Genomic DNA, 48,495 nt, shown 5'->3' with positions numbered 1-48,495 from the left:
AATCAGATTACAATAATGTCAATGAACATAATACTAACCAGCTGGTTTTCAACTTATTTTAAGTGGACACTAGTGATGTGATATATTAATATTGGTATTTCAGCCACTCATAGGAGCTATCAATACAGTCGTTAAAATCTCGATAACTTATATAAAAGGCATTTTATCATCACTTTCGGTAGTCAAGGAAAGTGCACACTGCCAATAATTTAAAAACTATTATAACTGGATAATTACAAAATTGAATTTACTCCTCAATTTCCCATAAGAGGACGTGCTCTTTCAAAGCAATAAACTAATTTTAAAACAACCAAATCCTGACTTGTTTAAGGAAGGTTTTGGCTGCTCCTTTTAAAGGGTGATGGTTGTCATTAAATACTTAAATGAAATCACCTTTTCAGAACTTTTTTATGTACCATGAACTTCCCTTTGATAAACCGCTTCTTTTGAAATAATTGTCAAATTTTATACTCTTGAAAATCCTTTTTTTAAACCATTTTTAATTGACACATTTTATATCAAATTCAAAGCACATTTCTGTAACTCTGTTTATCTAAAATCCTATCGTACATTTTAATGTTCAGCATTTAAATCAGATACAAAATTAAGTAAGTGGTATGGATTCTACCTATCATAGGTAAATTTTACCTATCAAAATTCATAAACGCCTTTATATCTTTATAGAATAAATTATTAATTAAAAACGTGAAGATTATGACAACAAATGATGTGGCCAAGGTTTTTGATACTGTACTTAGTATCCCTGGAATGAATGATGTAGTGAAGATTGATTTGAAAATTTCACGAAAAAATGTGCTGTTATTAAACCATGTCATTGAACGTGGATTAGCTGCTAAAGACGATGATAAACCATCGATTCTCATGACAAGTGTTCCAGAAGAAAATCTCCAGGAATTAAAACTGTTTGGAAGTGAGTGTTTACAAAAAGCCGGACTTATAGAACTCAATGAAAAATTGAAGACATTGAACGAAACCGGGAAGTAATAACAAATTATAAAAGGAGAAAATGGTGAGGTTCCAAATAAAAAAATAGTGTTTATTTGGAACCTTTTTTTTATTACTCAATTGCATTTCAACGATACTTTTTTAAAACTTTAACTAAACTAGCGGATTTTGACAAATTCATACCGGATTTCGGTAACACGTTATCAAACAGACTATTGTAATTTTGTTTCAGTTTCAATTCCAAATAATTAAATCATAAATAAAATGCTTTTTTTATTTAATCGAATTTGAATACAATACTAAAATTTATTACCCCAAATTCAGTACTAAAAATGGATAACAGTATGTGAATTTTTTAATAAAGATTATATGCTATTGAACATTTCATAATTGCATCAGTTTAAACTAAACCTACAGATAATATGAAATCGAATGTGACTATTAAGAGTATAATTCTGGACACAATTTGTTTGCTTTTTGTCCTACTATTTGTCTATGCAGCTGTAAGTAAACTTTTGGATTTTGAAAACTTTCAAGTACAATTGGGACAATCGCCTTTGCTGAGTGCTTTTGCTAAGTACGTTGCGTTTGCAGTTCCTGCCATTGAAGTAATAATTGCAATTCTAATTATATTTCCAAAGTATCGGTTAATAGGTCTTTTTGCTTCTTTCAGTTTAATGATACTATTTACCACCTATATTTATATTATTTTAAACTACAGCTCATTCGTACCTTGTTCATGTGGAGGAATTCTAGAAGAGCTTGGATGGATGGAGCATTTAATTTTCAATATCGTATTTGTACTGCTAGCACTGATAGGTATATTTTTATTGATTTATCCTGAAAATAACAGGCTATCCAGAATGAAACCAATAGCCTTTTCTTTGATTATAATTGGTATCTCATTATCAAGCATGGGCATTGTGTTGTCATTATATTTTTTATCAGAACACATTATTCATAAACGCAATAACTTTGTTCGCCGCTTTCCATCTCATGCACAACCGGAAATAAGCAAAGTCGATCTTCAATACAACTCGTACTATTTTGCCGGAATTGCTGATGGTAAAATTTATCTTGGAAATACCACCGCACCATTAAGTGTTATGGTTATCGACACCACGCTTAAAACAAAAAGCCAGGTTAGGATTCAATTGGACAATAAAGACTTGCCCTATCGTTCTGTAGAAGTCAGGATTGCCTCGCCTTACTTTTACCTCACAGACGGTACTGTACCATGTATATTTAGAGGAAGCATTAAAGACTGGAAGGCAAAGCAACAGAAAGGAAAAATATTTCGATTCACGCTCGCAGAGCCAATGGATTCTATCACGATGGCTTTCCGTTTGACCATCCCCTCCGCAGCTTCAAACATTTTAGGAACGTATAAAATTGTCGATCGTATAATTTCTAAAGTAAATCCCCATTTACTGCAGAGGCAGATTGACGGTATTTTTGATACCGATGGAATGCTGATTTACAATCAACAGTTCAATCGGCTACATTACATCTATTATTATCGTAACCAATTTATAACCATTAATCCCCAACTACAATTAGAGAGGAAAGGGAAAACAATTGATACCGTTAGCAAAGCCCAAATTAAGGTTGCTAACTTACCGGATGGTGAAAGTAAAATGTCAGCACCTCCGCTGGTAATAAACAAGGCTGCCAGCGTTTATAAAAATCTCTTATTTATAAATTCTGAACGTATAGGAAAATATGAAGATAAAAATATGCTAGACCATGCATCAATAATCGATGTGTATGACATTATAACAGGCAATTACCTTTCAAGCCTTTATGTATATCATATCGACAAAGAAAAAATAAAAAGTTTTAGGGTATATGACAATAAACTTTTTACACTAACAGGCCACTATCTGACAGTTGTAAAATTAAGCGATAAAATATTGGACGCTTACCAAGAAGACGTACCATCTCATTAGAGATTGCAATTATAAGAAGAACGTGAGTTTATGCTTTAAACCACACACAATATATCGGCCGATATCAGGGCAAGACTGAAAACCTGTAAACAGAGTAGGTCAAAACTTTAAATTTTAATATTATGAAAACTAAATTTTCGCAATTAATTTTGCCAATGCTAGTGGTTGTATTTGCAGTTACTAGCGCTTTTACTTCTCATGCCGAGAATAAAAGCAAAAGTGTTGCTATTGTTACGGGGTACATTCAGCACCCCGGAGCGGAGGAGCCCTGTGAAGCTTCAAATCAGTGTACCACGGTCAACACAGGTACATTCTGTAAAGTTGGCCAGATAGCTACAAATCCTCGTTTGTGGGATAAGAACATCAACGACGAATGTGTTATGCCTCTTTACAGACCGTAATTAGGTACGCTTTTAAAAAACAATGCAGCCCCAAACCGGGACTGCATTGTCATTTAAAACGGTTATAGTTCTGATAGCTATCGGGACATTTTTTTGTTCCATTTCACGACATGAAAAATATCGAAGTGTAAACTGACAGTTTGTTTAATTACAGCCAAGCGGTTACTGATTAGTTCATTGTTTTATCATCCAGTCAGGAGCAGGTATATCCTTAAGATAATAATCAAACCATGCCTCAATTCGTGTTGTCAGGTCCTTATCATGTTCCCTGCCTTCAATTCCGTGTTCCTCGTCAGGATACCCCAGCATAATATGTCTTTTCCCTAACCTGCGTAGCGCCATATAAAATTCAAAAGACTGTGTGGTGTTAACTTGAAAATCTCGAAGTCCAGTCCATGAAAGTAATGGGGTATTGACATCGTCAGCGAGCAGTACAGGCGAATTTTTGAGATAAATATCCATGTCCTCATAAAGCGATTTTACCATTCGGGTCTGGCCGCTTTCGACACGTGGAGCATTTGGCTGATTGGTATTGTAAGCAACAGATAAATACCAGCTTACTATATTGGTAATTGCTGAACCTGCAACTGCACAGGCAAATAGCTTGCTTTTTGTAATAATATAGTCTGTTTGAAAACCACCAAAAGAATGACCGATTAGTCCAATTTTTCCATCATCAACATCCCCTTTTTTTAAAACAGCATGAACCGAAGCTTCTACACAATCCAGTGCAGATGATCCAACTTCTCCTATTTTATATTCGATATCTGGCAAAAGCACAAAATAACCTTTAGCGGTCAGGTTGCTCACATTAAAGCCTACGCAATTGTATAGGCTTGGGTTGATATAGTCAAACAAATATTGAGATTGTTTTTCATAAATATGCACAATCATAGGGTATTTTACTCCCCGTTGATAATTAGCGGGATAATAAAGGATTCCATGGAGTGTTTTGCCTTCTGATGAAATATAATCGAGCAGTTCCGGTTTGCTCCAAAAAAAGTCTTTTTGTTGGTTATTGCTCTGCACCAAAACCCTAGGTTTTTCGTTATTTCTTTTTACAATTATTTTCGGTGCATGCTCGTAACTTTCTTCAAACCATGCGAAAGTTTCATTACCGGATGACTTTAAGATAGTGGTTGTTTTTTTACTGCCGTATGTCAAAAGCTTTAGCGGATTACCTTTTTTTAATAAATAAAAGCCGGTATTCGAATGATCTGCGGCAGTTGCTTGCAGGACTAATTCGTCAGACAAATTAAATTCTCCACCAGTCCACCCCCCATTTTCAAACTTCATTTTTTGATTGGCTGTCTGTGGAATAATCCTAAAAATTATTTCTTTTTCACGTCCGTTCGTTAATCGTTTTGCATTGGAACCATCTGGTTTAATTTCCCAAAGATCATACTGATCATAAACAAGGATAGAACCATCGTTAGTACTCCATCCGGGATTCCCATAGGCTGGTGCTTCATATGGCAGATCGTGATCAATATTGAATAAAGGAATGTCTTTTTTTATTCTTATTTGAGTATGTGTTTCTTTGGTTATATCATATATAAACCACTGCTTCTCCCGAAAATAAGCAATATGTTTTCCATTTGGAGATCCTATCATATGATTTTGGTCTGAGCTTTGTTTTTTAAGCCATTGTTTTTTGCCAGCCATTAACAGGTCGGTACGATAAAGATCCCTGTCTTCATCAAGTTTAAATTGTGGTTCGTACTGTTGCGGATTATAAGTAATGGCATAGCGGCCATCTGCAGTAAGCATTCCCAAGGGAAGAAGGGTATCTGTAATCTGCAAAAATCGCTTATTAGCAGGTTCCCACATTGCCAGTTTTGCTGTTTTTTTCCAGCCATCGATCTGCTTTTCTGCCGGATAAATCCATTTGTCGGCAGTATTCCAAACCTGTACATCATTAACATCGACTGGCATAGTTGCAGGCCGTTTCCTGATTTTAAAAAACACGCGCTGCCCATCCTCAGAAATTGTTAAGGGTGCGGTCATAACAATATTCATATCTAAGGGGAAACTCTTATTGCTACCAGGACGAAAACTAAAGACGCTTTTATCAGATGGTCTATAATAGTGCAAGCTAGTTTCCTGTGTTCCTTGTTGTAAAAAAACAAGAGCTGTCCCCTCTTTTGACCATGTCAATTTCTCGTATTTGCTGTCGTCATTTTCCACAACCATTGTTTTAATTACAGGCAATCTTACTGTAATGATATTTAAGGAGTAATTGCTGTTGCTTTCTGTTGTATAAGCAATCGACTTTCCATCCGGATTAACAGCATAAGTTCCAACATCTGATACAGAATATAGTAAGCGACCACTTAAATCAAAAAATAAAAGGGTTTTGTTTTGCTCTATTATTATGTAATTAGTCATTATAGTATAACTTTTGACCTCCTTAAACAATTGCAATTTTTCGGATTTAAGGTTAGTAATGCTAAGTGTATGGTCCTTTCCCTGACAGAGAAAATGAGTTTCTGAAAAAAACTGTCCATTTGTGCCTTTTGGAAAACGGAACGTTTTAGTACCGTTGCTACTTTTTACAAACAAAGTATCCGAATCCTCATAAACCAGTCGGTAACTAAGCCAGTCCCCATTTTTAGAAATGGTTTCAAGGCTAAGCGTGTTCCACAGGTGATAGTCTGCAGCAGTTAGCTGCCGTTTTTGCGCAACCTGCCCCGACAGGGGACAGGCAAGTAACGCAAACAAAAAAGAAAGGATGAAATCTACCCTTGGTAAATCACCTCTAAAAGTCCTATTACAAACTAACATTAGTAACCAGGATTTTGCGGGGCGATATTCGGATTTAGGTTGATTTCAGACTGCGGAATTGGCAATAGCCTGTCTGTACTGTTCCAGTCCGGTTTTGTTCCTAACAAAAAATCATCCAATTTTCCGTTACGCTTTAGGTCAAAAAAACGATGACCATATTCCGTAAAAAATTCCACACGTCTCTCCTTTAAAATTGCATCTAAAATTTCAGCTTGCGTCATGGCTTCTGTATCAGCAAGACCGGCAGTATTCCTGATTTTGTTAAGGTCTTCTTTTGCACCGATCAGTTCGCCTTGCTGTGCGCGAGCTTCAGCACGGATTAGATACTGCTCGGCAAGCCTAAGAACAATAGGATATTCCTGAGCCGGAGTACTTGTACGCGATTTTTTGTATTTGTAAGCATGGTACCAGGTTGTTGTGCCGTTTGTTACGCCTTTTACCCAATTCGTTTTACGTAAATCCCCGTTTTCAAAAGCATTTACCAATCCCTCACTCAGCGCCACTAAGGGCGGTGGTCCGGAACTGAATATAAAAGTAGCGCCTTCATCGGTGTTCCGTGTAGCTGTTCTTGGCATTAATTGCCATATCGCTGTTCTACTTTCTTTCAGAAATATTTTGCTAAGATCGTCCTGCCATATATAGATTTCGGTATTATTTAGAACTGCTGAGGCATTGTCGGCGGCTTCGGCCCATGTACCATTATAAAGGTATATCCTTGCCAGCAAAGCTTTGGCAGCATAAAAATTAGGGCGTACCCGTCCTCCGGTTGGATAGGCTTCAGGCAGTAATTCGCAAGCAGCTCTAATATCTTCAATACTATGGGAATAAACTTCTGCCGATGGCATACGGTGTACGCTTATATTTACCTTGTAGTCCGTGCTGGTTATATAAGGAATATCGCCATAAAGCTGCAGCAGGTAAAAATGAAGCAGCCCCCTGACGAACTTAGCTTCACCTGTGAGTTGGTCTTTATCTGCTTGTGCAAGTTTCGTGGAACCCGCTACACCTTCAATAATGGCATTAGCCGCGTATATCTGGCTATAGGCGCTATTCCACCAGTTCGAAATATCCGCAGTCGAAGGCAGTACCGTATTATTATAAAAATTTTGATACGAAAGAGAATTACTCCCATACCACATGAGTTCGTCGGAATAAAGACCTATATTTTCACTTATGCCTGTAATTTTGCCTGTCAATAGTCCGTTATCGCGAATCTGCGCATAAATATCCGTCATTGCGGCATTGGCAGTATTCTTTTCTTCGAAGACAGCTGCTGCGTTAAGTTCTGAAACCGGCATACCTGTTTCTGTAAAACTGTCGCATGCCCCTAAGCAGAAAATCATGATGATAAGTGACAAATAAGCGAAAATCCTAGACACCTCGGTGTTAGTCTGAGGATATAGGTTAAAAAAGATTTTAGTAATCATGTTTTCCTTTTTTTAGATTAAAAATTAAACTTTAGTCCGGCCGTGATAATACGTAATGGAGGTAGTGTGCCTATACCTATAAATTCAGGGTCAGAACCTTTATAGGGAGTAATGGTCAGCAGGTTCTGTCCTTCAATAGTTGCTCGGCAATTCATGTTTTTTAGCCAGTTTTTTGGAAAGTCATAACTGAACGAAACATTTTTCAGACGCACATACGAGGCATTCACAATCACCGCATCACTGGCCGCGTACTGGTAAAGCGCATTTAAGGCATCACCGTTAGTGCCGGAACTGTACATTTGTGCCGGACCCGAATCGCCAGGCTGCTGCCAGTGGTTCAATGTTAGGCTTGCTTGGTTGGCCATGGTTCCCGGAAGAGCAAGCATTCTGGGGGTATTATAATTTTCCTGTTTTACAAATTGAAAAAGGAAATCAAGTTGCCAATTTTTATATTTAAGATGGTTCTGTACTCCGCCAAAATACGCCGGATTGAGGTCTTTGACAAATGTCTTGTCTTCCGGTTCACTGATAATGCCATCACCATTCACATCCTGAAAAGTATAAATTCCTGTTTGAGGATCCAGGCCGGTATAATGAAATACCTTGACTATATTGAGCGGTTGCCCGATAACATACTTAGTGCTATAAGTCGAACCTTCAAGGTTTGGGAACGACACGAGTTTATTTTTGGCAACAGTAAAGTTTATGTTGGTACTAAAGCTAAAATCCTTTCGTTGGTAATTCATTGTGCGTAATGTCACTTCGATGCCGCTGTTTTCCACTATTGCATCAAGGTTTGACTGAATTTCAGCAAATCCGGTAGTTCCAGGCAACGGTATACCAACGAGTTGATTAGAAGATCTGTTTTTGTACCAGGCGGCTGTCAGAAAAACACGATCCTTAAAGAAGCCGGTTTCTATTGCTGTTTCAAGTTTTTTATTCGTTTCCCATCCAAAGTTTGGGTTGTACAAGCGTGTGGGTTGCAGTCCTATCGCGTTTTGATAAAAAGTCGAGGCCGGAGTATAGGTGTTTAAAAACTGGTAATTCCCAATCTGGTCATTGCCAGTAGTCCCGTAGCTCGCCCTAATTTTTCCGAAACTTAAGAAGCTGTCATTATTATTTATGAATGTTTCCCTAGAGAATATCCAAGCAGCACCTACCGCGCCAAACCATGCAAAACTGTTATTGGGCCCGAAGCGACTTGATCCGTCTCGCCTTCCAGTGAGGTTTACTATGTAACGATCGTTCCAATTTAAGTTGGCGCGCCCGAAAAAGGACTGGTATTTATATACCGATTCATCATATTGCATCACTTGAAGATCAGTTGCAGCTGCCGGATTATAGATCATACTGTTACTTGTAAAACCATATCCGTACAAAGCCTGTAATTTGTTGTTCTGTCTTTGGAACGTACTGCCCAGAAGCAGGTCTGTTTTAAATGAGCCAAATTCCTTTTTCCAATTAAGCTGCGGTTCTATAATCCATGACTGCCGTGCTGTTGTGTTATAAAAGATACTTGATGATTCGCTCCCTAGGCCATAAGCCGGATTATAAATTGTTGAGGGAAATGTACTGCTCTCCCAGTGGTTTAAGTCAGTATAGCCAAGGCTTGTTTTGATTTCAAGATTCTTCAGAATTGAATAAGAAAGCAGGGTGTTTCCGATAAGGTCATAAGTTTTTACTTTTGATAAGCCTGAAAGATTCCGTAACGGGTTTTCAAAAGTATTATTCTCCCAGTTCAGATTACCGTCTTGGTCATATAAGGCGGGTGCATTGGGAGGCAATAGCCAGGCTTCGGCAGAAAGATCGGTCGATGGTTGCTTATTGTCCTGAATGGTATAGCCTGCTGAAAAAGTGATGCGAAATTTTTTATCCTCCGAGTCATGGTTCAGATTCAAATGCAGATTGGCTTTTGTATAGGCAAAATCTCCTGGAAAAACAGTGGTTTCCTTACCGTAGTTACTACTGATCAAAAACTGTGTCAGTTCAGACCCTCCGGACACTGAAGCATTTATATTTGTAATTTTAGCAGTGCCACCCAATAGCTTCTTTTGCCAGTTGGTATATCTATTTTGGTCCCAGGCACCATTGATGTCGTAGGCATTTTCAGGAAATTCGACAATACCGTCATTTTTGAATGCTTCCGTGCGCATCGTAAGGTATTCCTGTGTATTCATCATATCCATAAAGTGAGCTACCTTTCCTGTCCCTTGACTTAAAGTTGCGCTGAATCGTGTTTTTCCGGCTTTCCCTTTTTTTGTACTTACCAGAACAACACCATTGGCACCTCGTGATCCATATATTGCGGTTGCATCAGCGTCTTTAAGTATTTCTATGCTTTCAATATCACCGGGATTTATATTATTTAATGGGCTCGTATTGGCAGGCATAATAGTTGAGGATATGCCTATACCAATGGCTTCTGATGAATAAGGTACCCCATCAATTATATATAGGGGAGCATTTCCGCCAGCTCTCAAACTATTTTGGCCTCTAATTTGGATGTTGAAACCACCACCCGGTACTCCGGTAGTTTGCGTTATACTAACACCAGCCAATCTTCCTTGCATGGTTGCCAGGAAATTAGTAACTGGCTGTTTTTCAATATCGGCGGCTTTAATTTTTGCAATACTTCCCGTGCGTTCACTATCCTTTACGGAATAATAGCCCGCATTGACGCGAACTTCTTGCAGTGCTGTTGCGTCTTCTTGCATCTTGATATTGATTACTGTGCGACCGTCAACAGGAATTGTAAGGGTTTTAAAACCCATATAGGTAAAAATAAGAATGTCGTTGGGTGATACTGTTATAGTAAATTTTCCATCTAAATCAGAAACGACGATTTTTTGCTGTCCTTTTACAGCAATTGTAACTCCAGACAAAGGATTAGTACCATCAGTGACCGTACCGCTAATTTGGATTTGTTGCCGCATGAACTGTTTGTGTCCCAGCATATTGTTTGCTAGAATAGGGAAACTGAAGAGGTATATGCTAAAAATAAGTGAATACCAAAGTGCTCCTAACCCTTTGTTTAATAAAATAATTTTCATAATATTGGTTTAGTTAAATGAAATGTGAGTTTTGTTAGCTACGGTCCTCTAGTTTAGCTTGCCGGCGATTTAGGGGACTTTTTTTGTTTAGTCTTAAAGTCATCAAGTCGAATGTCTTTAAGTCTTTATGGATTGTGTTTTTTGTTATGTCATAGGCGTTTTTTAGTTATGAGTTGATAATGTTGTTGCTAAATAATCTGTATTTCAACCATAAATCCACAGGCACATCGTTGCTATGAAAAGTATAATTATTCCTATTTTTATTTGTTTGTAGTATTTCACAGATATTTTTTTATTATCGGTTAAGGGTTATCAATTATGTTTTAATCGTTATTTTAATTACATTTTTTATTATGTGTATAGACAAGGGTTTTTATAACTAAATTACCTGCACCAGTGCTAACAAATTCAAATTAAATTAACTAGGTGTTTTTATTCAAAGGACCTTTCGGTGCAGGAGTTTATAGTCATGAATAATTTTATAGTCACAGACGTTTTTTTTATGTTTTTAATCCCAGTTTTTAGTTGAGGTTAAGCATAAGTGTTTACTGCCGACTAAGAAGATATTTTGTATTTTGATGAATACATGATTTTGTTTTTCGGTTTGAAAAACTCCTTTTGCTCCCCCTTTCTGAAACAAACTCTAAAAATTGTAACATACCATTTGGATAATAGAAATAAAGGCAATACTTTTAAAGTGCGAGTTTAAAAAGGAAAAGCTTAAATCTAAGTGCCAAAAACATTTTAGGTTTGGGTTGAGGTTTGATATATAAGGGATTATTATTTTATATAATTTCCTTTTTTTATATCAAGGCACAGTTAAACACATCAGTACTAAAATTCTGACGGGGAAGTATCTCTGATAAGAGTACTTATAGGTTTTTTCCTATCCTAACACAATTGTTTTAGTTTTGGGACAACAAAAGGCAGCTTGCTTTTAGCAGGTATTTAAGGTGGTTTGGCAACGGTTGTACATAAAAAAATCGTTCTCATAATTTATAGGTTATGGTTATGGAACGATGTATTTCTTGGTATGAAGGGTACTTGCAGAAAAAAGCAAGGAGCGGTTTCACACTTTAGGACCGTGGGCGACCAAACCCGTCTTTTAAATCTTTCGATTTAAAAGTTACCACCTAAAGCTAACGTGAGAACCGCTCACATGCCGTATGCAAAAGTAATAAACTTTTTGACATGGAGCGACTTCACGATACTCTCGAGGTAAAATTGGTCGTTTCGGTTCGAGAAAACATCGTTTTAATTATGCCAAAAAAGGCTAATTGTCAATTCGCTAGAACAAATATAATAATAATATTTAAATATCCAACAAGTTGGATATTATATTTCACTTTAAATGGAAAAAACATTTGTATTTCAAACCACTCAATTCGATTTTGAGTTGATAAATCACATTAGAACTTTGAGAAAATCAAAGGGTTTTACTAAGGAAGATTTAAGCCTGGCGATGGGTGTAACAAAAACATTTGTTGGAAATGTTGAATCATTTACTCAACGACACAAATATTCTACGCGTCATATTGCATTATTGGCAAAGGCTTTTGGATATAAAAATATTTCAGACCTGATGAAGTTCCCTACTCCTAAATATGATAAAATTAAAGTAACCGTAAAGCAAACTATGAATGAAAGCGGTACTAAAGCTTTGAGTTCGGAAGTCGTGAAGATTGAGCATTTAAAATAATTATACTATAATTTAAATGCATTTAGGGAAAACCGTAAAGTACTATGAAAATGCTTTTGTATGTTTGGTAGGTGTAGTAAAAAGCTATTTTATGGTACAAGGCAAATTAATTTAGGGACATTATGGCCACTTTGATAAAAACAAGTTAACTGATATTTTTATGATACACGAATTCGAGAGCACAACAGATTTCATAATTGAAGTTGATAAAATTATAGCTGGTAAATACTTTGAACATTATTTTCTTCCAGAGTGTTTAGGTATTCTTGGGTTTTAGTTTCAATATAAGCTAAGTGCTTGTCGATTTTATTTTGATTGAAATTGGCTTTCTTGCTATTGTGGGCTCGGCTTTTGGTACCATCGATAGCAATGGTTTCACATCCTATCAAATCAGCATCTTTCAAGAAGGAAACAAAGAGTTTGAATAGTTTTTTCAGGGCAATGGGATTGTCTTTTCTAAAATCTGAGATGCTGTGGTAATTAGGACGAATGTCTTCTAAAAGCCATTGCATTTCCATGTTTCTCAAACATTCCTTTTCCAGATCTCGACCACTTCTGACTCCGTTGAGATAACCGTATAAGTAGATCTTTAGAAAAACTTTACTATTGAAACTCGGGCGACCTTCGGTCTTGAGCGTTTTTAAAGCAAAATCGAGTTTAGAGAGGTCAATATATTCGACAAAGGCATCTATAAATCGCACCTGATTATCGGGACTTATACTATCTTCTAAACTTGAAAAACGCATTTGTTGGCGGGAAATACCTGTGATATGTTGCATTCCTAAAAATACGAAAAATCTTCTTTTTATACTAATATTTTGTTATATTTGATGATAATACAACGGAGGTTTTTTCACAGACTGACGTTAGCAGTAAGCTTCAAAAATCCTCACAAATAATCAAATTTTGTAATTCATTTACAAATTTTAAGTTAAAATATCTTTTTATAAAAAATTTTAAGTGTACTTTTGTAACTTATTTACAAATAAAACATAAAATGATAGTAAATTTTAGTATTCAAAATTTTGGTTCAATAAAAGAGAAACAAACCCTTTCTTTTGAAGCCGATAAATCGAATCAACTTGAAGATTATTATGTTATACATACAAATGGGTTAAGACTTCTAAAATTAGGCTTAATTTATGGAGCTAATGCGTCAGGAAAAACTACAATTCTGAACGCACTCGATTTTTTAAGAGATATTGTTTTAGAACCGGAAGAAAAAAAGACAGAATCTTTAGATTTTAAACCTTTTCTTCTTGATGCATCTTCAATAAATTTAAATACCATATTGTCAATTGAATTTATTCAAAATGAAACTCGCTATTTTTATGAAGTTGAATTAAATCAAAAGGCAGTAATTAAAGAAACATTAAATCATTATAATCCAAAAAAGTCAAATGTTTTCAAAAGAACAACTGATTTAGAAAAACAATTTACTGAGATTTCTTTTGGCAGCAAAATAAAAAAAGAGAAAACCTTTGAAAAAACTTTAGAATCAAACACACTATGGAATAACACTGTTTTAGGTGGCTTTCTTAAAACAAATATTAAATCTAAAGAACTAAAAGAAGTAACCGATTGGTTTTCTCAATATTTAAAGCCTCTAATTTTAACTAAAACAGAGCTTGATGGCTACGTAACGACTAGAATTAGTAAATCTGAAATAAAAAAAGAAGATATCGTAAATATTCTTAAAAAAGCTGATTTTAATATCTCAAATATTTTAATTCAAGAAGAGGAAGAAGATATTCCAGACGGTCTTATTGAGTTTTTAGAAAAAAGAGTTAAAACACCAAGTGAGCAACTAATTGAATTAAAAAATAAAGGCAAAATAACCTCAATAAATCTAGAGTTTGAACACTTAGTTAATAATAAAAAATACAATTTACCTTTTGATTCGGAATCTCAAGGAACAAAAAGATATTATGGTTTTGCGGGTATATTAAGTTTATTAATCAAAAACTCTATTGCTTTTCCAATTGATGAACTTGAAGCTTCTTTGCATCCTGATTTGTTCGTCCATTTTTTACTTTCATTTTTAGTAAATTCAAAAAAATCTCAAATAATTGCAACAACTCACAATAGAGAAATTTTGAATAATAAAGATATATTCAGAAATGATGCTATATGGTTTACAGATAAAAATGAGAATTGTCAAACGGAATTATATTCTTTAACGGATTTTGATAGTTCAGTAATCAGAGACACGAGTAATATTTACAATGCCTACAAAATTGGTAAACTAGGTGGAGTTCCAAATTTAGGTGATTACTATATCGAAATAAGTAATGAGAAAGAATAGGACAATTCCATTAAAAAGTAAACCAAAATTTGCATTTGTCGTTGATGGTGAATGCGAATTTTGGTATATTCAAATGTTAAAAAGAAACGAAAGACAACTAAACGTTGATTTAAAGCCTGAAATACCACAAAGAAAAAAGCTTTCTGAACTTTATCAAAAAGTTATTGACCTCTCTAAAGATTATGACAAAGTTTTTTGGATTATAGATTTTGACGTAATAAATAGCGAAACTAGATCCTCAAAAAAAGGCACAAAAACAGCGTTACAAGAATTTAAAGAATATTGCTCAACTATTGAAAGTGAGTATGAAAATATTTTTGTCATAATAAACAATCCTTGTTTAGAGTTTTGGATACTATTACACTTTGAAACAACTTCAAAATATTTTGATACTTGTGATGGTGCATCAAAACAACTTAAAAAACATTTAAAGGATTATAATAAATCTCAGCAATATTTCACAAAACAGGATAATGACATTTATCTAAAACTTAAACCATTTTTGAAAATAGCTATTTCAAATGCAAATAAATTTAAGGAATTTGACTTTGAAAATCCTCATACTGCAATTGCTCAAATGCAAACATTTTTTGAAATTAACGAAATTAAAAAATATTTTTCGGAACAACAATAAAAGCCTACTGCTAACAGCCAGGGATTCGTTGCGTGCGTAGCACGAACAATGAAACCCGGGTTGAACGGAACCGATTGTACGTCCGTCAACACTATGCACTTATCGAAAAAAAATTAGAGAGAATTATAAGAGGCAAGCGAGCCTCTTTTTTGTAGCGTGGTTTCAGCTTGGTTTTTTTCGTGTTTTCCATCACTTTTGAACACAAGTTCCCTTACCCATCCCGCTAATTAGCGGGACAGGAATTTGAACTTTGGCTACCACCAAGATACCAAGCAGGTGGACCACGCTGGTCAAAAACTGCTATCCGGTCTAAATTTCCTGTTTTACAACACGGACACTTGGGTAAAAAAGGCTTCTTTTCTACTTTTTCTAAAACTTTCACCTTAAGTTTTTCCTGCAAAAGTTTCTGCTTTTGTCGCTTCCAAGTGCTACTCAAAAAACCGTAATCTCGGATCTTGACAAAACGTTTAGGCAAAATATGCAACGCAAAACGCCTGATGAATTCCTGATGCGTCAGTATCATTTGCTTTTTCATACCCGCCATGCGATAATCCTTGTGCTTAAAAGTTGGATATTCCGGGGCAAACTGAACACCCATTCGGGTTTTAACTGTACAAGTAATTCCGGTTCAAAGTGAACACCTTATTCCGGTTCAAACTGGACAGTTTTAATGATGATTTTTAGTCCTACTTTATGATCAAATCATCAGTATGTCCAATAAAATAATAGGATCAGTTATGATACGAGAAATCATCAGAATGAAAGCCAATGGTCTTTCTAATAGTCAAATTTCCAAAAGCATTGGAAAATCAAGAACAACCATCGTCAAATATCTTGGTGTGATTGAAAATTCTGGGATTTGCTTAAAGGAATTCCTTGAACTCAAAGAGAACGATTTATCGGAACTTTTTGAAGTTTCCAATGAGTTAAATCCTGCCAATAGAGAGCAGATTCACAAAGATTTATACGGACTGTTTTATTTTAATAATCATAAGCGACTTTTGCCACAACGAATTTTAATTGTAGTTTAAATAACATATATTTACTCACTGATTAACCAAATAGAGTTCGTTTAGAGGTTTTTAGACGAACTGACGTTGGAGGCAATTGTTTCGGAATCGATAAGCCGGAAGTTTTATTTTCAAAATTTCATAAAAAGCATAAATTTTAAATCTTTAGTCTTGGAAAAAAATGAATATTATGTTTATGCCCTAATTGACCCACGAAATAGTCAATATTTCTACATTGGAAAAGGAAAAGGAAAAAGATATTTATCACATTTGAAAGCAAATAAATGGGATTTTAACATAACCAAACTTGAAAAAATTAAAGAAATTCAAAAAAGTGGTTTTGATATAAAAATTGAAATCTTATTTCCTAACATTGATGAAGAAACTGCTTTTGAACTCGAAAGAATATTAATTTACAAACTTGGCAGAATAATTCTTTCCGAAGGAATTTTAACAAATATGGTTCCAGGTGGAAAATGGAAAAAAAAAGAATCGGTTTTATATTCTGACGCATTTCAAATTGATTTTGATTTAACAAAATTAGATTTATTTGCTCAAGAGAAATTTTTAAGCATAGATAAAATTTCAAATTTTGACTATCTTGATATTAAAACCAATCAACAAGTAATATACAGATATTCTACAAGTGGCGATTTAGATATTATTGAATCACTAAACTGTTTCCTTTTAGACGGTTTTCAAGGAGATACAATTGAACTTTTAAAAGTTATACGAGAAAATGAATTGCCTGTTTATTTAAGGTCAATTTATTCAAAATATTTTTTTAAAAAGATTTATATATCTAATAAATTGCCATTTGCCGATTTTGATATTATTGATGAGCAGTTCAACAAAGATTTTGACAAACTATATGATGAAAAGGAAAATTTCGAAATAGAGTTAAAAATAAATGGTGTTCAAAGAATGTTTGCTATAAAAGAGAATGATTTAATTACTTTGCATTCCTATTATTCATCAGGAAATAGAAAATCTTTTCGACAAACTAAAAATGACAGAATCCAATATGATTCTTTCGATTGGTTTGAAAATGGCAATCTTAAAATTAAACTCACTTTTAAAGAAAGTCATTCAGGATTTTCAAGAACAACTTATTACGAAAATGGCAATAAATATATCGAAATAAGTAATTTTGATTCAAACAAAACATACGACCGTTGGTTTGAAAATGGAAATAAAGAAGTTGAACTGATCGAAAATATTGGTTATATTTATTACAATGAAATTGGTGTAAAAATTAAAACCGAGCCTTTAGTAAAAAAAACAATTGAACCACAAGAAGAAATGAATCTTGATTTTGCAAAAGAAGAGTTAACTGAAGAAATGAAAATTGAAAAGGCAAAAGCTGATTTAGATTGGTTGGAATATTCCAAAATTATCAATTCATAAGGACAACTGCCTCCAACAGGCGTTGTAAGTAATTTTAACAAAACAATATCAAAAAAAATGGAGTTAAAAGAATTCATTTCGGAATCTATAAAACAAATTACAGATGGTCTTATAGAAGGCCACCAATATATTAAACAAAAATCCCCAGCTTCAGAAGGTATAGAAAGCGGTTATAGAAAAATTCATTTTGATATTGGTGTTCAGTCTAATGAAGGCAATAAAGATGACATTGGTGGCAAAATAACAGTAGCTCAAATTTTTCAAGTTGGAGGCAAAACTGAAAATAGCTCATCAATAATAAATACTAATAGAATTCAATTTGATGTACTTATTGCCATAAATCATTAAAGTTATTTTTGGGCTGAAAGCAATTGATGATCTCGAGGCAAATTCAGTGGAATTACCGTTTTTAATCGTATTTTCGTTATAGTCGAATATACTCGTTTTCAAAACTTACAAACGGCTAGAGGTGTGAGAACATTGTTCTTAGAAAGAAAACGAATACCAAACATTATGTTATGAGTTTATTCCAAAAAAATTATTCTAATTTAAGTAAGGAAGAACTAGCTGCTATTGAAGAATATAATGCGGCAGATTCCAAAGGTACAGACACAGGTTTAAAAGGTTTTAAACTTTTGACTAAGGAAGCCGTAATTACACAAATGAAAGTTCTGTTAAAATTTCCTTTTATTAAAAATTTACAATCCCTTTTTCCTAATCATCATCTTAATTCTTTCCATTTACAAGCAAACAAACTCGGTTATATCAAAAAGCTTCAAAATTTCATTCAACTCGTTGATGATCCAAATATTACAGAAAGAGATATTTTAAATTATATACGAAATGAAGAAGCTCACTTTATAATTAGTTCAGCATTAAAATTTACCGATTTTGGACATCATGATAGATACGTATTCCAAGAAGTTTCTTTACCTCCAAATCATCAAGCAGATTTTTTAGTAGTAGGTAAAAATTCTAATGGTTATCACTTTTTATTATTTGAACTTGAAAATCCTTACAAAGGTATAACCACTAAAGATGGCAGCTTTGGTACAACTATTCGAAAAGGACTAAGTCAGATAGATGACTGGAAAACTTGGATGGATAAGAACTTTACAACTTTGAAAAATGTTTTATTAAAAGTCAAGAATCCTAGCTTAAATTTACCTCCTGAATTTTACGAATATGATAACACACGATTTCAATACGTTGTTGTAGCGGGTAGAAGAGAAAATTTTTCTGAAAAAACATATCGTTTATCCAGAACTATTAAAAGGCAAGGTACGATAGTAATTCATTATGATAATCTTATCGATGAAAGTAAAACTTTAATTGAAGCTGGAAGGTACTAATTAAAACTAGGCACAACAGCTAGGGATTCGTTGCGTGCGCAGCACGAACAATGAAACCCGGGTTGAACGGAACCGATTGTACGTCCGTTAATACTATGGAGTTGTCGTAAAGTTTTTAGAGAGAATGTGAAGAAAATTTAGGGTCCTCTTTTTTTTGGAGTGGTTTCAGCTTGGTTTTTTTCGTGTTTTCCATCACTTTTGAGCATACGTGTCCTTACCCTTAAATTAGTTAATATAGGAATTTGAACTTTGGCTACCGCCAAGATACCAAGCAGGTGGACCACGCTGGTCGAAGATTGCTATTCGGTGTAAATTTCCTGTTTTACAACACGGACACTTGGTTAAAAAAGGCTTCTTTCTACTTTTTCTGAAACTTTTACCTTAAAAACAGTATCTCAGAATACTGGCGTTATATTTTGGGATGTTAAGAGCAATTTTTAACCCTATTTACGGACTGTTTTATTTTAATAATCATAAGCGACTTTTGCCAGAACGAATTTTAATTGTAGTTTAAATAACATATATTTACTCAATGAGTAACAAAATACAGTTCGTTTAGAGGTTTTTAGACGAACTGACGTTAGGCGTCATTATAACAAACCATCGTGAAAGAACATTTAAAAAGACGTATTGAATATTCAAAAGACACTCTTCCAGAAGAAGGGACGCCAGAATATGACTATGTAATTCAACGACTTCTGAAATATGAAAAAGTAAATCCAAATTTAAAGCAGGATATAATAAAGAAAAAAACAGAAGCTGTTAAAACTTGGGAACTTCAAAAATCTAATGGTATAGGATTATTTATGGATTCTGAAATAAGACATTATCTTGGAGAATTCAATTATAGGTCATCGAATTATGGTCATCGAAAAATGCCTTTAATGTTCAATGTGATGGAAGCTTTCTTCACTTTAGATAAGCGCTTAAATTATTGGAGATTATTAGACGAAGAAGATTACTCAATATCCTTTTTTGATTTTATAGATTTTTATACTTCTAACGAATTGAAAAATAATATAAATGAAATAAAAGCAAATTTAGAGGAAGATTTAATTTACAATTTCAATGTCAGTTATGATTTAAAGGAAATAACTTTTAAAACTGATGATGGTAATGAGTTTGTTATTGCTGGTGTTTCAATTGTGAGACGAGGTAATGAAGTAACAATGTTATTTGTTACAGGCCAAATAATAAACACCACCGAAAAAACCAAAGAGTTGATTCCTTTCGAAAAAGGGCATAGAAGTCCCGGAAAAGAACACCTTGAAGTGGCAGAAGATAGAGTTCGGGAAGCAGTCAAATTAAATGATGACCCAAATTTATGGAAAACACTTATTTCTTGCCGCTTTGACTTAGACTCTAACACAATTGACGCAAGATATATTGCCAAGGATGAAGGAACTAACTTTTCAATATTAACTGATGATTTGACTGGATTTATTGTCAATGGAGAATGGAGAGAATCTTCTTCTGAGGAAACTTATAAAAATCTTGCCCAAAAAGTTGAAAACTATAACTCAATTTTTGAATTAGCCAAAGTGTGCTTATTCTTACCAAATTACTTTAACTTTTTCGATGCAGAAATTGAAGAAGAAGATTATGATACCGAAGTAAAATCACTTTTAAAAAGTCCTTTAAGAAAAAGAGAATTCAAAGATGTCGAGAATAAATTTAAAATTCGGAACAAAACACTTTGGATATTAAATAGAAATGAAAAATTTTCATCAGATAGAATAATACTAAAGGATGAAAATTTTAAAATTGAAACATCAGGCTTTTGGAAAAAGTTAAATGACGATGAAGTTGGTATTGATAAAAAAGGAAATGCCATTACTGGAAAAACTTGGGTTAATAAAACTGAAAGTTATTACATAGCAAAGGAAGATGAATTAATTATCGAAAGAAAAAAGTATGCGGGTTTTACCTCAGAAAATGCAGGTAAAATATATATAATGAGAAATGGGAATTTTGGAGAAAATATTTTCAAGATTGGTCTAACGACTAAAACAACTGATGAAAGAGCTCTGCAATTATCTAAAACAAGTGTGCCCGATAGATTTTTTATAATGAGAGAATGGGATGTTAAAGATTGTTTCCTTGCAGAAAAGACAATACATAAATTGCTGGGAAAATACAGGCTGAATAAAAGGAGAGAGTTTTTTCAATTAGATATGAGAATCGCAAATGACGTTATTGATTCAGTAATAGATAAAATTAACCAGAATAACGACGCCTAACCACAATACCTTCACAAACTGATAATTAATGAGACAATTTTTTACTACAATTAAGTTTTTAGAATTGGAGCCCTTCGATGAGGAATTTATTGAATTAATACCAGGAATTAGAATTTTCCAAAGTAAAAATATAACAGAAAAGATTCTAACTGAAGAGAACATGCATATAATTGGTGTGATAGAAACCCAATATATAAAAGATTGTGAAGCTATCTTATATTACGAATTTGAAGACTCTGAAGATAGTTTTAAAGACCTAACTAATTTAGAAATACTGGAAAATATTCTTCAATGGATTGATGATTTATTGAAAAATCTATGGCTACTAAAGGATAATGCAGTTACATGTGATACTGCTTTTTTAATTTACGAATCTGACGGAATTTATGAAGCTTCTAGTTTAAGATTACTATATCAATTTAATACTTCAAGAGGAAAACTTGAAAATATTAGATTAAATAAAAATGAAATTATAGAATTTGCTAAATACCATGATAGTGTAGAATGCTATTTTCACAAAAAAAAATCAGGGTCACTAAAATTTATGCTTAGTAAAAATTTTAGCCGAATAAGTAGAGGCTTACTATTTGTAAAACAAGCAAGAGAAGCTAGAAATCTTGCTTACAAAGTTTCAAATTATTGCTCCGCTTTAGAAACTGTCTTTTCAACAGATAGTGCAGAATTATCACACAAACTTTCAGAACGAATAGCATATTTTTTGAAAGATGATTTTAAGAAATTGGATACATTTAAATTAATTAAAAAAGCATATAATATAAGAAGCAAATTAACGCATGGTGACACTTTGGATATTAAACAAATTGAAGTTTTAGATGATATATCATATGAAATTGATATAATTATACGATTTTGTTTTAATAGGATTCTTAAAGATGAAACTTTGCTTCTTACATTCGATTCGTCGAATAATATAATAGATAATTATTTTGAAAACATAATTTTCGGTCAATAGTACTGTGTCTAACGCTTGCTACAATTCAACTGCAGAATCAAGAATTTAACGCAATTCTCAATCAAAAAATGGCTTTAAAGATATGATACCGGAAAAAATACAAGCGTTGTTTAACTTCATAAGTTATTTAGAAAAAAATAAAAGAGTATATATTGAAGAGTATATTCCACTTTGCAATGAATTAAAAAATCTAGATAATCAGAGAAACGAGTTAAATCCTAATGAAAACTATATTAGCAAACAACAATACGACAAAATTCAAAATGAAATAGAAGAAAAATTTTCATCTATTTTATCTAATATATATACTCCTATCACAATCAAACTTAAAGAATTAGGAATTTGGTCTGGTGATGAAGCTTATTCAAGTATTTGGAATAATAATATTTCTGCAATTTTTGATTTTAAAAGAAGTTTCACATCAGAAGATATTCTACAAGTAATACAGTATAAACAAAAGTATTTGAGCTTTAGAGCAGAAACAAATACTGATTTTCTTTGCTTATCATTTGTTTTTCAAAGTTTAGATGAGACTTTTAAAGAACTTTTTGATTTTTTCAACAACACTAATGAAAATGAATTTGACAGCTTTGAAACAAAAACCATTAAAGTTAATAGTATGGAAGAGGCTGTAAACGGTTTAAAAGAAAACAGAAAAGGAAATGTAAAGTTTTCTATTCCTACAAAAACTTTTTTTAGTGATAATCCAAAAAAACAAATACAAACTAGTACTACGAAAGTAAAAAACAAAATATTTATGGGAGATAAAATAAAAACTGGTAACATCACTAATACTAGCGGTCAAATTTCCATTGGTAAAAAGAATACGATTAAAACCAACGGTAATGATGAAATGGTAAAAAAATCATTTAATTGGCAAAAATGGGGAATAATAACAGGGACTATTCTTGCTATAATAGCAACAATCATCACAATAATCGTTTCGTAATGACGAATATAAAATCGAAAAAAATTACAGGGTAAGCCCTATGATTACAATTTATTGCTCTTTTAAAAGTTCCTCGATAAAGTATGATGTTGGCATCTTGGCTCTTGAAAAAAAAGCAGTAGCAAAACGTTGTGTACTGCTAAACCCAACTTCTTCTGCTAGTGCTTTATTTGTATAATTTCTCAACATCTTATCTTCTTTCAATAAGATAATCAAATAATCTACTTTTAGGTCATTGAGATAATCTACAAATTTTTTATCTCGGTAATGGGATATTATTTTTGAAATATACCTTGTGTTTGAATCAAAGGCTACGGCAAGCTTTGCCAGCGTCAAATCTTTTTCCAGAAATTTTTTATCCTTTTCAAATTTCTCCAATTGCTTTAAGATCGCTGCTACCGTATCTTGATTTATGTCTTCTATTCCATTAGCTATATTTTTGGATTCAACTTTAGTGACAGCTTCACTTTTTTTCATCAAATCATCAAATCTTTGTCTATAGACTCTCTTGTTTCTAATATGTCTATAGATAAGAAACAATACAGATAAAAATAAAAAGACTATTACACTTGTAAAAATGAAATCGTTATACTTTCTCTTATTGAATATCTCTTCTATTTTTTTCTTCTGTGTCAACAATTCTTTTGTGTCGTATTCTTTGTGAATTTTACTAGACAGATATTGGTATTTATAGTGTAAAATACTGTCTGCTTTAAGTAGTTTTTCAATATAGTAAAGTTGGAGATTCAGATTGTTTTTTGATTTAAAAAAGCTGATCAATAATTCATAGTTTTCACGAAGATCAGGACGAATGTAGCCTTTATTGTCAAAAATCGTATCTACTTTTTTGAAATACGGTACCGCCATTTGGGGTTTCTTAAGATCCCAATAGCTTTTTCCAATATAGAAATACCCAACAGCTTCATTTGCGAAATCCTTCTTTTTACGTATGGCTGGTAGCGAATAGGTTATTTTTTTAATAGCTACGTCATAATTGCCTCGAAAATACTGATTAATACCTTCCGAGTGAATGAAGTAGTTTTTCATTTCATCATTAGCCAATCTTCCCCCTTCTACAATGCCCTTATCATTTGTTTCCGTACACAATCCGTAATTGCCAATACGGTTATAGCACAAACCAAGAGAATGAAGTGAATTTAAATAAGCCCTATCATTGTTTTCTTTAAAATAACTGATGCATTCCCCAAATAAAGAAATCGCCTCGTCATAAAATCCGAGATAGTATTTTATATTCGCAATATTGTATTTTACCTTGTAGATTAAATATTTGTTATTGGTCTTGGAAATAAAATTATTTGCGATAAGATAATTATCTAAAGCAAAATTATGTTTTTTCTGAGCATAGTATACGATTCCCTTTGATAGATAGGCTGAGCCTATCAAAGCGTTGTCCCTCGACTTCTTCGCTGTATAGATCATACTGTCAGCATACACCAGTTTTAAATTTTCTGGTGAGCGACGGAGATAATTTTTATAGCCATTTACGATCTCCTCCGAATTTTTTTCTGATTTAGCTTTCGATAAAAAGGATTGCAGGTAAAGCGACTGTTTAACCTGGTCATTTTCTGATTCCTTTATCCGTTCAAAGAGATAATCATAATCCTTATTTCGAATCGTATCAGGAATTTTAAAATGGATTTCCTGCGCGCAAATTTGATCTCCCCAGCAAAGAGAGAGTAAAAAAAGATACTTTTTAATCATAGGTCAAATTAAAATGAGAGACTATTTCTTCGGAAAAACCTTTTTTGGAGCCAAGTAATTGGCTTATTAAAGAGTCATAGAATATTTTATTAGAAATTACCTCAAATATAACATAAACAATTAATAATGAGTGCTTTTTTTTACAAAAAACAGGGTATGGATTTTCATAAAATCCATACCATAAATTATGAAAATCCATACACAAGGTGTTGCGTGGTTGAAATTCGACTTCTAGATTTGTCTCGAATTCAAAAGCAAAAACATTAAGCATCGTGCTAAATTAAAGTTCTGCTTACCCGGGTGAAATGAACTGACTACAAAAGTAGTCGGACACATTTAACACATTTCAATCATGAAAAACATTTCATTAGGATTAGTGATTTTATCATTGCTAATCGTCTCTTGTACCACTGAATCCATTGATAATACTGAAAGTATTAATGGCAAGGTTAGCAGCAAGAAATCAGAAAAATCAGTACGTTTGGTGCAAAACTTGACCCCAGAAAACCCAGCAAACATTTATGACCTTGCAGGTAAGTTACATAATGACATCCTTGACGTTTATTTGACCGGTAATTATCAGTATAATACAATAGCACAAATCAGCCAACAAGTCGAAGCCATCGCAGCTGAGAATAACGATCTAGTACTTTTAACCGTAGGAACAAATCTGCCCAATAATCTTGATGTAATACAAGAAATCGTAGATAATCCTCACGCTAAATTAGAAGAAGCTATTGCAAATTCTACAATGACAAATGTAGCAAAAGGCAGTCTTTCCAGTTTTATGAATGATGTGGTTTTATGGAAAAACGATGAATATGGAGCCATTTATCAATCTATAATTTCATATGAATCATCTGTGATGACTAATCCTCAATTTAATAACGAGGATAAGAGAATTATCCTCACCACTTCATCTATAGTCAGGTATTCACTCTACTACTCCAAGGGGCGCAAAGATGAGGATTGGGACTCCTCTGTCGGCAACCGTGTTGGAGGACTTAGTGGTGCTATTAATAATTCATCTATTGCGATAACGAGGTCACTTGTAACAGGAATTATGATAAATAATCTTGTACCGTACTAATGATGCATTACATCTATCCCTTTGAAAAGGAAATAGCATACACGTTTACCGTGTTTTTGATTCTCTTCAATATAGTTTGCCTTTATTTCATCATAGACCTATTATCATATGATGAAATAATTGGCTACCTCATAAATGGCGAGATAAAAAGTGATAACCCGCGGAATCTGGCCTACTTACTTTTTGTGAGTGGTATGTCAAATCTACTTTTTATTTCCGTCTCATTGATGGCCGGGTTACTACCTAAGTAAACGCTCAAGCCACTTAAACCAAAGTAAAGTTTATTTAACTGATTGCAATTATAATTCTATAAAAGAGTATTGTTTTGGTAAGTAAAAATTCAAAATATCGCCATTTAGGTTTGCAAGTCTACATTTTCGAAAGCTTTACATCTAAAATAGCTTTTAGTGAGCTACTTATGCTGGATCGTTTTTCTATACTGATCGTAAATTCTGGTTCTTTATCTCTACGGATAAATAATAGAAAAGTTACTGTCTTTGAAAATGAGCTGTTAATGGTTCCAATGCGAAGTTCATGTGAAATTTTGATTATGAGCGACCAATTGCGAATTTGCCTGCTATCATTCACGCCAGAGTTTGCTTTTGAGAATAGTATTAGGAGACCTCATATTGGATATTTTGAATTTTTTATTACCAAATTATCTTCCAAAATCTTTCTCAAGAACAAAGATGTGGTATTACTAATTGATCTGTTTAAATTACTTAATAGTAAAATGCTGCGTTCCAGCATCCATATTTTTAAAAATGAGACAATCCTTTTTAGTTTTAATCTGTTACTGTATGAATTAGCAGAAATGTATCACAGATCTTCTTGGCATATATCCGTAAAACACACGAAAAAGGAAAAACTGGTCATGCAATTTATTACGATTTTAGAAATGAATTGCAGAAAACAACATAGTGTAAAATTCTATGCGGATACTTTATTGGTCACGACAGACCATCTTAGCAAAACTGTCAAACAAGTTACCGAAAAAACTGCGAAGCAATTTATTGAGCAGGCCATTGTACTGGAGGCAAAAATTTTGCTTCAAAACAACCATTTAACCATTTTATATATTACAGAAGAATTGCAATTCAGCAATTCTTCTTTTTTTAGTACTTTTTTTAAAAGACATACTTCCCTATCCCCTTCTGAATATCGTTTAAGATTAAATTTTCATTGAATACTATGCAATACATGTTTTGATCGGGTTATAAATGTTCTATAAGCATTGATTTAGAGTACTGTCGATCTATGATCGAGAGAAATATTTACTAAGTAAAAGTAAAAAACATGACTCAAACCTATCTTTTAGAGTGGCTGGATTCGATGGTAACGTCGACTCTTAATCCGAGAAAAAATGATGTTGATCAAATTACGTTAGTTCAGTCAAAAACGATTATTGAAAAAGCTACCCAAGAAACACAATTGATCCAGTCACAAATTACAATTCAGGTTTTCTCCCTAAATAAAGAAAAGCAAATTAAGGTACTTGTTGGTAATTATCATTCCGCCTTAATTATCCTTTTGGATAATTTAATAGCAAATCTTGATGCTATTAATCTTGAAACAGATGACTTAAAAGAGGTTGCAGACACTTTGCTTTCATGTCTGGACGAACTACTCACATTCATTGAATCGAGATTCGCCAACTTTTTAAGTCTGGATTCCAGAATGCCTGCTACCTACCTTGCCATTTCAAAAAAGAAAATAAAACTAAAGTTAGACAAACTAAAAAACAGTTCGATTTCTAATGCCCATGATGAAAAGGTTGTAGATATTGTTTTTGCAAATCTGTATTCTTTCGCCAATTCAAAGAAGAATAGAGAGGTCACTTTCCGGCAAATGATGTACAGAAAGCAATTGATAAAAGAATTAGAATCTTTGAAAATACTAAAGAAAGAAGAAAACACCTCTTCTACATTAGAAGCCCTTTTGATTTATATGAACTTTAATAGCCGAACCTTCATCGGTTTTTATATACAGTCTATAACAGACAAGATCAGTACTTATGAAACTCCCATTGAAAAGATCGAGAACTTGTTGTTTTATTTTAAAGAATTCAATCAGAGTCAAATCAAAGAGGACGTAATATTAAATCCACATCACCAAAATTTGAAAAAAGTTTTAGGCGATTGGTTCGAACAAGAAATCATTTATCTTGAAAAACAACAGCATCTTTCCCTTACTCCATTGCAAAGTCTGAGCAAAAAACCATATAAAAGTACTTTGGTCAATAGAACCGAGGATAAAATTTTATGCAGATTATCAACCGATCAGACCGCACTTATCCTACGTGCTTCGAATGAGTTAAAAATTCTCATCTCGAAATCCATGAATCACGTCTTCAAAACAATAGTTCCCTATTTGTCGACACCACACAAGAATATACTTTCTTACGATTCCATGCGCAGCAAATCGTATGTAGCTGAAGAGCGAGACAAGGAACTGGCTATTGAAGCATTACAGCACATAATAAAAAAAATACAGTCGTATTAACGTCTCCTAAATTGATGCACAATTTCTTGGTTTTCTTCCAAATTCAAACTTGTTTGAAGAAGTAAAATTAGAATTTTAGTTGTTTAACTGAAGTTCTAAAAATTTTATTTTGCTCTTTTTTTTTAAAAAAACTCTTTGCTACGTGTCGATTTTACTGAGGGTCCAAGAGATCCAGCTTGGGATACAACAAAAAGTTGGACTTGTGACGATTTGTTGTCTATCGTTTCTTTGCGCTGTAATGATGAACATCCGGATTTGGAAAACTTTCCATTAAACGGATTGCAAAGAACTAATGTAAAACGATAAAATGAAGAAAGTATGTTTACAAACATTTCATGGGGCAATTATATAGTTGTAGTTGTCCTGCTATTGGCAAGTTGGTATTTATTTGTTGGATTGCGATTTTATTTTGATGACATCAAAGAAATCGTGACAGGAAAGCGGAAACTTCAATTCTGCAGATTAGGAAACACAAATTACCAAGAACCTCAATCCGAATTAAATTATCTGGATTTTGAAATTAATACATCGGAATCTGTTGCATCGGATACTATCTTCCATGAAGTAGATGGACTAGTGAAACAATTAAAAAATGTGATTACCGATGCGGCTCAAAGAAAGCTGATTAAACAGGAATTCCAGGATTATATGCGATTAGCTCTCATAGCATATCCATTGTTAAAGGATTCTCCTTACCGCTCCTCTGTCGATGAATTAATTGTTTCTGAATGCGAAAAACAGGGAGTTATACTTTTGAGTCAGCAGGAGGTGGAAGCCTTATGGGATGAAAAAAGCTAATACAAGATTGCGGAGGAAATACCCCTGTCCGTCTCATGCGGTATGGTTTTAGGTGACAGGAAAGAGGTATTGAGACAGTGGTAAAACCTCCGCTTTTTTATCTAATTATTTGAATTTAAAATAATGTGTTATGAAAAAGTGTCTCTGGAATTTTAGAAAATTCATTAAACAAAAAATGGGTGTTGCCATTATCGCTTTGGTAGTGCTAAGCGTTAGTTATCATGCCTATGCCCAAGACGGCGTTGCAGGAATTAATGAGGCCAATCAACTGGTGCGAAGCTACTTTGATGCAGGGACCGAACTAATGTATGCTGTTGGTGCCATATTGGGATTAATAGGTGCAGTCAAGGTATATCAAAAATGGAATGCGGGTGATCCTGATACCGGAAAAGTTGCTGCGGCATGGTTTGGCAGTTGTGTTTTTCTGGTAGTAGTTGCCACAGTAATTAAATCCTTCTTTGGTATTTAAACTCATAACAACCATGTCAAATAGTGTATATCAAATCAACAAAGGAATTAACCAAAGTATTGAATTTAAAGGGTTAAAGGCACAATACATCTGGTATTTGGGTGGAGGTGTCATTGTTCTTATGATTCTGTTTGCTACAATGTACATTGCAGGTTTACCCTCAATAGTCTGTGTAGGGATTATTGGCGTTTCAGGAGTATTATGGGTTTTAAAAACATACAAGATGAGCCAGAAATACGGCGAACATGGGATGATGAAAGCCTTGGCTAAAAGGCAGGTTCCAAAAGCAATCAGAGTTCAAAGCAGAAAAGTTTTCAAAATGCAAAAATAGCATTTGGACAAAATTACTAACAGGTAAATAAAGAGGATGATGGAAAAGATGATAGATGATATTTTACCGATTATGGATGTGGAGCATGACTGCATCCTGTCCAAACAGGGTGACGTGACAGTAGTATTCAAGGCAGAGTTGCCTGAGATATTTACCTTGTCGGATCAGGAGTATGAAGCATTCCATCAGACATGGCTCAAAGCAATAAAGTTGCTACCCAAGTTTAGCGTGTTCCATAAACAGGATTGGTTTATCGACAGTAAGTATCAAGCGGACTTTACCAATGAGGACAATAGTTTCCTAACCCGTAGCAGTGAGCGTTTTTTTAACGAGCGTCCTTTTCTGGATCATTCGTGCTACATTTTCCTGACCAAAAAACCGTCCGGCAGAAAAACATCCAGTTCCTTATTCTCTAATTTACTAAGGAATTCAATAGTTCCAGAAGAAACACTAAAGGCACAACTGCGTCAGGAATTTATTGACAGTACCGGACAATTTGCACGAATCTTAGAAGACAGTGGTTTCGTAAAATTGACACGCCTTGGAAATGATGAACTCCGAAGCCACAGCAGAAAGATTGGGATTATAGAACGGTACTGCTTTCTTTCTGAAAAGGAAAATTCGTTTGTTTTTAAAGATATCGCTTTCAATGACGGGTTACAGGTTGGCGACAAACATTGCCAAATTTATACACTGGGTGATGCAGCGGACTTGCCTGCCCTTTGCGGTTCCAGAATTAATTATGACCGATATTCCACGGATAAGACCAAGTTTAGTATCGGTTTTGCCTCAACACTAGGTCAATTGCTTTCCTGCAACCACATTTACAACCAGTATATTTTTATAGAAGATTTCCAAAAAACGTTGCAGAAACTGGAAAGCAAAAGATTGCGGTTACAGTCTTTATCGGCTTACAGTAGAGAGAATCTCATTGCGCGTGATGCTACTAATGATTTTCTCAATGAGGCTATTAGCCAGCAACGGTTACCTGTCAAGGCACATTTCAATGTATTGGTATGGACTGACGATAAAGAGGAACTGAAAGACCTGAAGAACAAAGTTTCTTCTGCACTGGCGCAGATGGATGCGGCCGCTAAACAGGAAACCGTGGGCGCTGCACAAATTTTTTGGGCGGGTATTCCTGGAAACTCGGCAGACTTTCCAATGAATGACACCTTTGATACGTTTGCAGAACAAGCCACCTGCTTTCTGAATTTAGAAACGGGTTATCGTTCTTCCCTTAGTCCAATTGGAATCCGATTAGGAGACCGTTTGACGGGAAAACCAGTTCATGTGGATATTAGTGATGAACCAATTAAGATGGGGATTTGTACCAATCGAAACAAATTTATTCTGGGGCCTTCTGGTAGCGGAAAATCCTTTTTTACCAATCACATGGTCAGGAGCTACTATGAGCAGGGAACACATATAGTTCTTGTTGACGTCGGCCACAGCTACAAAGGATTGTGCGATATGGTGGGTGGTTATTATTTCACTTATGATGAAAAAAATCCAATACGATTCAACCCATTCTATATCAGCGAGGGAGACACCTTGGATACAGAGAAAAAAGAAAGTATCAAAACTTTGCTACTGGCTTTATGGAAAAAAGACAATGAAACATTCAATAGAAGTGAATATGTGGCATTATCCAATGCGTTACAACTCTATTATGAAAAACTAGATGCCAATCCCGATTTGTTTCCCTGTTTCAATACTTTTTACGATTTTCTGAAAGGTGATTTTGTAAAAATATTAGAAGGTGATAAGGTTAAGGAAAAGGATTTTGATGTAAACAATTTCCTTTATGTACTTCGTCCATATTATCAGGGAGGTGAATTTGATTATCTACTCAATGCTACCGAAAATCTCGAATTGTTGAAAGAACGATTTATCGTTTTTGAGTTGGATAACATTAAAGATCATCCGATACTTTTTCCAGTCGTGACTATCATTATTATGGAGGTCTTTATCAGTAAGATGCGAAAGCTTAAAGGTGTCCGTAAAATGATTCTTATTGAAGAAGCTTGGAAAGCCATTGCCAAAGAAGGGATGGCAGAATACATTAAATATCTATTCAAGACGGTGCGAAAATTCTTTGGTGAGGCAATAGTTGTTACACAGGAAGTGGAGGATATTATTTCCTCTCCGGTGGTAAAGCAAGCTATTATTAATAACAGTGATTGCAAAATATTGCTCGATCAGAGTAAGTACCAAAATAAATTTGAGCAAATTCAGGAACTACTGGGACTTACAGAAAAGGAAAAAGCACTGGTGCTTTCGGTAAACAAAGCCAATGACCCGGAAAAAAAATACAAGGAAGTATTTATCTCCTTGGGAGGAATGCTATCGAAAGTATATCGTACCGAAGTATCCCTTGAAGAGTACCTCGCCTACACCACCGAAGAAACTGAAAAAGTAAAAGTACAAGCTTACACTAAAAAATTTGATGGCGACATCAAAAAAGGGATAGCGGCACTGGCTAATGATTTGCGGACCCAGGCTTGATGATGAAAGTTGAACATCGCAGAATAAATAAGAAACGCACACTAAAATACAGAATTATGAAAGCAAAGAAAAAAATGATGTTTTGCCTGCTGTGCCTGCTACTCCTAAGCACTCCTGCAAGACCGGCAGCAACCGTTGCGGCTTTTCCAATAATTGGATTGATTAAAGAGGTAGTAATAAAAGTCATATTAGCAATTGATCTGCGGATCCAAAGGCTGCAAAACAAAACGATATGGTTGCAGAATGCCCAAAAGAAATTAGAAAATATGCTCTCTAAACTAAAACTAGATGAGATATCAAATTGGACCCAGAAGCAAAAAGACTTATACAAAAATTACTATGATGAACTGATGAAGGTCAAATCCATCATTACCTATTACCAGCGCATCAGGGACATCACCCAAAAGCAGGTACGTCTTGTGCATGAGTACGAAAGGGCTTGGAGCCTATTTCAGCAAGACAATCATTTTAATGTGGACGAATTGGTCTATATGCAAAAAGTATACTCAGGCATATTGAATGAAAGCATGAAAAACATTGATCAGATCTTTTTAATCCTTGATTCATTTAGCACACAGATGAGCGATGCCAAAAGACTTGAAATCATCAATGCCGCAGCGAATCATATTGATGCCAACTTCGATGATCTTATGTTGTTCAATAGGCAAAATATACTCTTAAGCTTGCAAAGAGCGAAAACAAAAAATGACGTGGATGCTGTTAAGAAATTTTATGGAATTCCATTCTTAAAACCTTAAAATCATGAGAAAAATAGTTTTATTCCTGCTCTTTACAGGATTCTTAAGTGGAAATAGTTACGCACAGGCAAAACAAAGAGAAGCACTCCTGAAACAAATTGCCGCCCTTCAAATCTACATAGGCTATGCTCAAAAAGGGTATTCCGTTGCTAAAAAAGGACTCAATACCATAGGAGATTTCAAACGTGGAGAATTTAATCTTCACACTGATTATTTCAATTCACTCAAAACAGTTAATCCGAAAATAAAAAAGTATGCAAGGGTTGCTGAAATTATAGCCCTTCAGGTAAAGATTATAAAAAGTTACGGTATCATTTACGGACAAATCCAACAAGATGATTTATTCCACGGGGATGAAGTGGATTATATCAAACGGGTATTCGATCGCCTAATTGAAAATTGTGACGACAATTTAGAAGAACTCATCACAATTGTAACCGACGGACAGCTCGAAATGAAAGACGATGAGCGAATGAAACGAATCGATGCAATCTATCAGAACATGCTGGAAAACCACACTTTTTGTGAGAGTTTCAGTAATCAAACCAGATTGATGTCCCTGTCAAAGACTACCGACACTAAAGAGGTAAAAACCAGCCGTGCCTTGCATGGCATTAACACTGATTTACCATGAAAAAAATACTAATTATAGGAATTGTGATTATCGGTTTATTGTTACCGTCGAAGGTAACAGCCCAAGCACAGGAAATGCAGCAATTGATTTTAAACCTAGAAAAGCTAGCCCAATTCAGGCAGATTCTCAAGGATATGAAAAAGGGCTATGAAATTCTTAATGGCGGTTATAATACGGTAAAAAAAATATCTCAGGGAAATTTTAGCCTTCATGAAACATTCCTTGATGCACTCATGCAGGTAAGTCCAACGATTCGAAATTACAGACGTATTGGTGATATCATCAACTATCAGCTGCTTTTGGTAAAGGAATATAAGGCTGCATTTAACCGTTTCAAAAACGGTGGGAATTTCAATCCCGATGAGATTGCCTATCTCGAAAGGGTGTACGATACTCTTTTTAAGCAGAGCCTCAGAAACCTTGATGAGTTGACGTCGGTTATTACCGCCAATAAACTCCGGATGTCCGATGATGAACGATTGGCAGCAATTGATAAAATTTATGCTGATATGCAGGATAAGCTTTTGTTCCTGCGAAGCTTCAACAACAATACTTCAGTGTTAGTGATACAGCGTTCAAAAGAGCGCAATGATGTGAATGCAATGCGTAACATTTACAAAGTAAATAACTAAATACCCACTCACATGATAAAGATAAATAAGGGGGCATTTTTTGCTGTCCTAGGAGTGATATTGCCTTTTACGAGTCAAGCACAAGGGCTGGCAGACGACATGAATAGTCTGCATGGTGTATTGGAACTCTTGTATGACGAGATGATGCCTTTATGTAGCAACCTTCTAGGAGTTGGACAGGGAATCGCTGGCTTTGCGGCCATCTGGTATATTGCCTCTAGGGTTTGGAGGCATATAGCAAGCGCAGAACCGATAGACTTTTACCCACTGTTTCGTCCATTTGTGATTGGGTTCTGTATTATGATTTTTCCTTCAGTGCTGGACATGATTAATGGGGTTATGAAACCTACCGTTACAGCCACTGCTGCTATGGTTGAAGGATCGAACAAAGCTATTGAAGTACTGCTTCGACAAAAAGAAGATGCGCTCAAGACTACTGATCCTTGGCAGATGTATGTTGGTGCAGATGGAAGCGGTGATCGTGATAAATGGTACAAATACACCCATGATGATGCCGATCCTCAAGGGGAAGGAGCATTTGCCAGTATTGGGAGCGACATCAAGTTTGCCATGTCCAAGGCATCTTATAATTTTCGCAATTCTGTAAAAGAATGGATGAGCGAAGTATTACGCGTACTTTTTGAAGCCGCCTCACTTTGTATCGATACGCTTCGAACTTTTCAACTAGTAGTACTATCTGTTTTAGGACCGCTCGTTTTCGGTATATCGGTCTTCGATGGATTCCAACATACGCTGACCGTCTGGCTGGCACGCTACATCAATATCTACTTATGGCTTCCAGTGGCTAATATTTTTGGCAGTATCATTGGCAAGATTCAGGAGAACATGCTAAAGATTGACATAGCACAGGCCAATGATTATGGGGATACCTTCTTTAGCAGGACGGATATTGCGTATCTGGTATTTATGATTATTGGTATTGTAGGCTATTTTACTGTACCCTCAGTTGCTAATTACATTGTTCATGCAGGCGGTGGCGGGGCTTTAGGCCAAAAAGTGACTACTATATTCAGTAACTCCACAAATTCAGCGGTTAACACCGCATCTGGTGGTGCAGGAATGGTAGTGGATGCGATGGGAAATGCCGCTGGACGCATGTCCCAAAGTATGTCTGGTTCAGGTGTTTCGGCTCCTTACTTCAAAAATAAGGACAGCTACATGGGAGATAAGTTAAAGGGCAATTCATAATCCTTAAAAAGAAAATATCATGTTTAGCAAAATGAAAAATATTGACACTGCCTTTCGACATGTTCGTGGTTTTACCATGTTAGTGATAGCTGGTTGTATCATAATCTGCTGCTTCTCCCTTTACAAGAGTTTCAGTTTAGTATCGCAAATGCAGGATAAGGTCTATATACTGGCTAATGGAAAAGCGCTGGAAGCCTATGCCTCGGACAGGAAAGACAATATACCCGTTGAAGCACGAGATCATGTAAAGACCTTTCATAAATTATTCTTTACCCTTGATCCGGATGATAAAGTCATTAAATCCAATGTTACCAAGGCACTTTATCTTGCTGATGACAGCGCCAAACGGATATATGATGATTTAAAAGAAAATGGGTATTACGCTGGTATCATATCAGGCAATATCAGCCAGACCATACAGGTGGACAGCGTAACAATTGATATTAATACCTATCCCTATCAATTCCGGTGTTACGCTATCCAAAATATTACCAGAACTACCAGCATTGCTTATCGTAGCCTGATAACGGAAGGGAATCTTCGCAATGTATCTCGTAGTGATAACAATCCACATGGTTTTTTGATCGAACGGTGGAACACAATTGAGAATCGTGATTTAAGTACCGAAAACAGAAAATAATAAAACTGCTGATTATGAAATTCACTTTAAAAAAAAACAATAAAAATTGTCCTGCTGAGTATGATAGTTTCAGGAGCAGTTTATTACAAAGATTTGATGAAGCGAATCTACGGTTACAATATAAGTGCGCCAACTGGTTAGAGCGTAAGACAGCACATGTATCACGCAAAAGTTGGATTATTATCTTGTTTAGTTTTATAGTGTTTACAGGCGGCTGTAGCATTTACCTGATTGTGAATAGCTTTTCAGGAAATAAAACTAAAAGCATAACTATAACTCCGATTACCAGACCAACCAATGCGGTACCATTTAAAGAAAAATCCATCCAGCTAAATGTTGCCATCAATACAACCGAATTTGAAAAAATTGTTCGCTTTCACAGGTATATGGATAGCCTCGGTCATAGTCCCACAGGGAAAAAACTGCATGACAGTATTGTGCACTACCGTCCCGGACTGCTGGACAGTATAGCCATCGTAGAACAGTATTATCACTCACAATTTAAAAATTAATATCATGGAACAAAAAACAAAATCATTAAAAATGTTAAGACAGCGCAAGCTGTTAGTCGTATTACCGCTATTGGTTCTCCCCTTTGTAACCGTTACGTTTTGGGCATTGGACGGTGGAAAAATGGAGGTTGCAAATTCACAAGCAGTAGAAAAAAAGGGTTTCAATATAAAGCTACCGGACGCGAATCTGAAGGAAGGACATCCATTGGATAAGATGAGTTATTATGATCAGGCTACCCTTGACTCGATAAAGTTTAATGAACTCATCAAAAAAGACCCAAACTATTTGAGCCAATCTTTTCAGGTAGATTCTACTGAAGAAAATAGTGTCAATACTTTTAAAAAAGATAGAACTGGTTTAAATACATCGGTGTATCGTGACCCGAAAGAAGAAAAAGTACGTCAAAAATTGGAAGCATTGCAGAAGGCGATAAATACGCCTGCAGCTCCTCCAATACAAAATCGGGATTATACTAAATATGCAAAATCAAATGAGACTTCGATACATTCCAATGATGTTGACAGGCTGGAACAAATGATGCAATCCATGAATGGACAAAGCGCCGATCAAGACCCCGAATTACAGCAACTCAGCGGAATGCTTGAAAGCATCATTGATATTCAACACCCTGACAGGATGCAGGAAAAATTGAGAAAAGCCTCGGAACAACAAAAAGGACAAGTATTTGCCATCTCTACGAGAAAGCCTGAAGACGCTGTTTCTTCTTTGCAAAGTGCACCGGTAAATGCTACTGCCTTTGCTGGACAGTCCGGACACAATGGATTCTACTCCTTGGATGAACCTGAAAGTCCTGACTTTACACAAAATGCCGTGGAAGCTGTCATCCATGAAACCCAGACTGTTGTAAATGGTTCAACAATTAAATTGAGACTTACAAATGATATTTTTATCAATGGAATAAAAATCCCAAAAGATAATTTCTTGTTTGGAGTAGCTTCCTTAAAAGGAGAAAGACTTGCAATTACCATAAGTAGTCTCAGATATAAGAACTCCCTATTTCCTATTGACTTATCAGTTTATGATATGGATGGACTCAATGGAATTTATATTCCAGGCGCCATCAACCGTGATGTGGCAAAAGCATCTGCTGATCGCTCCATGCAAACTTTGGGTGTTGCAAGCCTTGATGATTCTTGGGGAGCCCAAGCGGCGGGAGCTGGAATTGAGGCCGCTAAAAGTCTGCTGAGTAAAAAAGTAAAACTAGTCAAAGTGGTTGTAAAGGCCGGCTATAGGGTACTTCTTCGTGATGAAAATCAGAAACAAAAAGATTCCAATTAAAAACTAAAAATTATTAACTATGAAAAATTTTAATCTATTGACGATAGGGTATCTACTACTTATTACCATCAGTGCATTTGCTCAACAAACAGACAAAAACCGTCTATCTAAAATTGAATCTGATTCTTTAACAATAGCCTATTCAAAAACGACCAATATTGTATTTCCTTATGCTATTAAAAGTGTCGACAGAGGGAGTCAGGATATACTAGTGCAGAAAGCGAAAGGTCTTGAAAACATGCTGATGATTAAGGCAGCCCAAAAAGGTTTTTTTCAGACCAACCTTACGGTGGTCACTACCGATGGTAAATTATATTCTTTCGTCCTAAACTATGATGAGAAATCGCCACAATTGAATCTCACCGTGAATAAAATCAAACCGGAAAGTCAGGAAATTTATTTTTCGTCTGAAACTGGAAACGAAGAGGATGTTCAAGAGTATTCCAAATTGGCTTTTTATGACAAAAAAAAGATACGAGGTGAAAAGGAAAGCAACTATGATATTGATTTTCAACTCAGCGGAATTTATATACGTGATAATGTTATGTATTACAGGATAAAAGTGACGAACAATTCTAGAATCAATTATGATGTTGACCAGCTACGCTTTTTTATTCGTGATACTAAAAAAGTGAAACGAACTGCTTCACAGGAAATCGAAATTATACCGATCTACATTCTTAATGATGTAGCTAAAATTGAAGGAGTCGCGGAAAATACATTTGTATTTGCACTTTCAAAATTCACAATTCCGGAGAAAAAACACCTAGCCATACAGCTAATGGAAAAAAATGGTGGCAGACATGTGGAACTGCATGTGAAAAACAAAAAACTGGCAAACGTCACCGTCCTGCCTAAACTATAAATTATCAATCATTTAAAAAATTAAGTCATGAACGAGAAAAATTTTGAATACTTAAAAGACCAGGTTAAGTACACCGGTTTCGGTGAAGGACTGGAAAGTGAATTAAAAGCAAATTTGCAAAAAGAGGAACCAAATTTCACCTTAAGCCACAATGCACAATACGGCAACAATACTGCTATGGCTACCTTGAATTTTAAAAAATCCGATCAAAGCGATATGTATTTTTTTAATTCCTACAAGGTGGAATTGCAAAAGGAGAATTCTAAGGAAGCTCTGGAACAAACCTTTTATATCAATAAAGGCAGCAACATTACCATGAAAGAAGCTTTTAATCTTATGGAGGGAAGATCCGTAAACAAAGACCTTACCAATAAAGAAGGAGAAATATACAACGCTTGGGTGCAGATGGATTTTAAACAAGCCGATACTAATGGAAACTTTAAGTTAAACCAATACCATCAGAATTATGGTTATGATCTTGAGGCAACATTGGCTAAATATCCAATCAAGGAACTGGAAAATCCTAAGTATAAAGAGGATCTGATGGATTGCATAAAAAAAGGAAACCTGCAATCCGCTACTTTCTTAAAAGAAGGCAATGAGGTCAAACAATATATTGAGGCCAGTCCACAATTTAAAACACTCAATGTGTATGACGGTAATTTGCAACGAATTGACAACCGTCATTCCAAAGAGGAAAAGCAGTCCGAAGTCAAAAAAGCTTCGGTTAAACAGGATGGTAAAAAGCAAAATCAGAGTAATGACGATGATGGACCTGATGTGCCAAAAGAAGCTAAGAAAAGAAGGAAAAGCCAGTCTAATTCCATGTAGCAGAAAGGGCAATAAGCAAAGTCTGCTTAAAATTAATAAACTAGCACTTAATGGAAACACTAAAACCTTTATCCGATTTCTTTAAGGCAATAAAGAAAGATTACCGTATTAGCATCACGCATATTGGTATCTATGCCGCATTGCTTCAATTTAGAGCGGATAAAGGATTTATTAATCCAATTCAAGTATACAGTTATGAAATTATGGAGATAGCAATGATTACTTCCCCAAAAACATACCATAAATGTATGCATGAACTAAATGAGTATGGCTACATCAAGTATGTGCCAACCCGAAACAGAAACCAAAGGAGCACGATTTATTTCTATATATGACTTTAGATCAGTAAAGTTTGCATATGCGTTAGTCCGATCAATAAAAGAAGGTTAATGATTAATGATAAAGAAGAGAGTCCTTCCACTATGTTTAAAATAATTCTGAAATATTTAAACCTGTAGAAATAACGGTAGTAAAGTTTAATGCATTTAAAAAATAAAAGTATGGAACAATATGTAAATACAAAAGAAGCAATGGTGATTTTAGGAATAAGAAGTCAAACCACAATCGGGAAATATGAAACAGATGGAAAGATTAAAGTATACAGACCCTTTAGTAATAGAAAAAGGTATAAGGTCAGTGAGTTATTAAAAATTCAACGTAAAAGATAGTGTAAAGCTATCTTTTTTTGTTTGATTCAAAAAAGGTATCTTTGCACCGTCCATATTAAACTCCTATTTAAAATTAGAGACCTAATTAGAGACCTCTTAATTTTAATAACCATAAAAGCCCTGTTTTAGGCACTATTACACCATGAATTACTTATCTGTCGAAAATATCTCTAAATCTTTTGGAGAAAGAACACTTTTTGAAAACATTTCTTTTGGAATTAGTAAAGACCAAAAAATCGCCTTCATTGCCAAAAATGGCTCTGGAAAAACGACTATCATGAGCATCATTAACGGTTTGGAAGAATCAGATACCGGACAAGTTGTACTCAGAAAAGGTATCAAAATGGCCTTCCTTTCGCAAAATAACAATTTGCAGGAAGAATTGACGATTGAAGAAAGCATTTTCGCATCGGATAATGAGACTTTGAAAGTGATTGAAGCGTATGAAAAAGCATTAGAAAATCCGGAAGACGAAGAAGCCTACCAAAAAGCTTTTGACGGAATGGATCAGCACAATGCGTGGGACTTTGAAACACAATACAAGCAAATCCTGTTCAAACTGAAGTTGGAAGATTTCAAACTGAAAGTAAAAAATCTTTCTGGTGGACAGAAAAAAAGACTTTCATTAGCTATTATTTTGATCAATCGTCCCGATTTATTAATTCTGGATGAGCCTACCAACCACTTGGATTTAGAGATGATTGAATGGCTGGAAAGCTATTTTACTAAAGAAAATATTACGTTGTTTATGGTGACGCACGACCGTTTCTTCTTGGAGCGTGTTTGTAACGAAATCATCGAACTGGATAACGGAAAATTATACCAATACAAAGGAAATTACTCGTATTATTTAGAGAAAAAAGAGGAACGCATTGCATCAGAAAATTCGAGTGTGGATAAAGCGCAAAACCTTTTTGTAAAAGAACTGGAATGGATGCGTCGTCAGCCAAAAGCGAGAACGACCAAATCTAAATCCCGTCAGGATGACTTCTATGACATCAAAGAAAAAGCACAAAGCCGCCGCCGTGAAAACAAAGTAGAGCTTGAAATTAACATGGAACGTATGGGAAGCAAGATTATCGAGCTTCACAAAATTTCCAAGAAATTCAAGGATCATGTCATTATGGATAATTTCAGTTTTGATTTTCAACGTGGCGAACGCATTGGAATCATTGGGAAAAACGGAACTGGTAAATCTACTTTCTTGAATTTATTGACCGGAAACGTTTCGCTTGATAGCGGTAAAGTGGTGATTGGCGAAACGATAAAAGTGGGTTACTACACGCAAAGCGGAATAAACCCAAAACCGGGTCAACGTGTGATTGATGTAATTAAGGAATACGGAGAATTCATTCCATTGATGAAAGGGAAATTGATTTCAGCTTCGCAGTTGTTAGAGCGTTTCTTGTTTGATGCTAAAAAACAATATGATTTTGTGGACCGATTAAGCGGTGGCGAATTGAAACGTTTGTACTTGTGTACAGTTTTGATTCAGAATCCGAACTTCTTGATTCTGGATGAGCCTACGAATGATTTAGATATTGTGACGCTGAATGTTTTGGAAAGTTTCCTTTTGGATTTTCCGGGTTGTCTTTTAGTGGTTTCTCATGACAGGTATTTCATGGATAAAATTGTGGATCACTTATTCATTTTTAGAGGTGATGGTGTCGTGGAAAATTTCCCTGGCAACTATTCTGATTTCAGAGCCTACGAAGACAGCACTGATGTGGCTCAAAAAGAAGAAAACAAAGCCGAAAAGAAAGACTGGAAACAAAACAATCCAACCGGTAACCTAACGTTCAACGAGCAAAAAGAATTCCAGAAAACAGAGAAAGAAATCAAGGACTTAGAGCTTCAGAAAATAGCTATTGAGCAATTATTTTCGGACGGAAAAATTACTGATGCTGACATCGAGAAAAAAGGAAATGAATTGCAAAACCTCATCCAAAAGATGGAACTCAAAGAAGAGCGTTGGTTTGAATTAAGTGCCAAAATGGAAGGATAAAAAACTTATAATTGTATTCAATTTTTGTAAAAACCCCATCACAAATTACATAATAGTAGCTTGTGGTGGGGTTTTTCGCATGAGTATATTAACAGAAAATTAGCACAATTACATAACTTGAGTATTGAAATAACATATACATTTGACTATCAATTTCAATCATCAAACTGTAAATCAACTCAAATGAACGTAAAATCTACAAACACATCCATCAAAAAAAAATCTAAATTCATACCATACCTGCTCTTGTTGAGTACTATTTTGTTTTTTCAATATTCTTGGTCACAAAATATTTCAGTAAAAATAATTGATGCAACTACTAAAGAACCTATTCCCTACGCCACCATCAATATTGATAAAAAAGAGCATTTGATTTCAAATGCCGAAGGTTTTTTTAACCTATCTGAAACTGCAATTCAACACGAAAATACACTAATCATTACGTATCTTGGATATAAAAATCTTGAAGTTAAGGTGAGTCAATTATCAAAACTAGATTATATCATAGCACTCACTCCTACTATTTTTGAATTAAATGATGTACAAGTAAATGGTGAAAAACCAAATCCTTATGTTATCATGGCTACGGTAAAGGCTAATCTTTCTATAAATTATAGAAATACCGATAATCCTATTAAAGACATGTTATTTGTGAGAAAATCAACGGCGACATATCCTAAAGAAGTTGTAGTTGATATAAATCAGTCGACAGGTTTTTCAAAACAAGCGCTTAAGCAAGTCAATAGTGATGTTCAAAATTTCACCAATGCCTTAATTAAATCACCCCCAAAAGAGTATACAGACATGTTGTGTAATTTATTTACTCATACTATTAAAAAAGATAATAAGTCATTTGAATCGCATAAAATTAACGTTCTTAAAGCAACTGTTCTCAAAAATGAAGGAAGTACAACCTCATCAGAAGAGTTGAAAGAAATTGGTATAAAAACAATGTTAAAGCACTTAGATTCTACAAAGTATTACCGCATTAAAAGTGGACTCATCGGTTCTCGAGATACTATTTCTTTAAGAAAAGATTTCAACAAAAAGAAAACAAAATCTAAAACAGCAGATCAAAGTACGCTTTTAACAACTACCAAATACAATTTAATACAATTCATCAAGAACAATAATTTAGGTAAATCTTCTGAGCATGATTTTATAAATAATCCAGAACTGTACACTTACAAATTTGAAGGAACTACTTTTACTGAGGATAACGATTATGCATTTGTACTTTCATTTTTACCAAAAAAAGGTAGTGCAAAATTTACCGGTAAACTCTACATTAATGAGTCGGATTATGCAGTTCTTAGAGCTGAATACCAACTTGATGAAGGAGAAAATCTACACAATGTTAATTTAAAATGGCTTTTAGGCATTAAAGTAGCCCAAAATAACAACAAAGGAATTTTAATGTTTCGCAAAAAATCTGAAAACAAGAATTATTACTTGCATTATGCCTCTGAAGAAAATGGGAATTATTTTTATATAAACCGACCTTTGAAATTTATTGAAATCACCAAAGAAGACAAAGACATTCTATCATTAGACATAAAATATGAAGGAAACTCTACGACTAAAACTGAATTTTTAAATCTATCACATTCCCTTGTAACAGATACTGATGTTACTAAAGTTGTTGAAAATGAATTCAACATTGTATCCTTAAAATCATACGATCCTAAAATATGGAAAGGATACCATGCTATTGAACCAGTAGCAGAATTAAAGCGTTTTAAAGTTAAAGAATAATACCTCATCACAATGTTTCTGTATCAAATCTTTTTAAAAACTAGATTCAACTAATTAAAAAAAAACCTCATCAATAAAATTGAAGAGAAAGAGGAACGCTGGTTTGAACTGAGCGCGAAGATAGAAGGCTAGAGTCATTGCAAGGCACGAAGCAATCCCATTTTTTGCTCTCGTTATGTGATTGCTTCGTGCCTCGCAATGACAAAACTGACTAATTATCAAAACACAACCCCAATATTTTTAGCGGTAACGCTAGAAATGTTGGGGTTGTGTTTTTTAGGAAAAACAGTGATTACAAATTAGTAAGAAATATTAGAATTAATAAAAAGTCCATTTGATGCTTTGTAGTTTTATTTTCACAGCTATCCGAAAGTTTTAATAAAAATCAAAAGTTCCCTTCCTAGCTCATATAAACAGGCTCTAAGTATTTTATTACCCTGAAAAAAAGTCTGGTTTAAATATAATTTCAGATTTTTTCCTTATTTTTTTAGCAGCCCCGCTCTTCAAAGCATACAATAGTTCTTGATTATGCTGCGCAAATGTCTCTGACTTTGCGCTCACAATAGTAGTCACAAAACAACCACAGCAAAATCCAATTCTACTGTGGTTGTTTTATTCTATATCCTTTTTTAATTCCCCCTTCGGGGGTTAGGGGGATTTCTACCAAGGAATCGGATTGTAATCTTTCAAAAACTTCCCGCACCAATGTTTTCCTGTATTAATACCGTCAAACAACGGATCCATCACTCGTGCTGCTCCATCCACAATATCCAATGGCGGTTGAAAATCCTCTTCTTCCTGTTTTCTTTTGGCTAATTCTGCAGGATCTTCGTCGGTTACCCAGCCGGTATCAACCGCATTCATAAAAATGCCGTCTTTTGCTAAAGTTCCTGAGGAAGTATGTGTCAGCATATTCAAAGCAGCTTTGGCCATATTGGTATGTGGATGACGGTCTTCTTTGAAAAAGCGATAAAACTTCCCTTCCATCGCCGACACATTAATGATGTGCTTTTTCCCAGTGCTCTCTTTCTTCATCACTTCCGAAAGGCGGTTACATAATACAAAAGGCGCCACGGAATTTACCAGTTGCACTTCGATCATTTCTGTGGTTTCTATTTGTCCCAAACGTAAACGCCAGCTGTTGGTTTTTCTTAAATCGACTTGCTGTAAATCGGCATCAAGTTCCCCTTCCGGGAAAACTTCATTTGCCACCAAAGCATTATCAAACGAATACGGAATTTGAGACAATTTAGCGGAAGCCCGCAACCCAATTCCAGGTTCTGGTCCGTGCCAAGTCACCGGCATATTCTGATTGGAGGAAGCCCCTGCCGTCAACACTTTTAATTCATCCAGACAATTCGTATGATCCAGTAATAATTCCTGTGCCTGTTGCGGCAAAGAAGCAATGGAACGCTCCTCATTTTCCATTAGATGCGTATAAAATCCCGCAGGACGCCTCACCGTTTGCGCTGCATTATTAATCAGAATATCCAAACGATCGTATTTTTGCTCTATAAAATTGCAGAAAATCTCTACACTTGGGATGTGTCGCAAATCCAATCCGTGAATTTTCAAACGATGTCCCCAATCCATGAAATCGTCTTCCTTAGAAAAACGCAATGCGGAATCCACCGGAAAGCGAGTTGTTGCAATAACGGTTGCTCCACCACGCAACAACATCAACGTAATGTGATATCCAATTTTTAGACGAGAACCTGTGATAACGGCAACTTGCCCATTTACATCTGCGGTTTGAAAACGTTTGGCATAATTAAAATCGCCACAATCGGTACACATTGTATCGTAAAAATGGTGCATTTTAGTAAACTCCGTTTTACACACGTAACAGTTTCGTGGAGTTTCCAGTTCCAATTGTTCTTTGTTCACAAGATCATTGTAAGCCAAAAGTTTTGGCGCCATAAAAACACTTGCTTCACGCGCATGGCGGATTCCGGTTACCTTACGGGCGGTTCGGTCTCGTTTTTCCATTTTGCGTTTAGCAGCCACTTTACCGTCTTTTTTTCTCCGGGAAAGCTCGTCACGATCGGGTCTGGAAAACATACCTGCCGCTTTGATTAAAGCGGTGCGTTGCTCTTTTGGAATATCAAATATTTGATCCGTATCCGTATTCAATTGTGCTAAAATAGCGATGCAGCGGTCAATTTCTTCAGAGCTTATCGTAGTTTTATGTTCTATTTGTTCAATCATCATCGTAAAAAAAATGGATATTATTCTTGTGTAAATTCCAAGGCTGCAAATATAGCCTTTTTAAAGTCGTAATGTTTCGAAGCAATACTGTCGGAAGTCGAAGCGCAAAGATGATAGAATTGTATTTTGACTTTCGACTATTATCTTACTATCTTCGCACCCACAATGTTCTTTCACCAAGATGCACGAAGCAACCGCAAAGATTCACAAAATTGAAAAACTCAGTGTATCTTCGTGTTTTCTCTTTGAGAATCTCTGTGTAACAAAAAAGTTCCATGCTGTTTCAAATCAAATCGTATTTACAATTCCTTTGGCACTCAAAAAATGAGCATGCGGTGCATTCGCCATTTGTGTTTACTTTATTGACGAGATGCTTTTATGATAAAAAATCAAAACCGGAATATACGATTTTAAGAGAATATAGAAACTCGCTTTTAGCAAACAATAATACCATTGAAGTCACTGATTTTGGTGCGGGTTCCAAAGTGTTTAAATCGAATTCCAGAGTTATTGCCAAGATTGCCAAAACAGCAGGGATTTCTCCCAAGCGAGCTGAATTACTTTTTAGAATCACCAATTATTTTCAACCGGACTCTATTTTAGAAATTGGAACTTCATTGGGATTGGCGACTTCTGCCCTAGCTTTAGGGAATTTAAAAGCCCAAATAATCACTTTAGAAGGTTGTCCTGAAACCGCTAGACAAGCTCAATTGCAATTTAAAAAATTCAATTTCAATACTATATGTTCCGAAATAACAGAGTTCAGTACTTATTTACAAACCGAAAGCCTAAAGCCTAAAACCCATAACCTAATTTACTTCGACGGCAATCACTCCAAGAAAGCAACATTAGACTATTTTGAAGTATTACTTCCTACCATTACGAACGAAACCCTTTGGATATTCGATGACATCCACTGGTCGCCAGAAATGGAACAAGCTTGGGAAATTATAAAAAACCATCCCAAAGTAACGGTAACAATTGACACATTTCAGTGGGGATTGGTATTTTTTAGGAGAGAACAACCAAAAGAACATTTTGTGATTCGAACCTACAAAAAGTGACAGCCATTGCTGACTGCCATTTTCAATATCGAATAACTACTTTTTATTCTTTAGCTTTTTTCATTTCTCCAGATTTTGCTCCCATTCTGTTTAGCGTATAAATTGGTGCAAATTTTAATTTTAAACCCGAAATTTTTCTGTTATCATCCACTGAAAGTCCTTCTTTTTCAACTGTATTTTTTCTACTGTCCAATGCTTCATACATCAATTTGATTTCGTCCCAGTCTTCACGAGAATACTTATCTTTATTCGTTTCAACTGCATCTACAAATTGCTGGTACACGCTAAGAACATTGTCTTTATCCACCCAGACAAAACTCATATCCTCACCCACTTTCCCTTCACCAAATAAAGCATTCCTCATTTGTTGTTTTGGGTTTGCAGCAGCGGCGGCTTTATCTTGAGCCTCTATTTCGGCTTCGTATTTTGCTTTCAAAGCCTCGTATTTAGCATTTGCTTCATCAAGGTATTTCTGCGCCTCCGCATTGTCTTTCATATTTGCCAATGCTGCCTTTGCATTACCACTTTTTAATTGATACGTAGCTTCAATTCCTTGCCAGTTTGCTTTAGCATTCTCGGAAGAAACATTCCCTAATGAATCCACATACATCACATAAGAATCCACTATTTTCTCCGCTTGCTCTGTTTTTTCATCTTTACAGGAGGCAAATCCTAAAGCGACTACCGCTATTCCTAACACCATTTTTGTACTTTTCATAACTTCTTGATTTGATTAATACTTTTAACAAAAATAAATAATATTATTATATTATGCGAATCAAGGGTTAAAAAATTAAGCTAATAAAAGCTGCTGCAATTTTTCCAAATAGATGGATTAGCAAACCTTT

The 48,495-nt window shown here is 34.9% G+C and carries 42 protein-coding genes and 1 pseudogene; 35 read left to right on the top strand and 8 right to left on the bottom strand.

Annotated features, from left to right (window positions below):
* Positions 1-714 precede the first annotated feature (714 nt).
* The 3 genes from EKL97_RS13735 (at position 715) to EKL97_RS13725 (ending at position 3,316) form a co-directional block, all read left to right on the top strand.
* The gene (locus EKL97_RS13735; RefSeq protein WP_317125241.1) at positions 715-1,005 is read left to right on the top strand and encodes a hypothetical protein; all 291 of its coding nucleotides are present in this window, start codon (positions 715-717) and stop codon (positions 1,003-1,005) included.
* 383 nt (positions 1,006-1,388) lie between these two features.
* Positions 1,389-2,915, top strand: coding sequence for a MauE/DoxX family redox-associated membrane protein (locus tag EKL97_RS13730; RefSeq protein ID WP_126569091.1), 1,527 nt, complete (start codon positions 1,389-1,391; stop codon positions 2,913-2,915).
* Positions 2,916-3,037: 122 nt separating this feature from the next.
* Positions 3,038-3,316 carry a DUF6520 family protein gene (locus EKL97_RS13725; RefSeq protein WP_126569090.1) on the top strand — a complete coding sequence of 93 codons (279 nt, stop codon included), beginning with the start codon at positions 3,038-3,040 and terminating at the stop codon, positions 3,314-3,316.
* A gap of 174 nt (positions 3,317-3,490) precedes the next feature.
* Here EKL97_RS13725 and EKL97_RS13720 read toward each other — a convergent pair whose 3' ends face one another.
* From EKL97_RS13720 to EKL97_RS13710, 3 genes are all read right to left on the bottom strand, one after another.
* Complete coding sequence (locus EKL97_RS13720) at positions 3,491-6,100, bottom strand: prolyl oligopeptidase family serine peptidase (RefSeq protein ID WP_126569089.1); 2,610 nt, start codon at positions 6,098-6,100, stop codon at positions 3,491-3,493.
* Positions 6,100-7,239, bottom strand: a complete 1,140-nt coding sequence (locus EKL97_RS13715; protein ID WP_410503682.1) for a RagB/SusD family nutrient uptake outer membrane protein — start codon at positions 7,237-7,239, stop codon at positions 6,100-6,102. Before EKL97_RS13715 ends, EKL97_RS13720 begins: the two co-directional genes overlap by 1 nt.
* A gap of 305 nt (positions 7,240-7,544) precedes the next feature.
* Positions 7,545-10,577: a SusC/RagA family TonB-linked outer membrane protein gene (locus tag EKL97_RS13710; RefSeq protein ID WP_126569088.1), complete on the bottom strand. Its 3,033-nt coding sequence runs from the start codon at positions 10,575-10,577 to the stop codon at positions 7,545-7,547.
* Between the two features lie 1,351 nt (positions 10,578-11,928).
* Between EKL97_RS13710 and EKL97_RS13705 the strand changes: the two genes are divergently transcribed.
* Positions 11,929-12,276, top strand: coding sequence for a helix-turn-helix domain-containing protein (locus EKL97_RS13705; RefSeq protein ID WP_126569087.1), 348 nt, complete (start codon positions 11,929-11,931; stop codon positions 12,274-12,276).
* A 212-nt stretch (positions 12,277-12,488) separates the two neighbouring features.
* On the opposite strand, the gene EKL97_RS13700 is transcribed toward EKL97_RS13705, so the two are convergent.
* Positions 12,489-13,055 (bottom strand): transposase, encoded by a 567-nt coding sequence (locus EKL97_RS13700; RefSeq protein WP_233588594.1) that lies wholly within the window; start codon positions 13,053-13,055, stop codon positions 12,489-12,491.
* A gap of 218 nt (positions 13,056-13,273) precedes the next feature.
* Here EKL97_RS13700 and EKL97_RS13695 point away from each other — a divergent pair, with 218 nt between their 5' ends.
* Positions 13,274-14,581 carry an AAA family ATPase gene (locus EKL97_RS13695; protein WP_126569086.1) on the top strand — a complete coding sequence of 436 codons (1,308 nt, stop codon included), beginning with the start codon at positions 13,274-13,276 and terminating at the stop codon, positions 14,579-14,581.
* The gene (locus EKL97_RS13690) at positions 14,568-15,215 is read left to right on the top strand and encodes an RloB family protein (RefSeq protein ID WP_126569085.1); all 648 of its coding nucleotides are present in this window, start codon (positions 14,568-14,570) and stop codon (positions 15,213-15,215) included. The genes EKL97_RS13695 and EKL97_RS13690 overlap by 14 nt, the downstream gene beginning before the upstream one ends.
* A gap of 223 nt (positions 15,216-15,438) precedes the next feature.
* On the opposite strand, the pseudogene EKL97_RS13685 reads toward EKL97_RS13690, so the two are convergent.
* Positions 15,439-15,783 (bottom strand): annotated as a pseudogene (locus EKL97_RS13685) (transposase); the annotation flags it as partial.
* 142 nt (positions 15,784-15,925) lie between these two features.
* Here EKL97_RS13685 and EKL97_RS13680 point away from each other — a divergent pair.
* The 7 genes from EKL97_RS13680 (at position 15,926) to EKL97_RS13650 (ending at position 23,146) form a co-directional block, all read left to right on the top strand.
* Entirely contained in the window at positions 15,926-16,246 is a 321-nt protein-coding gene (locus EKL97_RS13680; protein WP_126569084.1) for a hypothetical protein, read from the top strand.
* Between the two features lie 150 nt (positions 16,247-16,396).
* Positions 16,397-17,632 carry a GIY-YIG nuclease family protein gene (locus EKL97_RS13675; protein WP_126569083.1) on the top strand — a complete coding sequence of 412 codons (1,236 nt, stop codon included), beginning with the start codon at positions 16,397-16,399 and terminating at the stop codon, positions 17,630-17,632.
* A 57-nt stretch (positions 17,633-17,689) separates the two neighbouring features.
* On the top strand, positions 17,690-17,980 hold the full coding sequence (locus tag EKL97_RS13670; protein ID WP_126569082.1) for a hypothetical protein: 291 nt from the start codon (positions 17,690-17,692) through the stop codon (positions 17,978-17,980).
* A gap of 170 nt (positions 17,981-18,150) precedes the next feature.
* A complete protein-coding gene (locus tag EKL97_RS13665; RefSeq protein WP_126569081.1) occupies positions 18,151-18,984 on the top strand; it encodes a Shedu anti-phage system protein SduA domain-containing protein in 834 nt (277 codons plus the stop codon).
* Between the two features lie 605 nt (positions 18,985-19,589).
* Positions 19,590-21,224: a GIY-YIG nuclease family protein gene (locus tag EKL97_RS13660; RefSeq protein WP_126569080.1), complete on the top strand. Its 1,635-nt coding sequence runs from the start codon at positions 19,590-19,592 to the stop codon at positions 21,222-21,224.
* A gap of 28 nt (positions 21,225-21,252) precedes the next feature.
* Entirely contained in the window at positions 21,253-22,197 is a 945-nt protein-coding gene (locus EKL97_RS13655) for a HEPN domain-containing protein (protein WP_126569079.1), read from the top strand.
* Between the two features lie 82 nt (positions 22,198-22,279).
* Positions 22,280-23,146: a hypothetical protein gene (locus EKL97_RS13650; protein WP_126569078.1), complete on the top strand. Its 867-nt coding sequence runs from the start codon at positions 22,280-22,282 to the stop codon at positions 23,144-23,146.
* 51 nt (positions 23,147-23,197) lie between these two features.
* Here the strand turns inward: EKL97_RS13650 and EKL97_RS13645 are convergent, their stop codons facing one another.
* Positions 23,198-24,868, bottom strand: a complete 1,671-nt coding sequence (locus tag EKL97_RS13645) for an AraC family transcriptional regulator (protein ID WP_126569077.1) — start codon at positions 24,866-24,868, stop codon at positions 23,198-23,200.
* Positions 24,869-25,220: 352 nt separating this feature from the next.
* On the opposite strand from EKL97_RS13645, the gene EKL97_RS13640 reads away from it, so the two are divergent.
* The 21 genes from EKL97_RS13640 (at position 25,221) to EKL97_RS13550 (ending at position 44,375) form a co-directional block, all read left to right on the top strand.
* Positions 25,221-25,958, top strand: coding sequence for a hypothetical protein (locus EKL97_RS13640; RefSeq protein WP_126569076.1), 738 nt, complete (start codon positions 25,221-25,223; stop codon positions 25,956-25,958).
* 514 nt (positions 25,959-26,472) lie between these two features.
* A complete protein-coding gene (locus EKL97_RS13635; RefSeq protein ID WP_158614937.1) occupies positions 26,473-27,144 on the top strand; it encodes a helix-turn-helix domain-containing protein in 672 nt (223 codons plus the stop codon).
* A gap of 110 nt (positions 27,145-27,254) precedes the next feature.
* On the top strand, positions 27,255-28,460 hold the full coding sequence (locus EKL97_RS13630) for a hypothetical protein (protein ID WP_126569074.1): 1,206 nt from the start codon (positions 27,255-27,257) through the stop codon (positions 28,458-28,460).
* A gap of 135 nt (positions 28,461-28,595) precedes the next feature.
* On the top strand, positions 28,596-28,766 hold the full coding sequence (locus EKL97_RS15615) for a hypothetical protein (RefSeq protein ID WP_158614936.1): 171 nt from the start codon (positions 28,596-28,598) through the stop codon (positions 28,764-28,766).
* A 12-nt stretch (positions 28,767-28,778) separates the two neighbouring features.
* On the top strand, positions 28,779-29,258 hold the full coding sequence (locus EKL97_RS13625) for a hypothetical protein (protein WP_126569073.1): 480 nt from the start codon (positions 28,779-28,781) through the stop codon (positions 29,256-29,258).
* A 175-nt stretch (positions 29,259-29,433) separates the two neighbouring features.
* A complete protein-coding gene (locus tag EKL97_RS13620) occupies positions 29,434-29,727 on the top strand; it encodes a DUF4134 domain-containing protein (protein ID WP_233588595.1) in 294 nt (97 codons plus the stop codon).
* 13 nt (positions 29,728-29,740) lie between these two features.
* Positions 29,741-30,058, top strand: coding sequence for a DUF4133 domain-containing protein (locus EKL97_RS13615; protein ID WP_126569071.1), 318 nt, complete (start codon positions 29,741-29,743; stop codon positions 30,056-30,058).
* A 39-nt stretch (positions 30,059-30,097) separates the two neighbouring features.
* Positions 30,098-32,566 carry a TraG family conjugative transposon ATPase gene (locus EKL97_RS13610; protein ID WP_126569070.1) on the top strand — a complete coding sequence of 823 codons (2,469 nt, stop codon included), beginning with the start codon at positions 30,098-30,100 and terminating at the stop codon, positions 32,564-32,566.
* Between the two features lie 56 nt (positions 32,567-32,622).
* Positions 32,623-33,324: a conjugal transfer protein TraI gene (locus EKL97_RS13605; RefSeq protein WP_126569069.1), complete on the top strand. Its 702-nt coding sequence runs from the start codon at positions 32,623-32,625 to the stop codon at positions 33,322-33,324.
* Between the two features lie 4 nt (positions 33,325-33,328).
* The gene (locus tag EKL97_RS13600) at positions 33,329-33,958 is read left to right on the top strand and encodes a hypothetical protein (RefSeq protein WP_126569068.1); all 630 of its coding nucleotides are present in this window, start codon (positions 33,329-33,331) and stop codon (positions 33,956-33,958) included.
* Entirely contained in the window at positions 33,955-34,590 is a 636-nt protein-coding gene (locus EKL97_RS13595) for a TerB family tellurite resistance protein (protein ID WP_126569067.1), read from the top strand. The genes EKL97_RS13600 and EKL97_RS13595 overlap by 4 nt, the downstream gene beginning before the upstream one ends.
* A 12-nt stretch (positions 34,591-34,602) precedes the next feature.
* Positions 34,603-35,799 (top strand): conjugative transposon protein TraJ, encoded by a 1,197-nt coding sequence (gene traJ, locus EKL97_RS13590; RefSeq protein WP_126569066.1) that lies wholly within the window; start codon positions 34,603-34,605, stop codon positions 35,797-35,799.
* 19 nt (positions 35,800-35,818) lie between these two features.
* Positions 35,819-36,439, top strand: a complete 621-nt coding sequence (gene traK / locus EKL97_RS13585) for a conjugative transposon protein TraK (protein WP_126569065.1) — start codon at positions 35,819-35,821, stop codon at positions 36,437-36,439.
* 14 nt (positions 36,440-36,453) lie between these two features.
* Positions 36,454-36,951, top strand: a complete 498-nt coding sequence (locus tag EKL97_RS13580) for a hypothetical protein (protein ID WP_126569064.1) — start codon at positions 36,454-36,456, stop codon at positions 36,949-36,951.
* Positions 36,952-36,955: 4 nt separating this feature from the next.
* Positions 36,956-38,251, top strand: coding sequence for a conjugative transposon protein TraM (gene traM, locus EKL97_RS13575; RefSeq protein ID WP_126569063.1), 1,296 nt, complete (start codon positions 36,956-36,958; stop codon positions 38,249-38,251).
* Between the two features lie 19 nt (positions 38,252-38,270).
* Positions 38,271-39,116 (top strand): conjugative transposon protein TraN, encoded by an 846-nt coding sequence (gene traN / locus EKL97_RS13570; protein ID WP_126569062.1) that lies wholly within the window; start codon positions 38,271-38,273, stop codon positions 39,114-39,116.
* 27 nt (positions 39,117-39,143) lie between these two features.
* Positions 39,144-39,947, top strand: a complete 804-nt coding sequence (locus tag EKL97_RS13565) for a hypothetical protein (protein WP_126569061.1) — start codon at positions 39,144-39,146, stop codon at positions 39,945-39,947.
* A 50-nt stretch (positions 39,948-39,997) separates the two neighbouring features.
* Complete coding sequence (locus tag EKL97_RS13560; protein ID WP_126569060.1) at positions 39,998-40,282, top strand: hypothetical protein; 285 nt, start codon at positions 39,998-40,000, stop codon at positions 40,280-40,282.
* Positions 40,283-40,447: 165 nt separating this feature from the next.
* Positions 40,448-40,615: a hypothetical protein gene (locus tag EKL97_RS15610; RefSeq protein WP_158614935.1), complete on the top strand. Its 168-nt coding sequence runs from the start codon at positions 40,448-40,450 to the stop codon at positions 40,613-40,615.
* 142 nt (positions 40,616-40,757) lie between these two features.
* Entirely contained in the window at positions 40,758-42,620 is a 1,863-nt protein-coding gene (locus EKL97_RS13555) for an ABC-F family ATP-binding cassette domain-containing protein (protein ID WP_126569059.1), read from the top strand.
* Positions 42,621-42,803: 183 nt separating this feature from the next.
* Positions 42,804-44,375, top strand: a complete 1,572-nt coding sequence (locus EKL97_RS13550; RefSeq protein WP_126569058.1) for a carboxypeptidase-like regulatory domain-containing protein — start codon at positions 42,804-42,806, stop codon at positions 44,373-44,375.
* A gap of 660 nt (positions 44,376-45,035) precedes the next feature.
* On the opposite strand, the gene EKL97_RS13545 is transcribed toward EKL97_RS13550, so the two are convergent.
* Complete coding sequence (locus tag EKL97_RS13545; protein ID WP_126569057.1) at positions 45,036-46,586, bottom strand: SDR family NAD(P)-dependent oxidoreductase; 1,551 nt, start codon at positions 46,584-46,586, stop codon at positions 45,036-45,038.
* Positions 46,587-46,858: 272 nt separating this feature from the next.
* Between EKL97_RS13545 and EKL97_RS13540 the strand changes: the two genes are divergently transcribed.
* A complete protein-coding gene (locus EKL97_RS13540; protein WP_126569056.1) occupies positions 46,859-47,647 on the top strand; it encodes an O-methyltransferase in 789 nt (262 codons plus the stop codon).
* A gap of 43 nt (positions 47,648-47,690) precedes the next feature.
* On the opposite strand, the gene EKL97_RS13535 is transcribed toward EKL97_RS13540, so the two are convergent.
* A complete protein-coding gene (locus EKL97_RS13535; protein ID WP_126561931.1) occupies positions 47,691-48,365 on the bottom strand; it encodes a DUF6565 domain-containing protein in 675 nt (224 codons plus the stop codon).
* Positions 48,366-48,495 lie beyond the last annotated feature (130 nt).

The organism is Flavobacterium sp. LS1P28 (genome assembly GCF_003970335.1).
Lineage (GTDB): Bacteria > Bacteroidota > Bacteroidia > Flavobacteriales > Flavobacteriaceae > Flavobacterium.
This window is presented reverse-complemented; position numbering and strand designations above follow the sequence as displayed.

Coding starts and splice junctions, on each gene's coding strand:
- EKL97_RS13715 (WP_410503682.1), bottom strand. CDS start 7,239: ATGTGGTATGGGAGTAATTCTCTTTCGTATCAAAATTTTTATAATAAT.
- EKL97_RS13565 (WP_126569061.1), top strand. CDS start 39,144: ATGAACGAGAAAAATTTTGAATACTTAAAAGACCAGGTTAAGTACACC.
- EKL97_RS13720 (WP_126569089.1), bottom strand. CDS start 6,100: ATGTTAGTTTGTAATAGGACTTTTAGAGGTGATTTACCAAGGGTAGAT.
- EKL97_RS13645 (WP_126569077.1), bottom strand. CDS start 24,868: ATGATTAAAAAGTATCTTTTTTTACTCTCTCTTTGCTGGGGAGATCAA.
- traN (WP_126569062.1), top strand. CDS start 38,271: ATGAAAAATTTTAATCTATTGACGATAGGGTATCTACTACTTATTACC.
- EKL97_RS13625 (WP_126569073.1), top strand. CDS start 28,779: ATGTTTACAAACATTTCATGGGGCAATTATATAGTTGTAGTTGTCCTG.
- EKL97_RS13640 (WP_126569076.1), top strand. CDS start 25,221: ATGAAAAACATTTCATTAGGATTAGTGATTTTATCATTGCTAATCGTC.
- EKL97_RS13670 (WP_126569082.1), top strand. CDS start 17,690: ATGGAGTTAAAAGAATTCATTTCGGAATCTATAAAACAAATTACAGAT.
- EKL97_RS13600 (WP_126569068.1), top strand. CDS start 33,329: ATGAGAAAAATAGTTTTATTCCTGCTCTTTACAGGATTCTTAAGTGGA.
- EKL97_RS13730 (WP_126569091.1), top strand. CDS start 1,389: ATGAAATCGAATGTGACTATTAAGAGTATAATTCTGGACACAATTTGT.
- EKL97_RS13540 (WP_126569056.1), top strand. CDS start 46,859: ATGCTGTTTCAAATCAAATCGTATTTACAATTCCTTTGGCACTCAAAA.
- EKL97_RS13560 (WP_126569060.1), top strand. CDS start 39,998: ATGGAAACACTAAAACCTTTATCCGATTTCTTTAAGGCAATAAAGAAA.
- EKL97_RS13650 (WP_126569078.1), top strand. CDS start 22,280: ATGATACCGGAAAAAATACAAGCGTTGTTTAACTTCATAAGTTATTTA.
- EKL97_RS13690 (WP_126569085.1), top strand. CDS start 14,568: ATGAGAAAGAATAGGACAATTCCATTAAAAAGTAAACCAAAATTTGCA.
- traK (WP_126569065.1), top strand. CDS start 35,819: ATGTTTAGCAAAATGAAAAATATTGACACTGCCTTTCGACATGTTCGT.
- EKL97_RS13700 (WP_233588594.1), bottom strand. CDS start 13,055: ATGCAACATATCACAGGTATTTCCCGCCAACAAATGCGTTTTTCAAGT.
- EKL97_RS13705 (WP_126569087.1), top strand. CDS start 11,929: ATGGAAAAAACATTTGTATTTCAAACCACTCAATTCGATTTTGAGTTG.
- EKL97_RS13665 (WP_126569081.1), top strand. CDS start 18,151: ATGAGTTTATTCCAAAAAAATTATTCTAATTTAAGTAAGGAAGAACTA.
- EKL97_RS13725 (WP_126569090.1), top strand. CDS start 3,038: ATGAAAACTAAATTTTCGCAATTAATTTTGCCAATGCTAGTGGTTGTA.
- EKL97_RS13710 (WP_126569088.1), bottom strand. CDS start 10,577: ATGAAAATTATTTTATTAAACAAAGGGTTAGGAGCACTTTGGTATTCA.
- EKL97_RS13610 (WP_126569070.1), top strand. CDS start 30,098: ATGGAAAAGATGATAGATGATATTTTACCGATTATGGATGTGGAGCAT.
- EKL97_RS13635 (WP_158614937.1), top strand. CDS start 26,473: ATGGTTCCAATGCGAAGTTCATGTGAAATTTTGATTATGAGCGACCAA.
- EKL97_RS13605 (WP_126569069.1), top strand. CDS start 32,623: ATGAAAGCAAAGAAAAAAATGATGTTTTGCCTGCTGTGCCTGCTACTC.
- EKL97_RS13735 (WP_317125241.1), top strand. CDS start 715: ATGACAACAAATGATGTGGCCAAGGTTTTTGATACTGTACTTAGTATC.
- EKL97_RS13695 (WP_126569086.1), top strand. CDS start 13,274: ATGATAGTAAATTTTAGTATTCAAAATTTTGGTTCAATAAAAGAGAAA.
- EKL97_RS13630 (WP_126569074.1), top strand. CDS start 27,255: ATGACTCAAACCTATCTTTTAGAGTGGCTGGATTCGATGGTAACGTCG.
- EKL97_RS13595 (WP_126569067.1), top strand. CDS start 33,955: ATGAAAAAAATACTAATTATAGGAATTGTGATTATCGGTTTATTGTTA.
- EKL97_RS13545 (WP_126569057.1), bottom strand. CDS start 46,586: ATGATGATTGAACAAATAGAACATAAAACTACGATAAGCTCTGAAGAA.
- traM (WP_126569063.1), top strand. CDS start 36,956: ATGGAACAAAAAACAAAATCATTAAAAATGTTAAGACAGCGCAAGCTG.
- EKL97_RS15610 (WP_158614935.1), top strand. CDS start 40,448: ATGGAACAATATGTAAATACAAAAGAAGCAATGGTGATTTTAGGAATA.
- EKL97_RS13535 (WP_126561931.1), bottom strand. CDS start 48,365: ATGAAAAGTACAAAAATGGTGTTAGGAATAGCGGTAGTCGCTTTAGGA.
- EKL97_RS13555 (WP_126569059.1), top strand. CDS start 40,758: ATGAATTACTTATCTGTCGAAAATATCTCTAAATCTTTTGGAGAAAGA.
- EKL97_RS13550 (WP_126569058.1), top strand. CDS start 42,804: ATGAACGTAAAATCTACAAACACATCCATCAAAAAAAAATCTAAATTC.
- EKL97_RS13615 (WP_126569071.1), top strand. CDS start 29,741: ATGTCAAATAGTGTATATCAAATCAACAAAGGAATTAACCAAAGTATT.
- EKL97_RS13680 (WP_126569084.1), top strand. CDS start 15,926: ATGTCCAATAAAATAATAGGATCAGTTATGATACGAGAAATCATCAGA.
- traJ (WP_126569066.1), top strand. CDS start 34,603: ATGATAAAGATAAATAAGGGGGCATTTTTTGCTGTCCTAGGAGTGATA.
- EKL97_RS13580 (WP_126569064.1), top strand. CDS start 36,454: ATGAAATTCACTTTAAAAAAAAACAATAAAAATTGTCCTGCTGAGTAT.
- EKL97_RS13655 (WP_126569079.1), top strand. CDS start 21,253: ATGAGACAATTTTTTACTACAATTAAGTTTTTAGAATTGGAGCCCTTC.
- EKL97_RS13620 (WP_233588595.1), top strand. CDS start 29,434: ATGGGTGTTGCCATTATCGCTTTGGTAGTGCTAAGCGTTAGTTATCAT.